Here is a 57,219-nt window from a genome sequence, read left to right as displayed (position 1 = left end):
AGCAACAGGCCCGTTTGATCAAGCCTTACGCCTTGCTGGACCTGCGCGAACAAGTCGTCTCCAGCGACCGTGCCGACTATTTTTCACCCAACCTCGACCAGCCTTTTCCGTCCCTCAGCGATTGTTTGCAACTGCTGGGGGATGAGTCCGCCGCGGTCCCCAAGGACGAGCGACTGGTGAGCTGGCAGGTCAGCCTTGGCCTGACAAACGTCGAGCAGATTTACCTCAACAGTGCGGGCGCCGAATTGCGCCAGGCACAGCGCTTTGTCTATCCCGGCCTGGACATCACTGCCTACGATGGCAACGACAGCCAGACCCGCAGCCTGGGTCGCGAAAATTTCGGCCAACAGGGCGGCGCCGATGTCATCAGCCGTTGTGGACTGATTGGCGCCGGCCCGCAAGTGGCTGATCAGGCGCTGCAATTACTGCTCGCGCCGAACACTCCGCAAGGCCCGCGCGACCTGTTGCTGACGCCGGATCAAATGATGCTGCAGATTCACGAATCCATCGGCCATCCGCTGGAACTGGATCGCATCCTCGGCGATGAGAGAAATTACGCCGGCACCAGTTTCGTCAAGGCACACGATTTTGGCAGCCTGCAATACGGCTCAAAACTGCTCAACGTGACGTTTGACCCGGACATCCCCGAACAACTCGCCAGCTACGGCCATGACGACGACGGCACCGCTGCCAGCAAACAGTTCCTGATCAAGCAAGGGTTGCTGCTGCGCCCGTTGGGCGGCGCGCTGTCACAGTTCCGGGCCGGCATGGACGGTGTCGCCAACAGCCGTGCGTGTGGCTGGAATCGTCCGCCAATCGATCGCATGGCCAACCTGAATATCGAGCCCGGCGATCAATCGCTGGAACAACTGATCGGCAACATCGAGCACGGAATCTTGATGAGCACTAACCGCTCATGGTCCATCGACGATGCGCGCAACAAATTCCAGTTTGGCTGCGAATGGGGCCAGTTGATTGAAAACGGCGAACTCAAAGGCGTGGTGAAAAACCCGAACTACCGGGCGATTTCTGCGCACTTCTGGAAAAGCCTCAGCGCCGTCGGCGACGCCAGTACCTTCCAGGTGTTGGGCACGCCAAACTGCGGCAAGGGCGAGCCTAACCAGGTGATTCGAGTTGGCCACGCCTCACCCGCGTGCGTATTCAGCAATGTCGATGTGTTTGGGGGAGACGCCTGATGAGTACTTTTGGCAAACAGGCCGAATCGTTCAAAGCGTTGGTCACCTGGCTGCGCGACGCCGTTCGCGAGCCGGAGCAATTCACCCTGAGCTACGCCGCCGAGTCTTCTGCCTTCGTGCGCTTCAATCACGCCAAGGTGCGTCAGGCCGGGCAGGTGCAACAAGCAAATATCGGCTTCAAACTGATCAACGATGGCCGCCACGCCGACCTCGACATCACCTTGGCCGGCGATACCGAAGTAGACCTCCAACGTTTGGCCGAAGGCCTGCAACAGTTGCGCGAAACCTTGCCGTTGTTGCCACGAGACCCGTACCTGCTGCTGAACCACAATGGCTGGCAGAGCAAGAATGTTCAGGAGCATCCGCTGCCGGACATTGCACACGTGGTCGCCGAAATCAGCCAGGCAGCCGAAGGGCTGGACCTGGTCGGTTTTTATGCCGCCGGGCCGATCTGCCGTGGCTTCGCCAGTTCTTCGGGAGCCTTTGGCTGGCATCAGGCCAACAGCTTCAATTTTGATTTCAGCCTGTTCCACGAAAATGGCCAGGCAGTAAAAGCCAGTTACGCCGGGCACGACTGGAGCAGCGAAGGCTTCGCCAAACGCTTTCAACAAGCACGTGAACAATTGGCATTTCTGGGTCGGCCATTGCGCACGTTGGCTCCGGGCCAGTACCGCGCTTATCTGGCGCCGGCAGCGCTGGAAGAGATCATGGGCATGTTGAGTTGGGGCGGTTTCTCGGCGCAGTCGATTGCCAGCAAAAGCAGCCCGCTGCAAAAACTCTACGGCGGCGACCAATCATTCAGCCCTCTGGTGTCGCTGGACGAGAAGGTCAGCGGCTCGCTGAGCCCGGCATTTTCCGGTGAAGGCTATCCGCGAAGCGACCTGGGGTTGATCGTCGATGGCAAGGCTGGCGCGCAACTGGTGAACTCGCGCAGCGCCGCCGAATATGGCCTGACTGCCAACGGTGCGGGCGGCGGCGAGTCGCCCGGGGCATTGAACATGGCCGCCGGGACGTTGCCTGAGGAAGAGATTCTCAAACAACTGGGCACTGGTTTGTACATCAGCAACCTCTGGTACCTGAACTTCTCGGACCAGCCGATGGCACGCATGACGGGCATGACGCGGTTTGCAACCTTCTGGGTCGAGAATGGCGAGATTCAGGCGCCAGTCAGCACCATGCGCTTTGATGACACGGCCTACAGCTTGCTGGGTTCGCAGCTGGAGGCGTTGACCGAACAGCGCGAGTTGCTGTTGTCGGCCAGCACCTACAGCCAGCGGGCCACGGATTCGGCACTGTTGCCGGGAGCGCTCATAAGCCGACTAACCTTGACCCTGTAAATACGAAACCCTGCACACGGGTAAACCTGTGACGAGGGTGAACCTGTACACGGGGAAACCTGTGGCGAGGGTAAAACCTGTGGCGAGGGGATTTATCCCCGTTCGGCTGCGAACCAGTCGTAAATCGGACAACACGGTCTGTCTGTCAAACCGCGGTTGCCAATTTGGGGCTGCTAAGCAGCCCAACGGGGATAAATCCCCTCGCCACACAGGTCGGTGCCAGCCACGACCTTGCATTAATTCCATACCGCAAGAGGTCCCATGCCGAATCGCCCGATGCTCGACGCCGTCACTGCCCGCTGGTTGCCGTGGGTCGTGGCCATTGCTTTCTTCATGCAGTCCCTCGACGGGACGATCCTCAACACTGCCCTGCCGGCGATGGCCAGGGATCTGGCGGAAAACCCGCTGCGCATGCAAGGCGTGATCATTGCCTACATGCTCACGGTTGCGTTGCTGATCCCCGCCTCAGGCTGGATCGCTGACCGCTTCGGCACCAAGAAAATCTTCTTCGGGGCGATCCTGTTATTCAGTATCGGCTCGTTGCTCTGCGCGTTGTCGAACACCCTGACGCTCCTGATCGGCGCACGAGTGATCCAGGGCCTCGGCGGCGCCTTGATGTTGCCGGTCGGCAGGCTAGTGGTGCTGCGCGCCTACCCGCGTTCGGAGCTGGTACGCATCATGGGTTTCATTACCATTCCAGGCTTGCTCGGCCCGCTGATCGGCCCGACCATGGGCGGCTGGATGGTTGAATACCTGACCTGGCACTGGATATTCCTGATCAACTTGCCGGTCGGTGCAATTGGTTGCTATGCGGTCTGGAAATTCATTCCCGACCTGCGCGGTACCGAACGCACACGCTTCGACGGTCTGGGCTTCTTGCTGTTCGGCGCCGCCATGGTGCTGATCACCATCGCCATGGAAGGCCTCGGCGAACTGCACTTGCCGCACTTGCGGGTGATGTTGCTGTTGTTCGGAGGCATGGCGTGCCTGGCAGCGTATTGGTTGCGCGCCGGGCACATCGACAATCCTTTGTTTGCGCCGTCGCTGTTCAAGACCCGCACGTTTGCCGTGGGCATCCTCGGCAACCTGTTCGCTCGTCTGGGCAGCGGCGCACTGCCGTTTCTGGTGCCGTTGCTGCTGCAGGTGGCGCTGGGCTACTCGCCGTCTCAGGCGGGGATGAGCATGCTGCCGCTGGCGGCTGCGGCGATGATCGCCAAGTCGGTGGCGCGACCGTTGATTGAACGCTTGGGCTATCGCATCGTCCTGACCGGTAACACCTTGGCATTGGGCGTGATGCTGGCCAGCATGGGCCTGGTCAGCGAACAGACGCCGTACTGGTTACTGCTGGGGATGCTGGCGATTCTCGGCGCGATCAACTCGTTGCAGTTCACTGCGATGAATACCGTGACCCTGATCGACCTGGATGACGCCAGCGCCAGCAGCGGTAACAGCTTGCTGTCGGTGGTGGCGCAGTTGTCCCTGAGCCTGGGTGTCGCCTGCGCGGGCGCGCTGCTGGGTGGGTTTACGGCAGAGGTCGGTAACGATGGCGTGGATACGGTTCTGGGGGCGTTCCAGCTGACCTTTGTGACGGTCGGAATCATGGCCATGCTGGCCGCGACGATTTTCTCGCAGCTCTCAAAGGAAGACGGACGGCGCGCCAAACGCCCGGAAGAACACATCGAACACTAATGACGATTTGCTGAAGAGAACCCTTGTGGCGAGGGAGCTTGCTCCCGTTGGACTGCGTAGCAGTCCCTTACATTTCGAGGTGAAGAGTAGGAGCCGCTTTGCGCCCCAGCGTGAGCAAGCTCCCTCGCCACAGGGTTCGTCTCTGGTCAGGGAAAAATTGGGGAGTCCTGGTTCAGTCGCTGTTCGTCCAGAACATTCGAGGTAAGTGATCGTAGACTGATACACTGCGCGACATTTTGTTTTGCAGGCCAGTCCCGTGACCACCATCGCCACCGCTTTTAATACTTTGCCGCTGTCCGCCGCCATGCTGGCTAACCTCGACTCCCTCGGTTATGCCCAGATGACGCCGATCCAGGCGCAAAGCTTGCCGGTGATCCTCAAGGGGATGGACTTGATCGCGCAGGCCAAGACCGGCAGCGGCAAGACTGCCGCCTTCGGTATCGGCCTGTTGAACCCGATCAATCCGCGCTTCTTCGGTTGCCAGGCGCTGGTCATTTGCCCAACGCGTGAGTTGGCCGACCAGGTCGCCAAGGAAATCCGCCGTCTGGCACGTGCCGAAGACAACATCAAGGTCCTGACCCTGTGCGGCGGTGTTTCTTTCGGGCCGCAAATCGGCTCGCTGGAGCACGGCGCACACATCATCGTCGGCACCCCGGGTCGTATCCAGCAGCACCTGCGCAAGGGTTCGTTGATTCTTCACGGCCTGAACACGCTGATTCTCGACGAAGCCGACCGCATGCTCGACATGGGTTTCTACGATTCCATCGAAGAAATCATCGCCCAGTGCCCGGAGCGTCGCCAGACCTTGCTGTTTTCTGCCACGTACCCGGTGGGCATCAAGCAACTGGCCTCCAAGTTCATGCGCAACCCGCAGATCGTGAAGGCCGAGGCGTTCCACGACGACACACAGATCGAACAGCGCTTCTACGAAATCTCCCCGGAAGAGCGGATGGACGCCGTGGTCAAAATCCTCGCGCACCACCGTCCGGCAACCTGCGTCGCGTTCTGCTTCACCAAGCAGCAAGTACAGGAAACGGTTGATCACCTGACCTCCAAAGGCATTTCTGCCGTCGGCCTGCATGGCGATCTGGAGCAGCGTGACCGCGACCAGGTATTGGCGATGTTCTCCAACCGCAGCACTTCGGTATTGGTTGCCACTGACGTCGCCGCTCGCGGTCTGGACATCGATGCGCTGGACATGGTGATCAACGTCGAACTGGCCCGTGACTCGGAAATCCACATTCACCGTGTTGGCCGTACAGGCCGCGCCGGTGAGAAAGGTATTGCGATCAGTCTGGTCGCCCCGTCCGAAGCGCATCGCGCCCAGGCCATCGAGCAACTGCAGAAGTCGCCGCTGAGCTGGGATCAGTTGGACAACCTCAAATCCCAGGGCGGCGCACCGCTGCTGCCGGTGATGAGCACGCTGGTGATTGGCGCAGGCCGTAAAGACAAGGTTCGTCCTGGCGATATCCTCGGTGCACTGACAGGCGATGCCGGTATCCCGGGCGCTCAGGTTGGCAAAATCGCGATTTTCGACTTCCAGGCGTATGTGGCGGTTGAGCGTGGCATCGCCAAGCAGGCTTTGCAGCGCCTGAACGACGGCAAGATCAAAGGCCGTTCGCTGCGCGTTCGTATCCTCTAAGAACGCCGCGCCCCCTGTGGGAGCTGGCCTGCCAGCGATGGCATCGAATCGGTCCGAGAGGTAAACCGAGTCGATACCATCGCCGGCAGGCCAGCTCCCACATTTGATTGCATTCCAGATCAGCCCCTGTGTGAGGACACCGTTTTGCGCTCTACCGAAGTCGTGATCATTGGCGCTGGCGCCGCAGGGTTGATGTGTGCGCTGACCGCCGCCGGACGCGGGCGCAAGGTGCTGTTGCTTGACCATGCAAACAAGGCCGGCAAGAAAATCCTGATGTCGGGTGGTGGACGCTGTAATTTCACCAACATGTACACCGAGCCCGGCAATTTTCTGTCGCAGAACGAACATTTCTGCAAATCCGCGCTAGCGCGTTACACGCAGTGGGATTTCATCGGCATGGTCGCCAAGCATGGCGTGCCTTATCACGAGAAAAAGCTCGGACAGCTGTTCTGCGATAACAAATCCAGCGACATTCTGGAGATGTTGCTCACCGAATGCGCTCAGGTCGGCGTCGGCCTGCACCTCGACACTTCGATCACACACATCGAAAAACTCGAAAGCGGCTACTTGTTGCAAACCACACTCGATCAAATCACCTGTGAATCGCTGGTCATCGCCACCGGCGGCTTGTCGATCCCGACACTGGGCGCTACCGGTTTCGGCTATCAGGTCGCCAAACAGTTCGGTCATGAACTGTTACCCACACGCGCCGGCCTGGTGCCTTTCACCATCACCGATCAACTCAAAGAGCTGTGCACCGAGTTGTCCGGAACGTCGGTGGATTGCCTGGTGAGCTGCAACGACCAGAGTTTTCGCGAGAACATCCTGTTTACTCACCGTGGTCTCAGCGGCCCGGCGATTCTGCAAATTTCTTCGTTCTGGGAATCCGGCGACACGGTCGAGATCAACCTGATGCCGGACCACGACGTGCCGGGTTGGCTGCAACAGCAGCAAGCCGAACGCCCGAACAGCGAGCTGAAAACCTTGCTGGGAGAAATCTTCACCAAGAAGATGGCCAATTTGCTGGCGGATAACTGGTTCGTCTCCAAGCCGATGAAGCAATACACCCACGCAGAAATTGCCGACATCGCTGAAAAACTCGCGAGTTGGAAAGTCGTGCCGGCGGGTACAGAAGGCTACCGCACCGCTGAAGTGACGCTGGGCGGCGTCGATACCAACGAGGTGTCGTCCAAAACCATGGAATCGCTGAAAAGCCCTGGCCTGTACTTCATCGGTGAAGTGCTCGACGTGACCGGGCACTTGGGCGGGTTCAACTTCCAATGGGCCTGGGCCTCGGGTTACGCAGCGGCTCAATTCGTCTGATACCACGCAGGCAGGCAGGCTTTTAGAGGAAAGAGGAGAAGGAAGGAGGTGCTGGTGGTGAGGGGATTTATCCCCGCTGGGCTGCGAAGCAGCCCCTGATCAGCGAATACGTTTCGCCAGACATGATGAATTGGATAAATTTACGACGGCTGCGCCGCCGAACGGGGTGGTGCGGCATTCCGATAAATCCCCTCCCCACAGGTTCGGTGCAGACCTGAGATAGTCGCCAGTACGGAACAGATTTTGCTGTCAGATGTGATCGGCGCCATTGCGTCGGCGTCATTACTGGCTCAATTTAGCGTCATTGCCTCGGAAGGCCTCCGCACTTCATGCCATCGACTCCATTTCATCACTCTTTGCGTCGCCTCTGGGCGCTGGATAAATTCAGCTACAGCGTGCGGGTGTTCATCGCCCTGACGGGTAGCATGGCCGTCTGTTGGTACCAAGATGAAATGGGGCTGCTGATCCCGCTGTTCCTGGGGATTATTGCCAGTGCCCTCGCCGAGACCGACGACAGTTGGCAAGGCCGACTCAACGCCTTGGCCGTGACGTTGGTGTGTTTCAGCGTGGCTGCATTTTCCGTCGAACTGCTCTTCCCCTACCCCATCGTTTTCGCCGTCGCCCTGGCCTTGGCCAGTTTTGGCCTGACCATGCTCGGCGCGTTGGGCGAACGCTATGGCGCGATTGCCTCGGCAACCTTGATTCTATCGGTCTACACCATGATCGGCGTGGACCAGCGCGGCGGCGCGGTCACCGACTTCTGGCACGAACCGGTGCTGCTGGTGGCCGGTGCGGCCTGGTATGGCTTGCTCTCGGTACTGTGGCAGGCGATGTTTTCCAATCAGCCGGTGCAACAAAGCCTGGCGCGATTATTCCGTGAGCTGGGTTTTTACCTGAAGTTGAAATCATCGCTGTTCGAGCCGATCCGGCAGATGGACGTCGAAGCACGCCGCCTGGAACTGGCCCAGCAAAATGGTCGAGTGGTGGCAGCGCTCAACGCCGCCAAGGAAATCATTCTGCACCGGGTAGGCAATGGGCGGCCCGGATCAAAAGTCAGCCGTTACTTGAAGCTCTACTTCCTCGCGCAGGACATCCACGAGCGCGCCAGTTCATCGCACTACCCTTACAACGCCTTGGCCGAAGCGTTCTTCCACAGTGACGTGCTGTTCCGCTGTCAGCGCTTGCTGCGCCAACAAGGCAAAGCCTGCCGAGCGCTGGCCGAATCGATCCAGATGCGGCAGCCGTTCATTTACGACGCAAGTTTTGCCGAAGCCCTGAGTGATCTGCATGCGTCCCTTGAGCACCTGCGCATCCAGAGCAACCCGGCCTGGCGCGGCCTGTTACGCTCGCTGCGCGCACTCGCCGCCAACCTCGGCACCCTGGACCGCTTGCTCAGCGACGCCAGCAACCCCGACGCGCTGGCCGATGCTACCGACAGCAGCCTGCTCGACCGCTCGCCGCGCAGCCTCAAGGACGTATGGATTCGCTTGCGGACGCAGCTGACACCGACCTCTTTGCTGTTTCGGCACGCGCTGCGGCTGCCCCTGGCCTTGAGCATTGGCTATGTAATGGTGCATTTGATTCACCCTTCGCAGGGCTACTGGATCATCCTTACCACGCTGTTTGTCTGCCAGCCTAACTACGGCGCCACTCGCCGCAAACTGGGGCAACGGATTATCGGCACCGCCATCGGCCTGACATTGGCTTGGGCGCTTTTCGATCTGTTCCCCAACCCGCTGATCCAGTCATGTTTCGCGATTGCCGCCGGGGTGGTGTTCTTTATCAACCGCACCACGCGCTACACGCTGGCAACCGCCGCGATCACGTTGATGGTGCTGTTCTGTTTCAATCAGGTCGGCGACGGCTATGGGCTGTTCTTGCCACGGCTGTTCGATACCTTGCTCGGCAGCCTGATTGCCGGGCTGGCGGTGTTCCTGTTCCTGCCGGATTGGCAGGGTCGACGCCTGAACAAAGTGCTGGCCAATACGCTGACCTGCAACAGCATTTACTTGCGTCAGATCATGCAGCAATACGCCGCTGGGAAAAGCGATGACCTGGCTTATCGATTGGCCCGACGCAACGCACACAATGCCGACGCAGCACTGTCGACGACGCTGGCCAACATGCTTATGGAGCCGGGGCATTTTCGCAAAGAGGCCGATGTCGGGTTCCGTTTCCTGGTGCTGTCGCACACGCTGCTGAGTTACCTGTCGGGGCTTGGCGCTCACCGTGAAACCCCGTTACCCGCAGACGTACGCGAACAGTTGATCGATGGCGCCGGCGTGAAGCTGGCAGCCAGCATCGATGAAATCGCCCAAGGGTTATCCAGCAAGCAGCCCATTGCGATTCAGAGCGATGAAGAAGAAGCGCTGGCCAACGAACTGGAACAGATGCCGGATGAAATCGATGAAGGCCAGCGGCTGGTGCAGACCCAATTGGCGCTGATCTGCCGTCAGTTGGGGCCGTTGCGCACGCTGGCGGCGCACCTGATCAAGGACACGAGCACGGATTAAAAGGTGTGGGCCCTATCGCGAGCAGGCTCGCTCCCACAGGGGTCAGGCGGTACCTGTTGGTGCGAGCACTTCTCGCCATGGCCTCGGCCAAAACTACATCCCGTGCTGCTTCATCAACCGCTCATAACTGCCATCTGCCTTCATCGCCGCGATCTCACGGTCGAAACTGGCGACAATCTTTTCGTGCTCGGGATTTTTCAGGCTGACCAGGATGTGCAGGCTATTTTCGCTTAACGGTTTGGGCAGGAATTCCACGGCGTTACGCACCTTGGCCGATTCACGAGCCAGGTAGTAACGAGCGACGTATTCATCTTCCAGCGTGAGCTTCACCCTGTCAGCCGCCACCATTCGTACGGCCATGGCAAAGCTGTGCACGGGTATTTTTTGCAACGAAGCGTCGCCATCGAACGCTGGCGAATAGGCATAACCGCGCACGACCGCTATCGGATAAGTGTGCAACTGCTGCAGGTTGTTGTACTCAATGGGCTGGTCTTTGCGCTTGATGAACCGCACGCGGTTCAGCAGGTACTCACCCGAAAACTGGCCCAGCCGGGTGCGATCTTCAGCGTACCAGGCGTTAACCAGCACGTCGTAACGGCCCTCACCCACGCCCATCAAGGCACGCGCCCAAGGCACCTGTTCAAAATCACTGGCGTAACCTGCGCGGGCCAGCGCAGTGCTGACGATATCGGTGGCCAACCCGCCGTTGATGAGCGTGGCATCGGTGAAGGGTGGCCAGGCGTCCGCCACCAAACGCAGTTTTTCTGCGACTGCGCTCTGAGTCAGCAACAGCAATCCAATCAGGGCAAAGGCTCGATGCACTCGTGGCATGCTGGAAAATCCTTAGCGGGCTGGCGGCCCGGCGTGTTTTCAGGCAAATCTCCAAGGCCCCCTGCACCGGCAAAACCCAGGCCCTAACCTTAGCTCATTGAAGCCATTGCAAACGCGTCATCGAAGATTACACAAAGACGACAACAACGCTCGAAATGAATGATGGCATTTTGGCCCTTTTCACAGATTACTTCGCCTATACAGACATCTTTGATCCGGACGATTAGTATCGGGCCACATTGTGCAAGGAAGTGAACATGACAATTGATTGGGTCTGCAAACACCACAGCGACTTGGGTATGCAGCAGCTGTACGCGATTTTACAGTTACGCGCAGAGGTGTTCGTCGTCGAACAGAAATGCATCTATCAAGACCTCGACGGGCAGGATCTGGACGGCGACACTCGCCACTTGATGGCGTGGGAAGAAGACCGCCTGGTAGCGTACCTGCGGTTACTCGACCCACAGCTGCAAGGTGGCGATGTGGTGATCGGGCGAGTTATCATTGCCGCACAGGTGCGAGGCACCGGGCTCGGGCATGAATTAATGGCCCAGGCGCTGAAGCAGGTCGAAAAGAATTGGCCGGACACTCCGGTTTACCTGTCAGCCCAAGCCCACCTGCAGGGGTATTACGGGCATTACGGGTTTACGGTGGCGGGTGAGGAATACCTGGAGGATGGCATTCCACACATCGGGATGCGCCGTTCTTGAAGGCTCCCTCGCGAGCAAGCCCGCTTGCACACTGGAATGCACATCCCTGTGGGAACGAGCCTGCTCGCGAAGGCTTCAGCTGCGGCCCTGCAGCCTTTACGGGTATTCAAGCACCGCTTTGATCTGGCGCAAATTACGCTCGATCCAGCCTCGATCAATCGCGCCCCACTCACGAATCCGGTAGCGCCCTGCGTGATTACGCGCGCCCTCTTCCTGTTCGAACTCGCAGACAATGTCCAAATCCGCCAATGCAGCAATGGTGTCCTGCGCTGTACGCCGCGGCATACCAGTGACTTCGGTCAGCGCCGGAACGCTGCAGGCCAATCCGCTATCGATCAAATACGCTACGTACAACCGGCGATAAAAGCTGCTTTTGGTCTTGCTCACGTCGGATCCTTTTCTTGTAATTTCTACAGCATCTCTCGCCAGGTCAGGTAAACCCGCAGATCGAATTCCACCTGGTGATACCCCGGCAACATGTGTTCGCACAGCTTGTAAAAGGCCTTGTTGTGATCCGATTCCTTGAAATGCGCCAGCTCATGCACCACGATCATTTTAAGAAATTGCGAGGGCGCCTCCTTGAACAGCGAAGCCACACGAATTTCTTTCTTGGCCTTGAGCTTGCCACCCTGCACCCTGGAAATCGTCGTATGCAGGCCTAGTGCGCGGTGGGTCAGGTCCAGCCGATTATCAAACAACACCTTGTCGATCGCTGGCGCATTGCGCAGGTATTCCTGCTTCAGATCCAGCGCATACGTGTACAGCGCCTTATCGCTCTGTATCACGTGTTTATCGGGATAACGTTCGCTCAGGTAATCGCCCAGCCGACCGTCGGTGATCAGTTTGCGCACCTGGTCCTGTAAGCCGGCGGGATAGGCCTGGAGGTATTTCAAAGCGGTCATGGGGGCGGGCAGCATCTGTACGGAAAGTGCGTCAGTGTAGCGAATTCAGCCGGTCAACGTGCTCCAGTCGAAAGGTTGGGCGAAGCTGTCGACGTCTTCGGGCATCATCGGACGCGACACCAGGAAGCCCTGCACATACTCGCAACCGTTGGCTTGCAGCCATTGGTATTGCTCGATGGTTTCGACACCTTCGGCAATCACCAGAATCGCGTATTGCTTACACAGATCAATCACATTGCGCACCAACGCCGCATCCCGCGTAGAGCCGGGCAAGCGACCAATCAAGTTTCGGTCAAGCTTGAGCGTATCCAGGTCCAGGTCACGCAGGTGCGACAGCGAGCAGGCACCGGAGCCGAAGTCATCCAACGCCACCCGCACCCCAAGATTACGCAACAAGCGCAACTGCTTACGCGTCTCCTCGGGGTGATGCATCAAGGCTTCTTCAGTAACTTCCACCTCCAGATGTCGCGGCTGCAAGCCGTGCCTTTCGAGCACCTGGCGCAACTCTGTGACCAGATTCGGCATGCCGAACTGAGTACTGCTCAGGCTGACCCCCAGCACAAGGTCTTCGGCAAACAACGCCTCCCAAGCCTTTCGCTGACCCGCACCGCGATGGTAGATCCAACTGCCCAGTCGACTGATTAACCGTGCCTCTTCCAACAATGGCAAAAACAGCCCCGGCGGCACATCACCGACACTGGGATGCTGCCAGCGCAGCAGCGCCTCGAAGCCGCGAATTTGCCCGCTGACAATGGCCACCTGCGGCTGATAAACCAGATTGAAGTCACGATTTTCGATGGCCGTGCGCACGCTTTCTTCGAGCATCAACCGTGAGCGCGCACGCCCGTTCATATCATGATCATAGAAACGATATTGCTGACGACCAGCACGCTTGGCCTCATACATGGCAATGTCGGAGGCGCGCAATAACCCATCGAGGTTGGACCCGCAATCAGGGAAGGTAGCGATGCCGATGCTGGCGCCAAGGGCAATATCCAGACCATCGATCTGCTGACAGATCGACACCCGCTCTATCAACTTTTCGGCGATCTTGGCCGCTTGTTCGGGGAACTCGAGATCCAGCAATGCGGTGAACTCGTCACCACCCATGCGCGCCAGAATGTCGAAAGGTCGCATGCACGCCTTCAACTGCTCGGACACCCAGCGCAGTACCCGGTCGCCGGCATCGTGACCGAGAGAGTCATTCACCCGTTTGAAGCCATCAAGGTCCAGGTACAGCAGCACCCAGACTCTTTCCGCGCGCTCGCCACGCACCAACAGATTTTCCACGGTTTGATAAAAACCACGGCGATTAAGCAAACCGGTCAACGGATCGGTGACCGCCTGAAACTCCAGTTGTTGATGCAGATGGCGCACCACCGACATGTCCAGAACGGTGACCACCATCGCCTGTTGTTCGGCCGGCAACGGGGCGCAGGACAAGGCAACCGGCACTTGCTGCCCGGGCGCCGTGCGCAGCAGCGCATCGTGCAAACGCAGGGTTTCACCGCGCTGATAACCTGCAAACAACTCCGAATCCGTCCAGACCGGGATGTGCGGCTTTTGCAGGAAATCCAGAAACTCTTTGCCTTGCAGCTCCTGCACGGTGGCGTTGAGCAGGCGCGACATCGCCGGGTTGGCAAAGCGGATCAGACCGTCCTCCCCCACCACCAGAATACCTTCGGCCGCATTCTCCAGCACCGACGCATTAAATGCGCGAGCGACCTCCAGATCGTGACTCAGACGCTGCAACGCACGGCGATTGCGCTGATGCTCCAGCAACGCCTGCACTTTAGGCTTGAGGATTTGCGGATCAAATGGTTTGAACAGGTAATCCACCGCCCCACTGGCATAGCCCTTGATCACGGCATCCTGAGATTGCTCGTTGGCGGTGAGGAAAATGATCGGCGTGAGCCGCGTACGCTGGCTTCCGCGCATCAGGCGAGCGACTTCAAAACCGTCCATGCCAGGCATTTGCACATCCAGCAAAACCAGGTCTACATCGTGTTGAAGTAACAGATTGAGTGCTTCGAAACCCGAGGCAGCGGTCATTACTTGCCAGTCCTGGCGCTGGAGCAATGCGCGCATGCTGATCAGATTTTCAGGGTAGTCATCAACAATTAACAGGACTGAGCTGCCTTCAACTGGCGTAGGGTGCGCGCATTCCATGCTGCTTCTCTATATTCGGGGTGTCAGGCCGGATCCTCGTGAAATCCGGACAAATACTAAGCCATCACTCTAGACCTGGATCCAAGAAAGCAGAAGGTGTCAGTGCGCCATCATTTAATCATTGGGTTCGTTTACCGACTAACGGTCGCTGCTGCAGGCCGCTAAATCCGCGAAGGATGGCCCTTTAACAGGATTTTGACGTCACCCATCTGTCAGACAGGCGTTAACAAAAAAGCCTCCTACGCTTATAAAGACCGCCCTCACAGGTGCGCGCTAGAGCTTCTGGTGCGCGCAAGCAGCAAAATTTGTGGAAGCTTTGTCTATGATCGATCTCGCAACATGGAACCTGAGTGTTCCTGTCGGCAGCCCGCCTTACACCGTTGAAACGGCAAAATTGGTAAAAGGCTTCAAGGATCAGTACTTCCACTCCGACACCGGAACCTTGTTTTTTTGGTCCCCGGTGACGGGCTCGCGCACCGAAAACGCAAAATATCCCCGCACCGAACTTCGCGAAACCTACAGCAACGGCACCTTGCGCAACTGGTTCTATCCGGACGCCGACAATTCCCTGCGCGCGACGCTGGCGGTGAACCAAGTACCCAGCTCAGGCAAACTCGTTATCGGCCAGATCCATGCCTATGAAAGCCAGAAGCCGATGGTGAAACTTGAGTATCAATACAAGACCAGTACGCAGACCGGCAATATCGTCGCTAAGGTTCGCATGCACCCCGATGATGGTGAAGGTCGGGTGATTACCATCGCCACCGGAGTGAAACTGGATCAGCAGTTTTCGTACCTTATCCACCTCAGCCCTGGCGGAGCGCTAGGCATCAGCGCGGCGGGTTATCAGTGGGACACCGACATCAGCAAGACCTGGCGCGATAAACCGCTGTACTTCAAGGCCGGGGTTTATGTGCAGGACAACACCGGCTATACAAGCGAAGGCGCGAAAGTGACGTTCAGCAAGTTGGACATTGATCACGATAAATAGCGACTTGATCCTGAAACCACAATACCCCTAACAGCAAAATTCAAACAATAAAAACCCGCTTCACGGCGGGTTTTTATCTACAACCAATCGCCTGCTCAATCTGTCTGCTCAGCATTTATTAAGAGTCTGATCGAGAAAATATATAATCCACCATCAGTTTTGGCTGGACCAGATATCCTCCCTCGAAATCAGGGGCCCAACTCCCCCCTGCTTGCCAAATAAAAACAGGGTAACAAACATTACCCCTAGGCCAAGGTAGGCCAGCAAAAAGCCTGAACCGTCTATCAAGTGAACAGGGGAGATTAAGAGTTCCGCTCCCCTTTTAGCGCTTAATCTACGGTATATATCATGCCATGAATCATTGTTTACCTAGGGAGACGGTAAACTTTACAGAAGCGTCTACATTGGCACGTAGCCGACCGACGCCGGATATATTTGAGTAATTCCTGTCAGCCGACTGCAATTTAAATATCGGAAGGATAAAGCAGGCAATCAATTGTTGCTGCTTGTCCTTTTTTCACTGCTGCGTAACGAAGGATATGGAAAACCGGACAAACATTAACCTGTCATAACTGACAGTCTTTTATAGTAAATCGAAATATAAAAGCCGAGAAAACCGTTAAATTGATCTACCTGTTAGTAGCCACCCAATTTGTTTTTCAGCAAACGGTGGCGAATTTTTTTCTTTAGTTAAGGATTGTCCATATTTAATCAGTTACCGCCACGCCGCTTCACCCCCATGTCCCAGTTTGCCACTGACTACCCCGTCCTGCTCATCGACAGCGACGCTTCGCTACGCGAACTCCACAACTGCGTCAGCGAAAGCCTGAGCGCGGTCCTCAAATACCTGAACCTCATGGCCTGCACCAACCTGCCGGACTATGCGGAAAACGACATCAACACTGTCACCAACATCGCCCGGGGCCCGATTCTGGACATTGCTGATGTATTTGGAGTAATCGGACCGCGTGGGTTTGACAAGACCGTAAATAATTGAGTATTTGGCTTTTAAGGAAAAGTGGACGATCAAATAAATCTGTCCCCTTTTGTCTGTTTCTTATTCCTGCATCTCCTCCGGACTCATGTAAACATTGCGATGAAAAAAAAACGACAAGCGGTAGCGTTTACGCTCAATTAAATCGACATACCTGTCAGGTTTGACAGTAGCGGTGCATTTGGGAAAGGAGTTTCATAACTTTGCATCACCCAACCTACCGACACTCAAATCAGGCAATGTAATAGTAAGGAGAAAAAAAATGGCAACGGAAATCGTGACAACAACATTCCACGGGGTCGTTAAGTCCAAGACTGATCCTTATCCCGAGCCTTACTCACACGGCTACGTCCCTCCCAAAGAATACACCTACATCGTTACCATTGAAGGCACGAGCAAAGACGCCAGTGTTAGATCCACAAATTATGCTGAAGTGGGGGACAAAGTTTCATTTACGGAAACCACCGGCGCTAAGGGGACACTGGTGGCCGGGTTTGTAAGATCTCGATGAAAAAACACCTATGCAAGCCAAGCAGCATCGCGATTCGCCCGATATCGGCAAATCACATTTTACGGACCAGAACTTGGCCGGAACATGATGTTGGAGCTTCCAGATCATCGATCTGGAGAATCGTCAGTTAACCGGACTGTGGATAATCTCAATCCATCGCGATAGCCATAAGTAACGTGACACCCGTCATTTCCTTTATAGGGATGGCGGGTTTTATCGATTCCACCCCCTCATCGTTATTAACTTCTTAGTACACAGAAAACAACTAGTAGGTTTTCAAACACCCACGGAATCAATAATTTTGACTCGACTTTAGCCACGAGCCAATGTATGAGCCTGGACTCCAATCTTGCCGACCATTACACCTGGAAGCGCTATGGTTTCCGGTGCACTTAGCAGGCCGCACGATCAAGTTTATGCATGTATAGCAGGTCATGGAGGTCTGCTTGGATCCGCCATGGCTGATGGCCAAGGGAGTTTTTTATTAATATTTCTGCCCCTGCCGGCACTTACCACGCACAGCGAACCGACACGCAGGGCGGGACAGCGCAATGGTCTACTCCGATCACGGTCAGCACTCAATAACGGCATTTTACTGAAACACTAGTTGTTCACTTAAGAATATATTTGTCTACAAAAAACCCGCCTCACGGCGGGTTCTTCATACAGCTAAAAACTTAGTTAACCTTTGCGTTCAATTCACCCTTCAGATAGCGCTGATACATCGCTTCCAATGAGATCGGCTTGATCTTCGAAGCGTTGCCGGCGGTGCCGAAGGCTTCGTAGCGAGCGATACACACGTCGCGCATGGCGGTTACGGTGGCACCGAAGAATTTACGCGGGTCGAATTCGCTCGGGTTGGTGGCCATCAGGCGACGCATCGCACCGGTGGACGCCAGGCGCAGGTCAGTGTCGATGTTGACCTTGCGCACGCCGTGCTTGATGCCTTCGACGATCTCTTCAACCGGCACGCCGTAGGTTTCTTTAATGTCGCCGCCGTACTGGTTGATGATCGCCAGCCACTCTTGCGGAACCGAAGAAGAACCGTGCATCACCAAGTGAGTGTTAGGAATGCGCTTGTGGATTTCTTTGATGCGATCGATGGCCAACACGTCGCCGGTGGGCGGCTTGGTGAACTTGTACGCGCCGTGGCTGGTGCCGATGGCGATGGCCAATGCATCGACCTGGGTGCGCTTGACGAAATCAGCAGCTTCTTCAGGATCGGTCAGCATTTGGCTGTGATCCAGCACGCCTTCAGCGCCGATGCCGTCTTCTTCACCGGCCATGCCGGTTTCCAACGAACCCAGGCAGCCCAGCTCGCCTTCTACCGAAACGCCGCAGGCGTGGGCCATGGCGACGGTTTGCTGCGTAACACGGACGTTGTAGTCGTAATCAGTCGGGGTTTTGCCGTCTTCGCCCAGGGAACCGTCCATCATCACCGAGCTGAAGCCCAGTTGAATCGAACGCTGGCAGACGTCAGGGCTGGTGCCGTGATCCTGGTGCATGCACACCGGGATGTGCGGGAATTCTTCGATTGCCGCCAAAATCAAGTGACGCAGGAACGGTGCGCCAGCGTATTTGCGAGCACCGGCCGAAGCCTGGACGATCACCGGGGAGTCAGTCTTGTCAGCAGCTTCCATGATGGCGCGCATCTGCTCAAGGTTGTTGACGTTGAAGGCTGGAACGCCGTAGCCGAATTCGGCTGCGTGGTCCAGCATCTGGCGCATGCTGATAAGTGCCATTGTGTGTGTCTCTCCCGGTTTAGGGTCGTTAATCGTGCCAGCCTGCCGTAGCGGCGGCGGCTATTCAAGTTATTGCAGATCGGGGGTAAGTCCGGCCTGCTAATTCGGTACAACATAAAACCTGTACGTGACGAAGAATCCTGTGGTGAGCGAGCTTGCTCGCGCTCGGCGGCGAAGCAGTCGTAAACCGTTGACGCGATAGTGTGAAATACCCTGTCAACTGGCTTTTGGACCGCTTCGCGCCCCAGCGGGAGCAAGCTCCCTCGCCACAAAAACCATGCGGCGATCCCCTACTGCGCTTTACAACCGCGGCCGATCAAATCGTTAGTGGCGACCCAGTAAATCAGGCCTTCCTCACCTTTTATGTGAAACGCCAGCATGTCGTTGCTATACAGCGAACCTTCAGCGCCCGGCTCGAGCGTCAAGCGATAGACCTGATCCGCTCCGCCGAGGCGTACATCAACTTCCTTACGGCTATCGTCTGCGTAGCGCCAGAGCACTTTGGCCTGGCTGTCGCAGGTCCAGGTGGTCCAGTTGCCTGTCGATTCGGCAGGCTTGAACAGGTTGAAATTCGAGCAACCTGCCAGCAGTGCCAGCGCCATAACGGCGATAAAACCTTTCATCCGTGTTCCTCGGCTGACGGCACGCGCCGTCAGCCCTGAGTAAAGAATCAGACACGTCAGGGGCAACCATGTTCCTTGGCCGGCGTCTGTGTCTCGTATTTCTCCAGGCCATCGGGTCCGGAACGCTTGTTGATCACCGGGTTGGTTTCAGCTTGCCAGTCAGCCTGGTAGCAGCCCTTTTCCGGCGCGGTGGGTGCAGGTTCTGGCGTTGCTTTCGGGTTACTACCGCAAGCGGCCAACGAACCCGCAAACATCAACAGCGCTAACTTTTTGACCATCTGAACACTCCTTTTCCTGGTCAACCGGCCGGCCTCAGCCCTTGGCCCGGCTTTCCAGGACTTCAACAGCAGGCAGCACTTTACCTTCAACGAATTCGAGGAACGCACCACCGCCGGTAGAAATGTAGGAAATCTGATCGCTAACACCATATTTATCGATAGCGGCAAGCGTGTCGCCGCCACCGGCAATCGAGAATGCCGAACTTTCAGCAATGGCGTGCGCCAGGACTTTGGTGCCGTTGCCGAACTGGTCGAACTCAAACACACCCACCGGGCCATTCCACAGAATGGTTTTGGACGATTTCAGCAGTTCGGCGAAATTCGCTGCCGTCTGCGGGCCGATGTCCAGGATCATGTCGTCGGCAGCCACGTCGGCAATCAACTTGACGGTTGCGGTAGCGCTTTCAGCAAATTCCTTGGCAACCACCACATCGACCGGCAGTGGCACGCTGACTTTCGCGGCGATTTCGCGCGCGGTATCCAGCAAATCAGGTTCGTACAGGGACTTGCCAACCGGGTGACCGGCCGCCGCCAGGAACGTGTTGGCAATACCACCACCGACGATCAACTGGTTGCAGATCTGGCTGAGGCTGTTCAATACGTCGAGTTTGGTCGACACCTTGGAGCCGGCAACAATGGCGGCCATCGGTTGTGCCGGAGCCCCCAGGGCTTTGCCCAATGCATCCAGCTCGGCAGCCAGCAACGGGCCCGCCGCTGCGACCTTGGCGAACTTGGCCACGCCGTGGGTCGAACCCTCGGCGCGGTGAGCGGTGCCAAAGGCATCCATCACGAATACATCGCACAGGGCGGCGTATTGTTTGGCCAGCTCATCGGCGTTCTTTTTCTCGCCCTTGTTAAAGCGCACGTTTTCGAACAGCACGATGTCGCCTGGCTTGACGTCAACGCCACCCAGGTAATCAGCCACCAGTGGCACTTCACGGCCCAGGGCTTTGCTCAAGTAGTCAGCGACAGGCTTCAGGCTGTTCTCGGCAGAGAATTCGCCTTCGGTCGGACGGCCAAGGTGCGAGCAAACCATCACGGCCGCGCCTTTTTCCAGGGCCAGCTTGATGGTCGGCAGCGAGGCCAGGATTCGCGCATCGCTGGTGACAACACCGTCCTTGACTGGGACGTTGAGGTCTTCGCGGATCAGTACGCGTTTACCTTGCAGATCGAGGTCGGTCATCTTCAACACGGTCATGGGTCGCAATTCCTGAATAGCTTGTTTAGAGAGCAGGATTTTTTGATGTCGCTGTTTGCAGATAGTGCTCTGCAACGTCCAGCATTCGGTTGGCAAAACCCCATTCGTTGTCGAACCAGGCCAGGATGTTCACCAGCCGCGGGCCGGAAACACGGGTCTGACTGGCATCGACAATGGCCGAATGTGGGTCATGGTTGAAATCACAACTGGCGTGAGGCAACTCGGTATAGGCCAGTAAGCCCTTGAGCGGGCCGCTGGTGGCAGCTTCGCGCAAAATCCGGTTGACCTCATTGGCATCAGTGTCGCTGACGGTTTGCATCGTAATATCGAGGCAAGACACGTTAACGGTTGGCACCCGTACGGCTTTGGCCTGAATTCGCCCGGCAAGTTCCGGCAGCAGTCGTTCGATGCCACGGGCAAGACCAGTGGACACCGGTATCACCGACTGAAACGCCGAGCGCGTGCGGCGCAAGTCTTCATGATGGTAAGCGTCGATCACCGGCTGATCGTTCATCGCCGAGTGAATGGTGGTAATCGACACGTACTCCAGGCCAATGGCCTGATCCAGCAACCGCAAGAGCGGAACGCCGCAGTTAGTGGTGCAGGATGCGTTGGACACCAGCAACTCATCGCCAGTCAGGCAATCCTGGTTGACCCCATAAACGATGGTGGCGTCGACATCCGCCTCACTGGCCATCGGTTGGGAAAACAGCACTCGCGGTGCGCCGGCGTCGAGAAAACGCTGGCCATCTTCACGCGTGTGGTAAGCGCCGGAGCACTCCAGCACCAGATCGACGCCCAGCGACGCCCAATCGATGCCTTCAGGGATAGCACTGCGCAGAACCTTCACGCAGTTGCCATTAATGTGCAGACAGTCACCGTCCACTTTCACTTCACCGGGAAAACGCCCGTGAGTGGAGTCGAAGCGTGTCAGGTATTCAATGCTGGCCATGTCTGCCAGATCATTGATGGCGACAATTTCAAACCCGGCTTTTTCGCCTCGCTCAAACAACGCACGCAAGACGCAACGACCAATCCGGCCGTAGCCGTTGAGTGCAACTTTGTAAGGACGCGGTTGAGGCATGGGGTTCTCGATGCAGCTTGGGAATGTAGTCGCCAGGTCTGCCGCCTTCGCGGGCAAGCCTCGCTCCTACAAAGGATCGCGTTGTTTTGGAGGATTGGGATTACCCCGATTCTCCAAACAACCGTAAACCTGTAGGAGCGAGGCTTGCCCGCGAAGACGTCAGCCCCGATAACGCCACTTTTGGATCAGTCTTCCAGCAGCTCTTCAGCCTGACCCAGGATGTTTTCCAGGGTGAAGCCGAATTCTTCGAACAAGGCTGGCGCAGGCGCCGACTCGCCGAAGGTGGTCATGCCGATCACGCGACCTTCAAGGCCGACGTATTTGTACCAGTAGTCGGCATGGGAGGCTTCGATCGCGATACGGGCGCCAACCTGCAACGGCAGAACCGCTTGCTTGTAGCCGGCATCCTGAGCATCGAACACGCTGGTGCAGGGCATCGAAACAACACGCACTTTGCGACCTTGCTCAGTCAGTTTGTCGTAAGCCTGAACCGCCAGGCCTACTTCCGAACCGGTTGCAATCAGGATCAGCTCAGGCTCGCCTGCACAGTCCTTCAATACATAGCCGCCACGGGCGATGTCGGCGATCTGGCCGGCATCACGCTCCTGATGCTGCAGGTTCTGACGCGAGAAGATCAGCGCCGAAGGGCCGTCCTTACGCTCCAGAGCTTCTTTCCAGCATACCGCCGATTCAACCGCATCGGCTGGGCGCCAGGTGTCGAGGTTCGGCGTGCTGCGCAGGCTGGTCAATTGCTCGACCGGCTGGTGCGTCGGGCCGTCTTCGCCCAGACCGATGGAGTCGTGGGTGTAGACGAAAACCACGCGTTTTTTCATCAGCGACGCCATGCGCACTGCGTTGCGGGCGTATTCCATGAACATCAGGAACGTCGCGCCGTAAGGCACCAGGCCGCCGTGCAGCGACACGCCGTTCATGATCGCGCTCATGCCGAACTCGCGAACGCCGTAGTACATGTAGTTACCGCTGGCGTCTTCAGCCGTTACACCTTTGCAACCTTTCCAGATGGTCAGGTTGGAGCCGGCCAAGTCAGCAGAGCCGCCCAGCAGTTCAGGCAATAGCGGGCCGAAAGCATTCAGGGTGTTCTGGCTGGCCTTGCGGCTGGCAATGGTTTCGCCCTTGGCCGCGACTTCAGCAATGTAAGCAGAGGCTTTTTCAGCGAAGTCGGCCGGCAATTCGCCACTCAGGCGACGCACCAGCTCGTTGGCCAGTTCCGGAAATGCAGCGGAGTAAGCAGCGAAACGCTGATCCCACTCGGCTTCAGCCGCGAGGCCTTTTTCTTTCGCATCCCATTCGGCGTAGATATCAGCCGGAATTTCGAACGGGCCGTAATTCCAGTTCAGCGCCTTGCGGGTCAAGGCGATTTCCGCGTCACCCAGTGGGGCGCCGTGGCAGTCTTCTTTACCCTGCTTGTTCGGCGAACCGAAACCGATGGTGGTCTTGCAGCAGATCAGCGTTGGCTGAGCGCTTTTACGCGCGGTTTCGATCGCGGTTTTGAGTTCTTCCGGGTCGTGACCGTCGACGTTGCGAATAACCTGCCAGTTGTAGGCTTCGAAACGCTTCGGCGTGTCATCGGTGAACCAGCCCTCGACTTCGCCGTCGATGGAGATACCGTTGTCATCGTAGAAAGCGATCAGCTTGCCCAGGCCCAACGTACCGGCCAAAGAGCCGACTTCGTGGGAAATGCCTTCCATCATGCAGCCATCACCCAAAAACACGTAGGTATGGTGGTCGACTACATTGTGGCCAGGACGGTTGAACTGCGCCGCCAGGACTTTTTCTGCCAGGGCAAAACCCACGGCATTCGCCAGGCCTTGGCCCAAAGGACCGGTGGTGGTTTCTACGCCAGGTGCATAACCGAATTCCGGGTGGCCCGGGGTACGACTGTGCAGTTGGCGGAAGTTTTTCAGGTCATCGATCGACAGGTCGTAACCGGTCAGGTGCAGCAGCGAGTAGAGCAGCATCGAGCCGTGACCGTTGGACAGCACGAAGCGGTCACGGTCGGCAAACGATGGATTGCTCGGGTTGTGCTTCAGGTAGTCACGCCAAAGTACTTCGGCGATATCCGCCATACCCATGGGGGCACCGGGATGGCCGCTGTTGGCTTTTTGCACGGCATCCATGCTGAGTGCACGAATGGCGTTGGCACGCTCACGACGGCTGGGCATCGCTGTTCTCCTGCGGGTACTGAATCGAGAGTGGATAAATCGAATCGGAAAAAAGGCGAGCATTTTCCCTCACCGGGCCGCCTCGGGGCAATGATAGATAATCATCTGGGGGCGTTTTTCCAATCGATAACGATGGTTTCTGCTGGTGAAACCTTTCCGCTGTCCGTTTGTAGAGTGAACCGAGCGTCTGAAGTGCCATCTATCGAGCAATATCAAAACTTTTTGATATTGCTCTTGCGGTGATTTCAGACCATCACTAGACTGCTGGCCTTATGAATTTACGTGTGCCTTCCATTCAACATGACGATTGCGATGAGCTGGCAGCCCTGTGCAAGGCTGGCGGCGACCCTCTGCGCCTGAATGTATTGCGCGCACTGGCCAACGATTCGTTTGGCGTACTGGAGCTGGCGCAAATCTTCGGTATTGGCCAGTCCGGCATGAGTCATCACCTGAAGGTACTGGCCCAGGCTGATCTGGTGGCGACTCGCCGTGAAGGCAACGCGATTTTCTACCGTCGCGCCCTGCCCCACACCGAGTTGCTGGGCGGCAAGCTGCACACTGCCCTGCTCGAAGAAGCCGACAACCTGACCCTGCCTGCCGATGTGCAGTCGCGGATCGGTCAGGTCCATGGCCAACGGGCGGCGGCCAGCCAAGACTTTTTCTCACGGGTTGCAGAGAAGTTTCGCGCCCAGCAGGACTTGATCGCCGGCCTGCCCCAATACCGCGAAAGCGTGCTGGCGTTGCTCGACAAATTAAGCTTCGAGCCTTGTGCCACGGTCATCGAAGTCGGCCCGGGTGACGGTGCTTTTCTGCCGGAACTGGCACGGCGCTTCAAACAGGTCACGGCACTGGACAACAGCCCGGCGATGCTTGAGCTGGCGCGCCAATTGTGTGAACGCGAAACGCTGACCAACGTCAGCCTGCAACTGGCCGATGCCTTGAACGGCGTCAGTCTTCAGGCCGATTGCGTGGTTCTGAACATGGTGCTGCACCATTTCGCCGCACCGGCCGAAGCACTCAAGCATATGGCCGATTTGCTGCAACCGGGCGGTAGCCTGTTAGTGACAGAGTTATGTAGCCACAACCAGAGTTGGGCCAGGGAGGCCTGCGGTGATCTCTGGTTGGGGTTTGAACAGGACGATTTGGCCCGTTGGGCCACCGCTGCGGGACTCGTTCCCGGGGAAAGCCTGTATGTAGGCTTACGTAATGGTTTCCAGATTCAGGTCCGCCATTTTCAGCGGCCGACTGGCGACACTCACCATCGGTAAATTCAGGAAAAAATCGAGATGAGCGAATACTCCCTCTTCACCTCCGAGTCCGTGTCCGAAGGACATCCGGACAAAATCGCCGACCAGATTTCCGATGCGGTGCTGGACGCCATCATTGCTGAAGACAAGTTCGCCCGTGTGGCGTGCGAGACCCTGGTTAAGACCGGCGTGGCAATCATCGCGGGTGAAGTCACCACGTCGGCCTGGGTCGACCTGGAAGAAATCGTCCGTAACGTGATTCTCGACATCGGCTATAACAGCTCCGACGTCGGCTTCGACGGCGCGACCTGCGGCGTGATGAACATCATCGGCAAGCAATCCCCTGACATCAATCAGGGTGTCGACCGTGCCAAGCCTGAAGATCAGGGCGCCGGCGACCAAGGCCTGATGTTCGGCTACGCCAGCAACGAAACCGAAGTGCTGATGCCAGCGCCGATCACCTTCTCGCACCAACTGGTTCAGCGCCAGGCTGAAGCACGTAAATCCGGCCTGCTGCCTTGGCTGCGCCCGGACGCCAAGTCGCAAGTGACTTGCCGTTACGAAGGCGGCAAGGTTGTCGGTATCGACGCCGTTGTATTGTCGACCCAGCACAACCCTGAAGTGTCGTACAACGACCTGCGCGAAGGCGTGATGGAGTTGATCGTCAAGCACGTGCTGCCTGCCGAACTGCTGACCAAAGACACTCAGTTCCACATCAACCCGACTGGCCAGTTCATCATTGGTGGCCCGGTTGGCGACTGCGGCTTGACCGGTCGCAAGATCATCGTCGACAGCTACGGTGGCATGGCCCGTCACGGCGGCGGCGCGTTCTCCGGTAAAGATCCATCGAAGGTTGACCGTTCGGCAGCGTACGCCGGTCGTTACGTGGCTAAAAACATCGTGGCTGCCGGCCTGGCAGAGCGTTGCGAGATCCAGGTTTCCTACGCCATCGGTGTTGCACAGCCAACGTCGATCTCGTTGAACACCTTCGGCACCGGCAAAATCAGCGACGACAAAATCGTCAAACTGGTTCGTGAAGTGTTCGACCTGCGTCCATACGCAATCACCACCATGCTTGACCTGCTGCACCCGATGTACCAGGAAACCGCTGCGTACGGCCACTTCGGTCGCACGCCAGCCACCAAGACTGTTGGCGAAGACACCTTCACCACGTTCACTTGGGAAAAAACCGACCGCGCCAACGATCTGCGTATCGCTGCCGGCCTGTAATTTCCAGGCGGTACCAAAAGCCCTGCACGGTTCGCCGTGCGGGGCTTTTTATTGCTTGATCTGCGGTTACCGAAACACCCTGAATAACCACTGCCCGCCCGGTTTCGTGATTACGTCCTAGCCTTCAAGCTCCTCTCTGAGCAAGGACGCTCACAATGCTCGCCGCCCTGCGCCTGGTCATCGCTATTTCCCTGACAGTGTGCTGCCTGACCGCCACGTCCGCCGAATGCCCGCAGTGGCCCGCCAAACGCGCACTCGACGAAATCAACGCACTGCAAAAAAAACTAGACCTCTGGGACGACAGTTACCACCGTGAAGGTCGCGCATTAATCGCCGACGAACTGTATGACCAGTCCCGCGCACGCCTTGGCGAATGGCGAACATGTTTCGGCAGGGACGTCTCCGCCAACCCGTTGCGCACCGCGAGCGGAACGCTGCCACACCCGATTCCTCACACCGGGCTCGACAAATTACCCGACGCTGCGGCCGTCCAGGCCTGGCTCGAGCGTCGTAGCGATGTATGGATTCAGCCAAAAATCGATGGCGTGGCCGTCACACTGATCTACCGCAAAGGCTTATTCATTCAAGCGATCAGCCGCGGCGATGGCGTGCACGGTCAAGACTGGACTGCCTCTGCGCGGAACATCAGCGCGATCCCCAAACAATTGCCACAGCCGCTGGACCTGTCGTTGCAGGGCGAGCTCTATTGGCGCCTGAGCAATCACATCCAATCCAAATCCGGCAGCCTCAATGCCCGCGGCACAGTGTCCGGTTTGATGGCCCGCAACGTATTGAACGCCGAGGATGCAGAGGCGATAGGCCTGTTCGTCTGGGACTGGCCCGAGGGTCCGCCAAGTCTGGCTGCGCGCACAACCGAGCTGGACGCACTGGGGTTTTCGAGCACGGCGCCCTACAACCACCCGATCCGTGAATTTGCCGACGTCGAACATTGGCGCAATCACTGGTACCGCTCAGCGCTGCCTTTCAGCACCGACGGTATCGTGCTGCGCCAAGGGCAGCGTCCGTCGGCCGATCGTTGGCAGGCCAAGCCGCCGTATTGGAGCGCCGCGTGGAAATACCCGTTCGCCCAAGCCTTGGCACAGGTACGCAGGGTCAACTTCAATATCGGGCGGACCGGGCGGATAACGCCGGTACTGGAACTGACGCCGGTGATGCTTGATGACCGCCAGATCAAACGTGTCAGCGTGAGTTCGTTGCAGCGCTGGCAGCAAATGGACATCCGCCCCGGTGATCAGGTGTCCATCAGCCTTGCGGGGTTAACCATTCCCAGGCTCGACGGCGTTGTGCTGCAAAGCACCGAACGTGCGCAATTGGTGGTGCCGCAGGCCCAGGACTTTCATCCGTTAAGTTGCTGGCAGCCGACACCAGGCTGCGAAACCCAGTTCCTCGCACGCCTGAGCTGGCTGAGCAGTAAAAAGGGCCTGGCCTTGGCGCATGTCGGCCCCGGCACATGGGAGAAACTTTTCGAAACAGGCCACCTTAATGGCCTGCTGGATTGGTTGACCCTCGACGCGCAAGAGCTTGCTAACATTGCCGGCTTAGGTGAACGCAGCAGCGCTAGACTGATGAACAGCTTCAACAGTGCCCGGCAACGTCCTTTTGCCCAGTGGCTTAAAGCACTGGGCTTACCACCCACCGGGCAGGCGCAACTGGCCGATTCATGGCAGGAACTGGCGCAACGCACGACCGAACAATGGAAGGCCGAGGCTGGCATCGGGCCGGGACGCGCAGCACAACTCAGCGCATTTTTTCGTGACCCGCAGGTGCTGGCCCTGAGTGAAACATTACGTATTGCCGGGATTGATGGTTTTTAATGGCCCAGGTTGCCGCAAGCCCTGGAACCCAATGGGGCCAATGCGCTCAAACAGCTCATTGCCACACCGACCGATTGTTTTTTGCACATGGAGCTTTTATGAAATTTCTTTCACCGCTCGTTTTGCTGACCCTTTGCAGCGTGATGACTACTCCATTGCTGGCTGGTGAAGAGGCACCCGGCCTGACCGGATGCGCAGCCAAGAAACAAGGCATCATCAATCAGATCGAATTGGCCAAATCCCACGGCAATGCCGATCAACAGGCAGGCCTGGAGAAAGCCCTGAGCGAAGTTGAAGCCCATTGCACCGACGCATCCTTGAAAAAAGAACGCGAGAACAAGGTGCTCGACGCCAAGCATGAAGTCAGCAAACGCCAGGCCGATCTCGATAAAGCCATGAAAAAAGGCGATGCCGACAAGATCAACAAACGCAAAGACAAACTCGCCGAGTCCCGCAAAGAACTGCAGGACGCACTCGACGAGCTGGACAAGTAAGGCTCAGCTCAGGACTCAATGATCCCGAAACTGTTTATGGCACGCACTGCAGGCGTCTTCGACTTTCTGCACTGCGGGCCCCAGGTTGCTGGCCTTGTAGGGCTGAACCTTGCTGGCGATCACCAACTCACCGGTGGCGGCCTCAAGGTTGCGGGCCAGTTCCTGAAAACGTGCCTGCTGTTGCCACACGGTGTCTTTGGCGCTGGTGTGATCTTCTTCGCGAACTTGCGGAAAATGCTTCCACGGCTCATGGGACAACGCGTCGAGCTTCACCGCGCCTTCCTCGAATTTTGGCCCGTCGAACGGGATCCGGCCACGCAACATACCGCCCAGGTCTTCGCCGGTCTTGAGCATTTGCTTGAAGATCGCCTTGCGCTGACCCAAAGGCGAGTTCGGGTCAACACCGCCGCAGGCAGACAAGGTCAGGCAGGCCAGCAATACAACAGAAAGTCTTTTAAGAGTCATGGTGGCTTCAAGTCACGGGAACGGCGGCCAGTATCCTCGCGTCATCGGCAAACACCAATAGCCCTATTATCAATAAGGGTTGTTTGAGCGCATGGAGCACTCAGGCAACCGGTAAAGGAATCACCCCATGAACAGCCGTTTCAAAGCCTGGCGCCATCACCTGGCCTGGACTCTTCCCATAGTGGCCGTGCTGGCTGGCTGCACCGGCGGCGAAAACAACACGCCAAAAACCCATGCGCTGGCCACCTATTCCAGCGCCACCTGGGAAGCGTTGCCGACCGTATCGGATAACGATCTGATCGCCGGTTTCGGTTCGTGGCGCAGCGCATGCACCCGACTCAAAGCAGATCCGGTTTGGGGTTCGACCTGCGCCGCTTCCGCCAATGTGCCGCTAACGGCCAGCGAGATTCGTGGTTTCCTCAAACAAAACCTCGATGTCTATGGCTTGCGTGCAGCCAACAACAATGCCAACGGATTGATTACCGGCTATTACGAACCGGTGTATCCCGGCAGCCTCACCCAGACAGGCGTGGCGAACGTTCCCGTGTACGGCGTGCCCGAGGACATGATCATCGTCTCGCTGGACAGCATTTACCCGGAACTGAAGGGCAAACGCCTGCGCGGACGACTGGAAGGTCGCGTGCTCAAGCCTTACGACGATGCCGCGACCATTGAAAGCAAAGGCGTCAAGGCCCCGATTGTGGCCTGGCTGACCGATCCGATGAACCTGCAGTTTCTACAAATCCAGGGTTCTGGGCGTATCCAGCTCGACGATGGTCGTCAATTGCGCATTGCCTATGCTGACCAGAATGGCCATCCGTACCGGCCGATCGGTCGCTGGCTGGTCGACCAGGGCGAGTTGAAAAAAGAAGACGTGACCATGGGCGCCATCAGCACGTGGGCGAAAGCCAATCCAACGCGCATTCCTGAGTTGCTCGGCAGCAACCCGAGCTACGTGTTCTTCACTCGCAATCCGGACAGCAACGAAGGGCCTCGCGGCTCGCTGAACGTACCGCTGACCGCAGGTTACAGCGCGGCGGTTGACCGCAAGGTCATTCCGCTGGGCAGCTTGCTGTGGTTATCGACCACGCGCCCGGACGGCACTGCACTGGTTCGCCCGGTTGCCGCGCAAGACACCGGCGGCGCGATTTCCGGCGAGGTCCGTGCAGATCTCTTCTGGGGAACTGGCGATGCTGCCGGGGAATTGGCCGGAGACATGAAACAGCAGGGGCAAATCTGGATGTTGTGGCCTAAAGGTGCGCCGCTACCGCAAGTACCTCAAGTTGCAGACAAGCAATAAGCAGTGAAGAGGTCGCAGCCTTTTTGGGCTGCGACCCTTCGCACTTACATCGAGACGAAAAAGAAGCTGGCGATCAACCCCATCCCCACAAACCAGACCAGCGAGCGCAAAACCGCCCAGTCCGCCAAATAACAAATGATGTACAGCAGGCGACTGGTGATAAACAGCACTGCCAGTACATTGACCGTCACCAACTGCGCCGTACCCACTAGATGCGCCACGAGCACCGCGATGGCGAACGCTGGTGTCACTTCAAAACTGTTCAGTTGCGCCGCGTGCGCGCGCCGCCCCAAACCATTCAGTGATTCCAGAAAATCCCTTGGGTCATGGTTGTCTTGCAGCCTGAATCCGCCAACTGCCTTCGCGACGCCCGTACAGACATAAGGCAGGAAGATTGCGATCAAAACGCACCACAGAGCAACCGTCATAAAGCAGTCCTTTCTTGAGTTATAAAAATTCGTGGGCCCCTCAGAACTTCATCACCAGCATGCCGATCAGCACCAGCCCACAGGCTAAGAGTCGTGGTCTGCCGAAAGGTTCTTTCAGATAGCGCATGCCAAACAGCACCACCAGAATCACACTGATCTCACGCAGCGCTGCCGCTTCTGCAATCGAGCCCAATTGCATCGCCCATAGCACCAGAGCGTAGCTGAACAACACGCAGAAACCGACCGTCAACCCGAGTCGCCATTGCTCTCGCCAGAACAGCATGAACGCCGGGCGCTTGCTCACCAGCGCCAGCAAGGGAAATGGCCAGGCACTGAGCAACGTGACCCACACCAGATAGTCCAGCGGATGCGACCAGCGCCGCAATGCCTGTCCATCAATGAACGTGTAGTAGCCGATGCACAAGCCGATCAGCGCAACCACTGGCAGCATCGACCACGGCAACCGCGCCCCGCCACCGCCCTGCCATAACAGGCACAACATGCCAAACGGGATCAGCAGAATTCCGAATATCTGTTGGTTAGTCAGCACCTCGCCGGCAAAGATCAACGTCAACGCCAACACCACCAGCGGCGATAACCCACGCATTAACGGGTAAACCAATCCGAGGTCGCCGACTCGATACGCTTGAATCAGCAAATAGCGGTAGAGCAACTCGAAAGCGGCAGACGCCAGTATCCATGGCCAGATGTCCATGGGCGGCAATGCCACGAACGGCAGCATCACGGCCACGAAAAGTAACGCCACGCTGTCCATGCAGGCCACGACCAACAGCCGCTCCGCACTGAATTTGATCAGGGTATTCCAGGCTGCGTGCAACAGCGCCGCCACCAATACCAAACCCGTCGCAAGCACTGCACACTCCTTATTCCTTCCGGATAATTGATTCGCGATATGTCCTCAGCTGTTTATACTGCAAGCGACCTCGCCGCACTCAGTTGCGCACAGCTAATTCCAATAATTGTGTCATCGCACAACTTTCCAGATCACGCATCCGCATGCTGATGTCGGTGGCCTGACTGTCTTCAATCTATTTTCTCCCCTTCATCCAGAGGACCCCGGATGCTTGAGCTTGTCGCCGCTTTTATATGCCTTACGTCACTTCTCACCTATGTCAATTTTCGCTTCATCGGCCTGCCTCCAACGATTGGCGTGATGGTCACCGCACTGTTGTTTTCCCTGCTGTTGCAAGGCCTGAGTGTTCTCGGCTACCCAGGCCTTGAAGTGCGCGTGCAGCAACTGATCAGCCAGATCGACTTTGGCGATCTGCTGATGAACTGGATGTTGTCGTTCCTGCTGTTTGCCGGCGCCTTGCACGTCAACCTGAATGATCTGCGCAGCTATCGCTGGCCGATCGGCCTACTGGCAACGTTCGGCGTACTGATTGCGACCGCCGTGATCGGCAGCCTCGCCTACTACATTTTTGCCTTGTTCGGCTGGCACGTCAGCTTCCTTTACTGCCTGCTGTTCGGTGCCCTGATATCCCCGACCGACCCAATCGCAGTGCTCGGCGTGCTGCGTACGGCCAATGCTTCCAAACCGTTGAAAACCACCATCGTCGGCGAGAGTCTTTTCAACGATGGCACCGCGGTCGTTGTGTTCACCGTGCTGCTGGGGATTGCGCAATTGGGTGACACCCCGACCGTCAGCGCGACCGCGATGCTGTTTGCCCACGAGGCGGTGGGTGGCGTGCTGTTCGGCGGGCTGATCGGCTACCTCGTGTACCTGATGATCAAAAGCATCGAACAGCATCAGATCGAGGTAATGCTGACGTTGGCACTGGTGATCGGCGGTTCAGCCATGGCGTCGGAGCTACACGTTTCGGCGCCGATCGCGATGGTGGTCGCCGGCCTGATCATCGGCAACCTGGGACGAAACCTGGCGATGAACGACATGACCCGCAAGTACCTGGACGGTTTTTGGGAACTGCTGGATGACATGCTCAACGCTTTGCTGTTCGCGCTGATCGGCATGGAGCTGCTGTTGCTACCCTTCAACTGGCTGCACGTACTCGCCGCGAGTTTGCTCGCCTTGGCGATTCTGCTGTCGCGGCTGTTGACCGTGGCGCCCGCCATTTTGCTACTGCGACGCTGGCGTACGGTGCCGCGCGGCACGATCCGGATTCTGACGTGGGGTGGTTTGCGCGGCGGTGTGTCGGTAGCGCTGGCACTTGCACTGCCATTGGGCCCCGAGCGTGACTTGCTGCTGAGCATCACCTACATCGTGGTGCTGTCGTCGATCCTGTTGCAGGGCTTGAGCATCGGCAAACTGGTCAAGCACGTGACCAAGGATGAACCTGCGCCCACGACGCAGGCAGAACATCACTGATCACTCTTCGACCTTGCGCGGATCAGCCTTCTGATCCGCGCTTTCTTTCGGCGGCCCGCTCTCACTGCGGATTTGCGCGTGGCTAATCAGCGCAAAAATGCAGCTGCCCCCGATGATGTTGCCGGCCAGCGTCGGACCGGCAAACACCAGCCAGAAATCCTTCCATGGCAACTCGCCGGCAAATACCAGATAAGACACCTCGGCCGAACCCACAACAATGTGGGTGAAATCGCCCAGTGCCATCAGGTACGTGATGAGGATGATGATCCAGATCTTGGCGCTCTCCATGGACGGGATCATCCAGACCATGGTCGCGATCATCCAGCCAGAGATGATGCCTTTGGCGAACATCTGGCTGGCGTGGTTCTCCATGACCTTGCGGCCGATGTCGAGAAAAGCCAAATCGGTTTTGCTGTCGAAAATCGGCAAGTGCAACATCACGTACGCCACCAGCAAGGTGCCGCACAGGTTCCCCACCAGCACCACTGACCACAAGCGAATCAGCCGGCCGAAGTTGTTCAATGTGGGCTTGGTCATTACCGGCAACACCGCTGTCAGCGTGTTCTCGGTAAACAGTTGCTGACGAGCGAGGATGACCGCGAGAAACCCCGCGCAGTAGCCGAAGCTGGCAATCACCTTGAAGTGTTCGCCATCGGGCAGGCGCGAGTTGAGCAATCCCATCGCCATCAGCGAAAGACCCATCGTCAGGCCGGCCGCCAGTGCCGACCACCACAACGCAGCCACACTGCGCTCCAGTTCCTGATCACCTTGGGTACGGATGATCTCGTGCAGCACTGCGGCGCGGGGCGGTTGGTTTTTGTCGACGTCCTGCTGCTCTTCCGCCGAGAGGTTCGGTGTCTTGCCGTCTTTTTGAGTGTCCATAGCGTTCCGCAACCGGTGGCGTGTCATTTACGTACGACACGCGCGGTTCGGAGCTGTTCACTGGTGAGTTAAATCACATTGCCGATGAGGCCGCTTTCGCAGGCCAGGCCGCACCGCGGACGTCACTCACTGGCCACATCATCCTGAAACTGGTCTTTGACGTACTTGATCTCGGTGCGGCCATGCGGCGCCGGCAGACCATCTTCACCCAGGTTCACGAAAACCATCTTCTCGACAGTAAGAATGCTTTTACGCGTGATCTTGTTGCGCACTTCACAGGTCAGCGTGATCGAGGTGCGGCCAAACTCGGTGGCGGTAATGCCCAGCTCGATGATGTCGCCCTGACGCGAAGCGCTGACGAAGTTGATTTCGGAAATGTACTTGGTGACGACTCGCTGATTGCCCAATTGAACGATGGCGTAGATCGCCGCTTCTTCGTCGATCCAGCGCAGAAGGCTTCCGCCGAACAGCGTGCCATTAGGGTTGAGGTCTTCGGGTTTCACCCATTTGCGAGTGTGGAAATTCATAGTCACTCCTGAACGTCTTGCCAAATGATGGTTACCATCATGTCAGAGCCCGCCCCAGAGCTCTATCAAGCATATTCTATGGTCTCGATTACCGTTCAGACATTGACCAACAGAAACACTTTGGAAGATCAGAATAGCCCGCTATAATCGCCCCCGTTCCAGAACGGTAACTTTCGCTTGGTACCGTTTTCCCGCCACCTGTCCGAGGGGCGCTGCAGCAGGCTCGACCTGTCAGGCTCGGATGGGGCGTTGCTTGACCGTCATCGGTCAGACACTAAACGCACAACGGCGCCCATTCGCATACATTACGAATGGAGGCTCTTCATGAGCGCTGTTATCACGCCTGCAGATTTTAACGATTACAAAGTCGCCGACATGTCCCTGGCTGCCTGGGGCCGTCGCGAAACCATCATCGCCGAATCCGAAATGCCTGCCCTGATGGGTCTGCGCAGCAAGTACGCCGGTGAGCAGCCGCTCAAGGGCGCGAAGATTCTTGGCTGCATCCACATGACCATCCAGACTGCCGTACTGATCGAAACCCTGGTTGCCCTGGGCGCTGAAGTACGTTGGTCGTCCTGCAACATTTTCTCGACTCAGGATCAGGCCGCTGCTGCTATCGCTGCTGCCGGTATCGCGGTTTATGCCTGGAAAGGCGAAACCGAAGAAGAGTACGAGTGGTGCCTGGAGCAAACCATCCTGAAAGATGGCGCCCCTTGGGATGCCAACATGATCCTCGACGACGGCGGCGACCTGACCGAGCTGCTGCACAAGAAGTACCCGGCGATTCTGGACCGCGTCCACGGCGTGACCGAAGAAACCACCACTGGCGTGCACCGCCTGCTGGACATGCTGGCCAAAGGCGAGCTGAAAATCCCGGCTATCAACGTCAACGACTCGGTTACCAAGAGCAAGAACGACAACAAGTACGGCTGCCGTCACAGCCTGAACGACGCGATCAAGCGCGGTACCGACCACCTGCTGTCCGGCAAGCAAGCGCTGGTCATCGGCTACGGCGACGTGGGCAAGGGCTCCGCTCAATCCCTGCGCCAGGAAGGCATGATCGTTAAGGTGTCCGAAGTCGACCCGATCTGCGCCATGCAAGCCTGCATGGACGGTTTCGAGCTGGTTTCCCCGTTCATCGACGGTATCAACGACGGCACCGAAGCCAGCATCGACAAAGCGCTGCTGGGCAAGATCGACCTGATCGTGACCACCACCGGCAACGTGAATGTTTGCGACGCAAACATGCTCAAAGCCCTGAAGAAGCGTGCAGTTGTCTGCAACATCGGCCACTTCGACAACGAAATCGACACCGCTTTCATGCGCAAGAACTGGGCATGGGAAGAAGTGAAGCCACAGGTTCACAAAATCCACCGCACCGGTGCAGGCAGCTTCGACGCGCAAAACGACGACTACCTGATCCTGCTGGCCGAAGGCCGTCTGGTTAACCTGGGCAACGCTACCGGTCACCCAAGCCGCATCATGGACGGTTCGTTCGCCAACCAGGTTCTGGCGCAGATCTTCCTGTTCGGCCAGAAATATGCCGACCTATCGCCAGCCCAAAAAGCCGAGCGCCTGACCGTTGAAGTACTGCCGAAAAAACTCGACGAAGAAGTGGCCCTGGAAATGGTCCGTGGCTTCGGCGGCGTTGTGACTCAACTGACCAAGACCCAGGCCGACTACATCGGCGTGGCAGTCGAAGGCCCGTTCAAGCCGCACGCTTACCGCTACTGATCGGCCCTGCAGCCTGCTCTCCCGGTGCGAGCGGGCTTTTGTGGTGAAGGGATAAATCCCCTCGCCACAAAGGCCCGCGCCCACATTGGGATATGCAAGTCTTTCAGGCTTACGTGTTTCCAAGGATATGACCATGTCCCAAGACCGTCGCTACAGTTTTGAGTTCTTCCCTACGAAGACTGAAGCTGGGCATGAAAAGCTGCTTGCCACTGCTCGTCAGTTGGCCACGTACAACCCCGATTTCTTTTCCTGCACCTATGGCGCTGGCGGTTCGACCCGTGATCGCACCATCAACACCGTGTTGCAGCTCGAAAGCGAAGTCAAAGTGCCTGCTGCTCCGCACTTGTCTTGCGTTGGCGACAGCAAGGACGACTTGCGCGGCCTGCTGAACCAATACAAAGAAGCCGGCATCAAGCGTATCGTTGCCCTGCGCGGCGACCTGCCTTCGGGTATGGGCATGGCCAGCGGCGAGATGCGTCACGCTAACGACCTGGTTGAATTCATTCGTGAAGAGACCGCCGACCACTTCCACATCGAAGTCGCCGCTTACCCGGAGATGCATCCGCAAGCGCGCAATTTCGAGGATGATCTGACCAACTTCGTGCGCAAGGCCAACGCTGGCGCCGACAGTGCAATCACCCAGTACTTCTTCAACGCCGACAGCTACTTCTACTTTGTCGAACGTGTACGGGCGATGGGCGTGAACATCCCGATCGTGCCTGGCATCATGCCGATCACCAACTACAGCAAGCTGGCCCGCTTCTCCGATGCCTGCGGTGCGGAAATCCCGCGCTGGATCCGCAAGCAGCTGGAAGCCTACGGCGATGACACCCAGAGCATTCAAGGCTTTGGTGAGCAAGTCATCACCGAGATGTGCGATCGCCTGTTGCAAGGTGGCGCGCCCGGCCTGCACTTTTACACATTGAACCAGGCTGAACCGAGCCTGGCTGTGTGGAACAACTTGAAACTGCCGCGCTAAAACGGTGCAGTATTCAATCAAGGCCCTGGCGAAATCCAGGGCCTTTTTTATGCTTTATGCCTTGTGCCAGAGCTTCTGGATCAGTTTCTGGCTCTTTATGGTTTCTCGTCGTAATCTCAAGGCATGCCATTGATCTCACAGTTAATCACCGGGATTGTTTTCACTTGCCTGAGCTTTGCTGCTTGGGGCGAGAAGCTGCGCATTGTCACCGAGCCCTGGGCACCTTATGTGTACGAAGAAAACGGCAAATCACTGGGCCTGGATTACGAAACCACCGCCATCGTTTTCAAGCGCCTGGGCATAGAAGTGGAATGGCAGTTCCTGCCCTGGAAGCGTTGTTTGTCGATGCTCGAACAAGGCCAGGCCGATGGCGTACTGGACATTTTCCACAGCGAAGAACGCGACGCGCTGCTGCTTTACCCCAGCGAACCGCTCTCGCAAGTGCAGTTCGTGATGTTCTATGCCAACGAACGCCCTCATCCTTTCAGCACCCTTGATGAACTGCGCGGCCTTACCGTCGGCACCTCGCCGGGTTATCTCTACAGCAAGGATTTCAGCGATTCGCAACTGTTTACCCGCGAACCGGCACCCAGCCATGAAGCCAACTTCGGCAAACTGGTGCGGGGACGAATCGACCTGCTGATCACCGACCGACGCGTCGGCCAGCATTTGCTCGACGAACTGAATATCCGCGATCAGATCACCGAAAACCCGACCATCATCAGCCAGCAGAACCAATATCTGGCGGTGCGTCGTAATGCCGGCATGGATTTATTGGTGCAACGCTTTGGCGCCGAGTTGAAGCGCTTCAAGCGCGAGCCCGCCTACGCTGAACTGAGCGCCCGCTATGGCGCCGAACCGATAAACGACGTGCAAGCTTCCAAAGTTACCGCAGAACGTAGTAAAACCGTTGAGCAGCAGGAAAGCGGCGCGCACTGATTGCTCTGTTATACTCCGGCCTTCCCGCCAGGCTCACGCCCGGACGCTCGGACTTGTTAAAGGCATCTCGAACCCGCTACTGCGCAGCTTTCAGCCAGCGCGAGCACTCCAGATGAGCCTTCGAGGCCCAGCAGGACCGGACGGGATTGCGTTCTTCATAAACGCCATTCGCGCCAGGCAAGACTCCCATTGGGCCAAGCCCTAACTAAAACAGGATTACTCATGTCCTTTGCTTCCCTCGGTCTCTCCGAGGCTTTAGTCCGTGCCATCGAGGCGGCGGGCTATACCGAGCCTACTCCGGTGCAACAGCGGGCTATTCCCGCCGTGTTGCAAGGTCGCGACCTGATGGTCGCGGCGCAGACAGGTACTGGTAAAACCGGCGGCTTCGCCCTTCCGATTCTGGAACGGTTGTTCCCCAACGGTCACCCGGACAAATCCCAGCGTCACGGCCCGCGCCAACCACGCGTACTGGTCCTGACCCCTACCCGCGAACTCGCGGCACAGGTGCATGAGAGCTTCAAGGTCTATGCCCGTGACCTGAAGTTCGTCAGTGCCTGCATCTTCGGCGGCGTCGGCATGAACCCACAGGTTCAGGCCATGTCCCGCGGTGTTGACGTGTTGGTCGCCTGCCCTGGCCGCCTGCTCGACCTCGCCGGCCAAGGCAGCGTCGATTTGTCCCACGTGGAAATCCTCGTGCTGGACGAAGCCGACCGCATGCTCGACATGGGCTTTGTCCATGACGTGAAGAAAGTTTTGGCTCGCCTGCCGAGCAAGCGTCAGAACCTGCTGTTCTCGGCAACGTTCTCCAAAGACATCACCGACCTTGCCGGCAAGTTGCTGCACAACCCGGAACGCATCGAAGTCACGCCGCCGAACACCACGGTCGAGCGTATCGAACAGCGTGTGTTCCGCCTGCCAGCCAGCCACAAGCGTTCGCTGCTTGCGCACCTGATCACCGCTGGCGCCTGGGAACAGGTCCTGGTGTTCACCCGCACCAAGCACGGCGCCAACCGCTTGGCCGAGTACCTGGACAAACACGGCCTGAGCGCCGTAGCTATCCACGGTAACAAGAGCCAGAACGCCCGCACCAAAGCGCTGGCCGACTTCAAGGCCGGTGAAGTGCGCATTCTGGTTGCCACCGACATCGCGGCCCGTGGCCTCGATATCGACCAGTTGCCACACGTGGTCAACTTCGAACTGCCAAACGTCGACGAAGACTACGTGCACCGTATCGGTCGTACCGGCCGCGCCGGTCGTTCGGGCGAGGCGATCTCGCTGGTTGCTCCAGACGAAGAAAAACTGCTGAAAAGCATCGAGCGCATGACCAAGCAGAAAATCGCCGACGGCGACCTGATGGGCTTCGATTCGAGCGCTGTAGAAGCCGAGAAGCCGGAAGTGCGCGAGCGTCCGGACGTGCGTAACCCGCGCAACCCACGTGGCCCGCGCGGCGATGGCCCGAACGGCACCGGTGGTGGCGGCGGTCGTAAAGACAAGGGCAAGGACAAGGGCGGCAAGGAAAAACCTGCGGCTACTGGCCGTGGCGATCGCCCGGCACGTGAACACAAGCCACGTGAAGGAACGCCTGCACGTGAGCAACAGCGTCCGGCGCCACGTGCTGCCGCTGATCGTGCTCCAGACGAGTTCCTGGACGACGATATCGATAACTTCGGTAACCGCGTCGACTACGTTCCTCAAGCCAAACCGGCGCAAGGCCGTGGTCGTCGTCCTGGTGCTCCGGCACAAGGCGCAGCAGCAGGCGCAGGCGCGGGTGCTCCGCGCAACGGCGGCAAACCTCAGGGTCGCCAAAGCGGTCCGCGCAGCAGCGATGGCGCAACCACCGGTACTCCACCTGCCAAGCGCAATGGCCCGCGCAACGGTGCTCCACGTGACGGCCAAGCCCGTCGGGAAGAAGGCCGTAGCCGTCGCCCAGCACGTGACGAGCAGCCGCGCTCCGAACCTGCCGTGCAAAACCCGCGCGGCCCGGCACCGAAGATCATTCACAAGGAGTCGAAAACAGATCGTTTCCCGACGCCAGAGCAACTTGATCAACTGCCAGGTCGCCCTCGTGGTGAAAAACCAGCACTGCTGACCCGCAACCGCTGATTTATCGCTGCAATAAAAAATGCCCCGGATCGCGAGATCCGGGGCATTTTTGTTTCAGCGGCGAACGTTACTTCGCTTTCACGCCTTCAAACGAGATGTACAGTTCGACCGCGTCGGACTGTGGACCCAGGTCCATCATCTTGCCGAAATCAGAACGCTTGATGCTGGTGGTGCCTTCGAAGCCGGCACGGTAGCCGCCCCATGGATCCTTGCCTTCACCCAGGAAAGTAGCCTTGACTACGATTGGCTTGGTGACGCCATGCAGGGTCAGGTCGCCGGTCACGTCTGCAGTTTCTTTGCCATCGGCGTTTTTGCCAGTGGATTTGACGCTGGTGGAGACGAACTTGGCATCGGCGTATTTGCCCACGTCCAGGAAGTCTTTGCTGGCGATGTGCTTGTCACGTTCTGCGTGGTTGGTAAACACGCTGGCGGTACGCACGTTGAACTCGATTTTGCTGTCTTCAGGCTTGGCAGCGTCGAAGCTGAACTTGCCGTCGATGTCCTTGAACGTACCGGTGATGTAGCTGTAACCCAAGTGGCTGATCTTGAAGTCAACGAAGGCGTGCTGGCCTTCTTTGTCGACGGTGTACTCAGCCGCCATCACGCTACCGGCAGACAACAGAGCAGAACCAATTGCCAGAGCGGCGAGAGTCTTTTTCAACATGCTTTCTATTCCTTTGGAGTCGAGGTTGAACTTCAAGCTTTGCGGCCCAGCATTCGAGTAAGGGTCACATCGCGATCGATAAAATGGTGCTTCAGTGCTGCCAACGCATGGAGGCCGGAAAAAATGACCACCGCCCATGCCAGGTACAGATGAATCACACCAGCGGTATCTGCCTGGTCCGGTAGCCCGGAAACCAGCGCAGGAACTTCGAACAGGCCAAACACCGGAATCCCGACACCGTCTGCGGTGGAAATCAGGTAACCGGCAATCATCACAGCGAACAAACCGAGGTAAAGCGAAAAATGGCCCACTTTGGCGCCAAGACGTGTCATGCGGCTGTAGCTTGCCAAGGTCGGCGGCGGCGGACTGATAAAACGCCACAACACCCGCAGCAACATCACAGCGAACAACACCAGGCCAATGCTCTTGTGCAGGTCAGGTGCGTCTTTGCGCCACGTGCTGTAGTAGTCGAGACCGACCATCCACAAACCCAGGGCAAACAAGCCGACGACCACCAGCGCCACGCCCCAGTGCATGAAAATGCTGACCCAACCGTAACGCGAAGAAGAATTACGTAGCTGCATGCCCAGATCCTGTAAGAACTGCGATCAAGATTATCGAGTTATCTATCGAATTAAAGCGGAAAATTTCGCTTTGAAATATCGAGAAATACGATCAAGAGTCTGAAAGAGTCTGGTTAAGGAAAGATTAAAGGCAAAGGAGGGGTGGGCGCACCTTTGGCGGCGGATCAGCGTCAGATCGAACCCTCAACACGCTGACGATTGATCACCTAAGGCCATTTAAAGCGCGGAGGCGGCTGCAGACAATCGGGACTGTACGGATTCATATCGCACTGATAAGCCAGCTCATGGCCATAACCACCAGGGAAAAAGCGGCCATTTGCGCAACCAGAAATCGCTACCAACACAATGATTACGACTAGCAATTTCATATGCGCTCCAGGTTTTTGAAGAGCATATATTTCAAGACCATGCGCTATCTATCAGCACGTTCTGAGTTTTTTGTGGGAAGCATCTGATATTTCGCCGAGGCGTGTAGGACCTGGTGGCCCAACCGGGACGCTTGATAAATGAGCAAAAAAAAGCGCGGCATCAGCCGCGCTTTTTTATTACCCAAAGGCTTACTGCGCTTTGGTATCCGTCGCTGCCGGAGCGGGTGCCGCCGGTTTGGCGACTGGTTTCTTAGCCGGTTCAACTTTCTTGACCGGCGCTTTTGCCGGCGCTTTTTTGGCTTCGGTTTTGGCCGCCGGCTTCTTGACCGGGGCCTTCGCCGGGGCTTTTTTGGCCGGCTCGGCTTTCACCGGAGCCGCAGGCTTCGGTGCTTCAACCGGCACTGGCGCAGGGGTTGGGACTGGCGCAGGAGCAGGTGCCGGAGCGACCGGTGCCACAGGTGCGGGTGCCTTGGCCGGTTCCGGTTTGTCGTCCGAACCGCCGAACAGATTGGTGAAGAAGTTACCTTTCTTCGCCGCTACCGCGCCAGCCGCCGCAGCCGTTGCTGCCGGAACCACTTTGGCCGGTTCAAACGACTTGCCCGCTGCCAGGTCTTCAACCTGGCTGGCTGCACGCTGACCGGTGCGCAGTGCACCTTCCAATGTGCCCGGGTACAAGGTGTCGGTGTGTTCGCCAGCGAACGCTACGCGCTGTAGCGGTCGTTCCCACAGACGCCAGTATTTGCTGATCTGGCCAGGACCGAAGGCCAGATAAGCGCCGCCCATGGAAGGGTCGGTGCTGTAGCGGCGAATTTCATAACCGGTGAACGAACCGCGTGCCTGTGGATAAAACGCATGCAGGCGAATCAGCACTTGATCGACCATCTGCTTGTCGCCGAACGCTTGCATCACACGTGCGTTGTCGCCAGACAGGTTGATCACAACGTTGGCGCCACCCTTCAGGGCTGGCTCGATCCACAACATGCCCAGGCCGGCGTTACTGTAGATTTCACCGGACATGCGCGCCTTGCTTTCCCAGACGGGCGTCTTGAACTTCAGCATGATCTGGTCGCGCCAACCGTAGTTGGTGCCCTTGATTGCACCCATGTGCTGGGCATCCAGCGCCGGGGTCATCTGGATTTTGCTCAGTGCGCGCAATGGCACGGCCAGCACCACGTAGTCAGCCGAATAGCCAACGCTGCCCACTTTGACGGTCACGCCGTCCTTATCCTGGGTAATCGCCGACACCGGTGAGCTGGTCTTGATGGTTTTCAGTTGCTTGACGAACGCTTGAGCCAATACAGCGCTGCCGCCGATCAGGCGGGACGCGCGCAAGTCGCGGTCGGAAACGCCACGGTAAACCCGGCTTTGCTGGGCGAAGTACAACAGCGACAGGCGCGAAGGCTCGTCATAGCGGCTACGGATCTGCTGGTTGACCAATTGGCGGGCGGTGGCCGGCAGGTTCAAACGGTCAAGCCAGTTGGCCACGTTGATCTGGTCCAGCGCGAACAGCGTGCTGTTGGCGGCCGGGTTCTGCGGGTCGTCAATCGAGCGCGCCAGATCGTCCAGGGTTTTTTCATAGCGTTTGAGCGCTTCGGCGGTCGCTGGCTGCTTGGTCGCAAGGTCGGCGGCACTGAAATACTCACCGTCGATCAGGTAGCCCGGCGTGCGCACAAATTCAGGGGCTGGCGTAGTGCCCAGTTTGAAGGTGGACACGTACTGGTTCAAAACCGGTTGGGTCTTGTCGTTGCCGATCCACTCACTGGTGGCCATGCCCGAGCGACCACCCAAGCTTGGTTTGGCTTCCAGCAGCGTGACTTGCCAACCTTTGTTTTGCAGCTCATAAGCAGCCGTCAGGCCCGCAAGCCCGCCGCCGATCACGATCGCGGTTTTATCCTTGGCCAGCGCAGACACGCTGAACAGCCCTAACATCACCAGCGCACAGGCGCGCAGCCAACCAGCAGACATTCAGCGAACTCCGGAAATACCCAAGGAAACAGCAGTTTTACGAGTCAAGCGACCCAAAGAACCGCGAAGAATACGTCAGCCATCAAAAGGCCGCCAGCGACGTCTATCGGCCTACACAAAGTAGCTCAATCGACACAATGGGTTGTCCCGGCGCGATGCATTGCATAGGCTTGCGCGATTGTATGTCCGTGCACGTCACGGACCGCCTCGAGGAGACTGAACATGGGCCTGAATAATCAGTGGATGCAACGCGATCTCGCGGTGTTGTGGCATCCCTGCACCCAGATGAAAGACCACGAACAACTGCCGCTGATTCCGATCAAGCGTGGCGAAGGCGTGTGGCTTGAAGACTTCGAGGGCAAACGCTATCTCGACGCGGTCAGTTCCTGGTGGGTCAACGTATTTGGCCACGCCAACCCGCGCATCAACCAACGCATCAAGGATCAGGTCGATCAACTGGAGCACGTTATTCTGGCCGGTTTCAGCCATCAACCCGTGATCGAGTTGTCCGAGCGACTGGTGAAGATGACGCCAGAAGGCCTGACACGATGCTTCTACGCCGATAACGGATCGTCCTGCATCGAAGTCGCGCTGAAAATGAGCTTTCATTATTGGCTCAATCGCGGCCAGCCGAACAAGAAACGCTTTGTCACCCTGACCAACAGCTACCACGGCGAAACCATGGCCGCGATGTCGGTGGGCGACGTGCCACTGTTCACCGAAACCTACAAGGCATTGCTGCTGGACACCATCAAGGTGCCGAGCCCCGATTGCTACCTGCGCCCGGAAGGCATGAGTTGGGAAGAACATTCGCGCAACATGTTCCTCGCCATGGAACAGACCTTGGCCGAGCACCATGACAGCGTGGCGGCGGTCATTGTCGAACCGCTGATCCAGGGCGCCGGCGGCATGCGCATGTATCACCCGGTGTATCTCAAACTGCTGCGCGAAGCCTGTGATCGCTATGGCGTGCACTTGATCCACGACGAAATCGCCGTCGGATTCGGCCGCACCGGCACCATGTTTGCCTGCGAACAGGCGGGTATCCGTCCAGACTTCCTGTGCCTGTCCAAGGCGCTGACCGGCGGCTACTTGCCGTTGGCGGCCTGCGTGACGACGGACGATGTGTATAACGCGTTCTACGACGACTACCCAACGCTGCGCGCCTTCTTGCACTCACACAGCTACACCGGCAATCCGCTGGCGTGCGCGGCGGCACTGGCGACACTGGACATCTTCGAAGAAGACAACGTTATCGAGAACAACAAGGCCTTGGCGCAACGCATGGCCTCGTCCACGGCACACCTGGTGGATCATCCGAACGTGTCCGAAGTGCGCCAGACCGGCATGGTATTGGCCATCGAGATGGTCAAGGACAAAGCCACCAAAGAGGCCTATCCGTGGCAGGAACGTCGTGGCTTGAAGGTATTCCAGCATGCGTTGGAGCGCGGTGCGTTGCTGCGACCGTTGGGCAGTGTGGTGTATTTCCTGCCGCCTTACGTGATCACGCCTGAGCAGATCGACTTTCTGGCCGAAGTGGCGAGCGAAGGCATCGACATCGCCACCCGCGACAGCGTCAGCGTGTCGGTACCGAAGGATTTCCATCCCGGCTTCCGCGATCCGGGCTAGAGCTGGACTCAGTTCCCTGTGGCGAGGGGATTTATCCCCGTTGGACTGCGCAGCACTCCCATTTTGAGGGCCGCTAAGCAGTCCAACAGGAATAAATCCCCTCGCCACAAAAGCTAACCACAAGCGCATTGTTCCAATTTACAGATTCAGTAGAGACCTCGCATGAGACTGTCCCGCTTCTTTATCGACGCTCCTTTAAGCACTGGCGAGCACGAGTTGCCCGAAGCCCAGGCCCATTACATCAGCCGCGTGCTGCGCATGGCCGAGGGCGACGCGTTGCAGTTGTTCGACGGCTCGGGCCATGAATTCCGCGCCACCCTGGTGGACGTCGGCAAGAAGCGCGTCGTGGTGCAGATCGATGAAAGCTTCGCCGGCCAGGTCGAGTCGTCGCTTGCGATCCATCTCGGCCAAGGCCTGTCCCGTGGCGAGCGGATGGATTGGGCGATTCAAAAAGCCACGGAACTGGGCGTCAGCGAAATCACCCCGATCTTCAGCGACCGCTGCGAAGTCCGGCTGAAAGACGAGCGCGCCGACAAACGCCTGCTGCACTGGCGCCAGGTTGCCATCAGCGCTTGCGAGCAATGCGGACGTTCACGGGTGCCGGTGATTCATCCACCGTTGTTGTTGGCCGATTGGCTGAAGCAGACAGAAGCCGAGTTGAAGTTGGTGCTGCACCCGGTGGCCGAACCGTTGGTCAGCCATTCGAAGCCTGCAACACTGGCGTTTTTGATCGGGCCGGAGGGCGGTTTGTCGGAGGCTGAGGTTGATCAGGCCAAGGGAGCAGGTTTCCATGCCGCTCGCCTCGGTCCTCGGGTGCTGCGCACAGAAACCGCGCCGGTGGTGGCATTGGCGGTGGCCCAACAGTTATGGGGCGACTTTTAGGGCGCTATCGCGAGCAGGCTCGCTCCCACATTTTGAATGCGTCCCCCTGTGGGAGCCAGCCTGCCAGCGATTGGCCGCGACTCGGTCTAAAGAACATAAAACATGATCGCCACAAAGTGCAGCAGACTCCCGGCGATCACGAACAAATGCCAGATCCCGTGTGCATGCCGCAAGCGATGATCCAGCGCAAAAAAGATAATCCCTACGGTGTACAAAACCCCGCCGGACGCCAGCCAGGCGAAACCGGTACTGCCCAGCGCGGCTAACAAGGGTTTGACCGCAACCAGCACGATCCAGCCCATCACCGCGTAAATCACGATCGATAGAATCCGCGCCTCCGAGCGCGGCTTGATCTCTTGCAGGATGCCGATCAGCGCCAGTCCCCAGACAATTCCAAACAACGTCCAGCCCCACGGCCCGCGCAGCGTGACCAGGCAAAACGGGGTGTAACTGCCGGCAATCAGCAGGTAGATCGAAAAGTGATCAACCTTCTGCATGATCTCTTTTTTGCGCCCGCGTACGCTGTGGTAAACGGTCGATGCGCTGTAGAGCACCAACAAGGTGAAACCGTAGATTGCTACGCTGACAATCTTCCAGGGGCTGCCGTCCATGCTGGCAATCACCAGCATCCACACCACCCCGACACACGCCGCAACCGCCCCGACCAAATGCGTCCAGGCGTTCAACTTTTCACCGTGATACATGCGTTACTCACCTCAAAATTCACTGCAACATCGCGCAAACTGTAGACGCTGTCGAGCGCAGAACGCCTACAAGGGCGCCAAGGCGTGCACAATCACGCCATTCCAATAAGAGTGCGGCCCATGCTGATCGACGAAGAGTTGACCCTGAAAAAACTCGAGGTGTTCCTGGCCTTCATGCGCACCGGCAATCTGGCCCGCGCCGCCGCCGAGCTACACACCAGTAACGTGAGCGTGCACCGCGCCATTCACTCGCTGGAAAACGCTCTGCGCTGCCCGTTGTTCAAACACGAAGGCCGCAACCTGACGCCGCTCGAAAGCGCCTATGTGCTGGAGGAACGCGCGCAGAAGCTGATTCAGGACGTGGTCGAAAGTGTGCGTCTTACGCGCGAAGCTGCCGGTTTTTCTGCCGAACGCTTCAAGCTTGGCTCGCTGTATTCATTGACCGTGAAAACGGTGCCGCAGTTGATCATGGGCCTGAAAATACGTCGCAGCGAACTCAACATCGACCTGATCCTGGGCTCCAATTTCGATCTGCTGTACAAGCTCAAGAACATGGAAGTCGACGCGATCCTGGTGTCGCTGGACGACAGCGTGAATGACCCGGATTGCGCACAAATCCCGCTTTTTTCCGATGACATGTTTTTGGCGACGCCGGCCGATTCGAAGTTCGCCCAGTGTGCTGAAGTCGACCTTTCGCAGGTGCGTGACGAAACGTTCATTACGCTCACCCATGGCTTCGCCACGCATCAGGACGGTAATCGAGTGTTCAAGCAGGCAGGGTTCGAGCCGAAAGTAGCGATGCAGGTCAACGACATCTTTACCCTGCTGAGCATGGTCAGTTCTGGCGTCGGTTATGCGTTGCTGCCGGGGCGGATTGCAGCGGTGTACGAGAACCGGGTGAAACTGATTCCCTTGCAGGAGCGTTACCGCTTGCAGCAACACATTGGTGTGGTGTTCTTGAAAGCCAAGGAGCGCGACCCGAACTTGCTGGCGCTGTTGGCGGAGTGCCGGATGTACGCCAATCGCCAGGCTTGAGACCGAGTCGCGCCCTTCGCGAGCAAGCCCGCTCCCACAGGAGAATACATTCCAATGTGGGAGCGGGCTTGCTCGCGAAGGCGTCAGAACATGCGGTGATAATCCAGCGGATTAGCCGACAATTGCGCGAACAATGAAGTACAGCAACGATGGCCCAAGCAAGCATCCAAGCCCCGTGTGAAAGGTCGCCGTCAACGCGCCATAAGGCACCAAACGACGATCGGTTGCCGCCAGACCCGCTGTTACACCACTCACGGTCCCAGCCAAACCGCCAAACACCATCGCTGAACGCGGGTTATCCAACCCCATCCACTTCGCCGCCATCGGCGTACCGACCATCACCAGAATCGCCTTGATCAACCCGGTCGCAATCGACAGCGCCATCACGTCCGAACTTGCACCAATGGCCGCGCCCGTCACCGGCCCGACGATATACGTCACAGCCCCCGCGCCAATGGTGGTCATGCTGACCGCATCTCGGTAGCCAAAAGCCCAAGCAATGCTCGCGCCGACAATGAACGGCAAAATGGTGCCCAGCAGCAATGCAATGACACCAATCAAACCAGCCTTTTTCGCTTCGGTGGCTTGCACTTCGAACGCTGTGGCAACGATGGCGAAATCACGCAACATGGCGCCGCCCATCAAACCAATACCGGAAAACAGCGTCAGGTCTGCCAGGCCTTTTTGGCCGCCTGTCATGGTGCCGCCGACCCAGGCCAGAACCAGCCCGATGACAATCGCAATCGCCGAACCGTGAATCCGGCCGAACGTCAGCCGCTTGGAGATGACTACCGACACCCACATGATCACGCCAACAAAGGCAAACGCTGTGACCAGTCCGTTATTGGTAAGCCCCTTATCAATGAGTTCCCACATATCAGCGGCCTCCTACAGGATTGCCGACCGGGGCGACTATCACCGGTTCGTCGGGCAGCGGCTCGCCTTTATGAGTGCGGCTGATCAGGGCAATAGTGCACCCGCAAAGCACCACCGAACCGATAGCTGCCAGCACAGCAACCGGGCCGCCATGCAATGCAGTGACGACGTTTTGCTGCGCAGCCATCGCAACCACCACTGGAATGTACATGGCGCCCCAGAAGCCGACACCCATTTCGCAGTCCTTGGTCATGCCGCCGCGTTTTTGCATCCACAATCGCGCGCAGATCAGCAGGATCATCGCGATCCCGACACCACCAACGTTGGATTTCACCCCCAGCAATACACCGAGTGCGTCACCCATGATCACCCCTGCCAGCGTACAAATCGCCAAGAGCGCCACACCGTAAATAATCATTGTTGTAGTCCTCAAAGTGCATCGTTGAATGTTGTTTTTGTTGTTCGAAGCCTGAGTCACTGGTCTAGAGTTGGCGGCTTCCCTCCTCACGCAACAGCGCTTGCAAGGTGTCGAGCCGAGCACCGTCGAACGCAATCACGGTGCCTTGCTCGAACACCCGGCGCGCCAGCCCGGTCAACACCGTACCGGGCGGCAGTTCGATCTGTAGCCGTACGCCTCGCTCGTAGGCGCTTTGCACGGTGCCGCGCCAATCCACCACGCGACACATGTTGAAGGCCAGGTCATCACGCAAGGCTTCAATGTCACTGATGGGCCGCGCTCGGCTGCCGCTCAAATAGCCAATGGCCGGGGTTTTCAGTGGCACGTTGGCGAAGGCTTCGGCCAAGGTTCTAGCGGGTTCCTCCAGCAACCGACAGTGTGACGGCACGCTGACAGCCAGACGCTTGGCCAGCCCGGCGCCACGGCTTTTTGCCAGTTCGGCAACGGCGTTCATCGCCGCATCGCTGCCGGCAATGACCACCTGGTTGTCGGCGTTGATATTGGCCAGGTAAACCGGCGTATCGCTGCTGTGCACCTGCGCCAGCAAATCGTCCACCGTGGCCAGTTCCAGCCCGATGATGGCCGTCATGCCGTAACCCTGCGGATACGCCCGCTGCATCAATTCACCCCGCAGGCTGACCAGATGCAGCGCATCCCCGAAGGTCAGCGCACCTGCAACCACGGCTGCCGGATAAGCGCCGATAGACAGTCCGGCGACGTAATCGGGCGCCATTGCCAACTGACGCGACGCGGCGACGCCGGCGATCAGCAGGCAAAGCTGAACCGCCCTTGTCGACTTCAGTGCTTCGGCGCTATCAAGCAACAGCACGTCTTCACCGAGCACGTCACTGGCTTCAACCACCGCCTCGCGCGGCAAGCGATGGAGCATGCCCGGCTGCTGCGCACCTTGGCCTGGAAACACCAGCAAACTGCTCACGCCGCGTGCTCGCGTGGGTTCCATGGATCAATGACCAGGCAGGCTTCACGGACGTTTTTCAGCATCACACGGTGTGAAGAACTGGCCCATTCGCGCAGGGCCACCGCGCCAAATGGTGTCTGCAATTGCATGTCCACCCGACACGCAGCGCAATCAAAAATCTCCAGCAGTTCGCGAGCCTCCTCACGCGCAAGCGGTTGCGGTGTGCGCAAGATCAAGTCCAGATCGCTGCCCTCGTGTAACGCCTGTACACCGCTGGCCAACTCAAACCCGGCACTGCCGCTGATGCCCCATACACGCCCGCTGCGATCAAGCATCGTCCGCAATTGATCCAGAGCACGCACAGCCGCCAAGTCGCGATCAATCACGGCATCACATAGATCTTCTGGCCGTACTCGGCGCGTGATCGCTGTCACGGCCATCGAGGCTGCCAAGCGCTGCTCGCGCAAACGCCCGCGAACGCCCACCGCGATTTGGCCTGGCGCACTTAAGGCTCGGCGCACCACCACTGGCTGTCCCGCGCTGATCGACTCGAACGCCCAGGCAGGTGCATCCACAGGCAACTGCTGCGGTGTCATCCCCCAGAGCAGGTCATGCGCGAGAAACGTGCTCACCACTGCTCTCTCAGCAGTTGCCGAACCTTGCTGGATGCCGCGCGATTGCTCGCGCCCAAACGGCTGCTCAGATCCCGCCCCGTCGCCGCCACATCGTCTATCGCAAGACTCAAGCATTCTGCGACGCGGGCCAGGTCCGACGCCGTCGGCTGTTCAATCTGCTGCACCGACAAGGTTTCCCAAAGCAAACCCAGACTCGCATAGCTGTCGATGTCATACGCCATCGGCGGCACACTCGCGGCCAGCGCTTCCAGTTCTTCGACGCTGCGCAACGTCACACGCGCCGCCGAAGCCTTGCCCATCGCATGCACCATCACACCCGGGTCGCGCAACGCGATCAGGCGATTGGCCTGGTAACCGTGGGCCAGGAACGCACCGGACATCGCCTTGCCCACCAGCAAACCGATGACCGCGTGGCCAGCCAACCGGGCGCGGGCATAACTGCTTGCCGCTGCGGCCAGTGCCTGATGAATGCCAAGTGCTTCTTCGCGTCGGCCATAGGCCTGGCTCGGCACGTCGACGATGGCGATCAAGGCGCGCTTGTACGGCTTATCCGCATCAGCGGTGATGACTTCATCCACAGCCTTGGCCAAGCCCCAGCCTTCGAGCAAACCCACCTCGCCGTTGCGCGCGCGCACGAAACGATTGTCCGCATCGGCCACCACGGCGATAAATCGTACGGGTTGATCACCCAGTACACCGTCGGCAACCTTTAGCGAGGCCGGCAACCCTGTCACTGCTTTCGCGTCCGCGCTCAGGGCGTTGAACCAGTTCAAACCTCTCAGGGAATACGAACTCATGAGCGCTCTCCTTGATACAGATCGCGAACCGTTGCCGGTTCGATTTGCGGCTCGGCGTCCAGGCTGGCCAACCGGGCAAGGAACAGTTCGGCCTGAGCGCTGCGTTGTTGTTTCGGCAACCCCTGCTGGAGTAATTCGCGCACCTGCTGCTGGATCTGCGCCACGTCATCGGCGACATAGCGGTCCGCCAGACCACTGGCGAAACGCTGCTCGCCGCCAGTCAGGCTCCAGATGAACGGCCGGTCGCGAGAGTCGTATTCTTCAATCCCCGCTTCCTGTTCGATAACCTGCGGACCGTTCAGCCCCAGCCGTGCTTCGCGGGTCACCAGCAAATAACTGCACAGCCCCGCCGCAATCGACATTCCACCAAAACAGCCAACGCTTCCCGCCACCACGCCAACCACTGGCTGGTACTGCTGCAAATCGATAATGGCGGCATGAATGTCGGCAATGGCGGCCAACCCGAGGTTGGCCTCCTGCAACCGCACACCACCGGTTTCCAGCAGCAACACAGCGCAGGTTGGAACGCCGTTGCGGTTGTCTTCGGCGGCGAGTTCCAGCGCACCGGCAATCTTCGCTCCGCCGACTTCGCCGAGGCTGCCACCCTGAAATGCACCTTCGATAGCGGCGATCACCACCGGCAAACCACCGACGCTGCCCTTGGCAATGATCACGCCATCGTCCGCTTGTGGCACCACGCCCTGGCGCGACAGCCATGGCGACATGACGCGTTGAAACGGGTCGAGCAGTTCGCGAAAAGTGCCCGGGTCGAGCAAGGCTTTTGCACGTTGCCTGGCGCCGAGTTCGACGAAGCTATGAGTGTTGAGGAGTTGCGCGGTGTTACTCATGGCCAATCTCCTCAAAGCCTTGTTCCAGACGCAAGCGAACCACGCCAGGTGTCGCGCCGAAATCGTGGATATCAATGATCAAGGCCGGCGGTGTCTGGCCGTCGAACATGCGCGCAAACAAATGCTGCCAACGCTGTTCGGCGCCATTCACCGAGGTCTGCACAGTGATGGTCAACTTGCCGGCCAGACCCGGTTCGATCAGCACTTCCAGATCGCCCGAGCCTACACATCCCACCAAGGTGCGACCGCGCGGCGGCTGCCCGGCGGGGAATTCAAAGGATAAGGTTTCCATCAAAAAGCTCCTTGGGAGACACCGTCGCCAGACTCGATCCGGTCAATGAACAGGCACGCTGCGAGCAAGTCGGCAGCGCCACCGGGCGAGGCATTCAACGCAATTAATTGTTGGTCCAGCTCATGCAAACGGCGACGTCCGGCCAGGCTGGCACTGCCACCCGCGTCCAGCACCGCTTGTGCGCCACGTTGCATGGTGTGCAGGCCGTTTTCGCCGGCGCGGTACAGCACGCAGGTGTCCGCCAGTCGGGTCATGATTGCCAGCAAGGCATCCAGCCGCGCGTTCTGTTCGCCATGACCGGCGGCGCGGCTGCGTTTGAGTTGCGGCAATGCACGCTGGATCACGGCCGGGAAACCCAGCTGCGCTTCTTCACGGGCACCGCGCGCGCCATAACGCTGAGCGACTTGCGCACCGTGGCTCAGAGGACGCGGCGCATGACGATCGTCGAGTAATGCCAGGCGCGCGGCCCGCAGTGTGACGGCGCTGGCGGCATTGGATTGAGGTTCGAGCGCCGCCGCAGCGACCAGCAAACCCAAGGCCCATATCGCCCCGCGATGGGTGTTCACGCCACTGGTGGTCACCAGCATCGCTTGCTCGCCCTCGCGCCCCACGCGCCCGATGGCTTCACGCAGCGGCACACCAACCTCGCCGAACTGGAGGGCGGCGTCCGCCATTTCCTTGAATGCCGGCCACAGCGACAGTGCCGAAGCATGCATCAGCCCCAGGTGCAGATCAGTGTGAGCACCGTTACCACGACGGTCGACCAGCGCCGGTTTCGGCGACAGGTCTGCCTCGTCGATCAGCGCGTCCACCGCCAGGTCTGCCAGCCGCTCGGCCAGCGACAGTGTTTTCGGTTGCAGGTTAAAGGCATGCATTACCAGCTCCTGAACTTGGCGGGCGGGTTGTAGAGGCCGCCGGACCACTCCACCAGGTCCGCCACACTTTTAGCCGCGAGCAATTCGCGCGTGGCGTCGGTGCGGCGAATGCCGAGGTCTTCGGGCAAGGCAATCAAGCCTTCGCGGCGCATACGCGCGGTGTCTTTGGGGTTGTGACGCAAGCCGATTGCGGTAACTCCGGCAACGGCAGCGATCATCGCCTGGCGCTCTTCCAGCGAACGCGCCTTGTACAAGTAGGCAATGCCTTCTTCGGTCAGCAAGTGGGTGACGTCGTCGCCGTAAATCATGATCGGTGCCAACGGCATGCCGCTTTTCCTGGCCACTTCGACCGCGTCGAGGGTTTCAACGAAGGTCGGTTTACCGCCCTCCTGAAAGGTCTCGACCATTTGCACCACCAGTTTTTTGCCGCGTTCGAGCAAAGCCTCCGGCGCATCGTCGTGGCGCATGTCGAGCCACGCTGGCGTGCCATGACGACGGCCGCGCGGGTCGTGCCCCATGTTCGGCGCGCCGCCAAAACCGGCAAGGCGTCCGCGTGTCACGGTCGAAGAATGGCCGTCGCCGTCGACCTGCAGCGTCGCGCCGATGAACAGGTCCACCGCGTATTGCCCGGCCAGTTGGCAGAACATCCGGTTGGAACGCAGCGAGCCGTCACGGCCGGTAAAAAACACATCCGGGCGCGCCGCGATGTAGTTTTCCATCCCCAGCTCGGTGCCGAAACAATGCACGCTCTCGACCCAACCGCTTTCGATGGCGGGAATCAATGTCGGGTGTGGGTTGAGCGTCCAGTTACGGCAAATCTTGCCTTTCAGGCCAAGGGATTCACCGTAGGTCGGCAGGATCAATTCGATGGCAGCGGTATTGAAACCGATGCCGTGGTTCAGGGACTGCACGTTATGTTTTTCGTAGATCCCTCGGATCGCCATCATCGCCATCAACACATGCACAGGCTTGATGTGCCGTGGGTCGCGGGTAAACAGCGGTTCGATGTAGAACGGCTTGTCGGCCACCACCACGAAGTCGACCCACGAGGCCGGGATATCGACGCGCGGCAGGTCGGTGACGTCGTCCACCAATTGATTGACCTGGACAATGACGATGCCGTCGCTAAAGGCCGCCGGTTCAATCAATGCGGGGGTGTCTTCGGTGCTGGGGCCGGTGTAGATGTTGCCCGCACGGTCGGCCATGAACCCGGCCGACAACACGACGTTGGGAATCAGGTCGACTACCAGCCGTGCATAGAGCTCGATGTAGGTATGAATGGCGCCGATTTCCAGCAGCCCGTCTTCCAGCAACTGACTGATGCGCAGGCTTTGGGTGCCGGCAAACGAGAAATCGAGCTTGCGTGCGATGCCCCGTTCAAACAGGTCCAAATGCTCGGAACGACCGACGCTGGGCATGATCATGTGCAGGTCATGCAACCTCGCGGGATCAGCCTTCGCCAGCGAGCGGGAAAGGAAATCCGCCTGTTTTTGGTTGTTGCCTTCCAGCACCACCCGGTCGCCCGGCAGGATCAACGCCTCAAGCGCAGCAACGATGTTATCGGTGGGCAACACCACACCGTCAGCCAGATGTTTGACCAACCCGAGACGCCGCTGCTTTTCGCTGCGCCGCCGCGTCCATCGCGAGTCGGGGGTTATTGTTGTTGTCATGACCACTCCACGGGTTCGCTTTCGTGAGGGTCACCTTAGGAGTGTTGGGAGGGAGCATCAATCAAGCAGCGCGATGGATTGTTACGGTTAGGGTAATGGTTGCCAGTGCCGACGTCTTCGCGAGCAGGCTCGCTCCCACATTGGAATACGTTGCCCCTGTGAGAGCGGCGGTGCGACTTGTTCACAAGGAGCCAGTGAAGTCACCGTAAAGTCAGGATCAGCCGACCAAACCGGCATTCACCAACAACTCCTCCAGCGCCAGCAAATCCGGGACTTTGGCCACTTGCTCGCCGACTTGCACGGCCGCCCGTTCCAGCGAACACAACGGCACATCGACGTAGCTCAACTGACTGTCGAGCTTGTAAGAGCGCGGGATGCCTTGGACCAGCAACGCAATGAACTTCAGTTCCGGCCGGCCTCCCAGCGCATTGAGAATCACAATTCGGGCCCGCTCGCCGATGACTGTTTTGTCGCCGCAGGCTGATTCAAAACTCAGCAATGGAATCTGCCGCTCGCGCCACTGCACCAGGCCGAGGTACCACGGCGGTGTATCCAGATCGAACGCTGCCGGCTGATAGGCAATCAGTTCGGCGACAGCAACGTTGGGCAAGATCAGGTTGCGGTCGGCCAAGGGCAACAGCAACCCGGTGAGGGTGTTGGTGCGCTGGAAAAAACGGTCATCAAGCATGGGTTTTGCTCCACAAGGCAATGCTCGCCAGCAACACCGACTCCTGGTAAGGCTTGCCAAGGTAGTCGTTGACGCCGATGGCCATCGCCCGGTCGCGGTGTTTCTGCCCGGTGCGCGAAGTAATCATGATGATCGGCAGATGCTGCAAGCGCTGATCGTTGCGCACTTGCGTCGCGACTTCAAAACCGTCCATGCGCGGCATTTCGATGTCCAGCAGCATCACGTCAGGCATGTGTTCTTCGAGCAACAACATGGCGTCGACGCCGTCCTTGGCGGTCAGCACACTCATACCGTGGCGTTCCAGCAGACGGCTGGTGACCTTGCGCACGGTGACCGAATCGTCGACCACCATCACCAGCAACGGCTTATGCGGCTCGACCTCAACATCCTGGGTCGAGCTGCATTGCGGCACATGCGCCTGCAGGGCGCGGATCGGCGCCAGCAAATCCAGAATCAGCACCACGCGCCCATCCCCAAGGATCGTTGCGCCGGACAAGCCCTGCACCGCCGCAAATTGCGGGCCGAGGCTTTTCACCACGATTTCGCGGGTACCAGCCGTGGCATCGACCTGCACCGCGATGTGGCGCTCGTTGCACTGCACCAGCAGCACGGGAAGCGGCAAGCTCTGGCCCAACAGTTTCGGGCGAGTCGTGGTTTTCAGCAGTTCGCCGAGGTAACACAGTTCGTAATGTTGCCCGGCGTATTTGTAAGTCGGCGGATCGAGCCGGTAATGCCCTTCGAGTTCGTTGGGCAAGACACGCACGATGCCGTCAATGGTGTTCAGCGGGATCGCGTATTGATCGTCAACGCATTGCACCATCAGCGCGCGGTTGACCGACACGGTAAACGGCAGGCGTATCCGGAAGTGCACGCCCTGCCCCGGTATCGAGTCGATGCTCATGCTG

Annotated in this window: 53 protein-coding genes and 1 riboswitch (2 of these 54 only partly in view); of the genes, 23 read left to right on the top strand and 30 right to left on the bottom strand. The window is 58.3% G+C overall.

Going from position 1 to position 57,219, the window contains the following annotated elements:
• The 6 genes from ACQR3R_RS19570 to yccS all read left to right on the top strand — a co-directional run.
• A protein-coding gene (locus ACQR3R_RS19570; protein ID WP_428274405.1) for a metallopeptidase TldD-related protein crosses the window boundary here: on the top strand, nt 1-1,196 show its 3' portion. The gene continues 247 nt to the left of window position 1, outside the view; the window shows 1,196 of its 1,443 coding nt (coding positions 248-1,443); the start codon falls outside the window, past its left edge; it ends in the stop codon at nt 1,194-1,196.
• Complete coding sequence (locus ACQR3R_RS19565) at nt 1,196-2,533, top strand: metallopeptidase TldD-related protein (RefSeq protein WP_428274403.1); 1,338 nt, start codon at nt 1,196-1,198, stop codon at nt 2,531-2,533. The genes ACQR3R_RS19570 and ACQR3R_RS19565 overlap by 1 nt, the downstream gene beginning before the upstream one ends.
• 261 nt (nt 2,534-2,794) lie before the next feature.
• The gene (gene mdtD, locus ACQR3R_RS19560) at nt 2,795-4,222 is read left to right on the top strand and encodes a multidrug transporter subunit MdtD (RefSeq protein ID WP_428274401.1); all 1,428 of its coding nucleotides are present in this window, start codon (nt 2,795-2,797) and stop codon (nt 4,220-4,222) included.
• Nucleotides 4,223-4,478: 256 nt separating this feature from the next.
• Entirely contained in the window at nt 4,479-5,864 is a 1,386-nt protein-coding gene (dbpA, locus tag ACQR3R_RS19555; protein ID WP_428274399.1) for an ATP-dependent RNA helicase DbpA, read from the top strand.
• 144 nt (nt 5,865-6,008) lie between these two features.
• Nucleotides 6,009-7,187, top strand: a complete 1,179-nt coding sequence (locus ACQR3R_RS19550) for an aminoacetone oxidase family FAD-binding enzyme (RefSeq protein WP_428274397.1) — start codon at nt 6,009-6,011, stop codon at nt 7,185-7,187.
• Between the two features lie 329 nt (nt 7,188-7,516).
• A complete protein-coding gene (gene yccS / locus ACQR3R_RS19545) occupies nt 7,517-9,700 on the top strand; it encodes a YccS family putative transporter (RefSeq protein ID WP_428274395.1) in 2,184 nt (727 codons plus the stop codon).
• A gap of 93 nt (nt 9,701-9,793) precedes the next feature.
• On the opposite strand, the gene ACQR3R_RS19540 is transcribed toward yccS, so the two are convergent.
• On the bottom strand, nt 9,794-10,531 hold the full coding sequence (locus ACQR3R_RS19540; RefSeq protein ID WP_428274393.1) for a transporter substrate-binding domain-containing protein: 738 nt from the start codon (nt 10,529-10,531) through the stop codon (nt 9,794-9,796).
• A gap of 257 nt (nt 10,532-10,788) precedes the next feature.
• Here ACQR3R_RS19540 and ACQR3R_RS19535 point away from each other — a divergent pair, with 257 nt between their 5' ends.
• Nucleotides 10,789-11,241 carry a GNAT family N-acetyltransferase gene (locus ACQR3R_RS19535; protein ID WP_428274391.1) on the top strand — a complete coding sequence of 151 codons (453 nt, stop codon included), beginning with the start codon at nt 10,789-10,791 and terminating at the stop codon, nt 11,239-11,241.
• 96 nt (nt 11,242-11,337) lie between these two features.
• Here the strand turns inward: ACQR3R_RS19535 and ACQR3R_RS19530 are convergent, their stop codons facing one another.
• Genes ACQR3R_RS19530 through ACQR3R_RS19520 form a run of 3 tightly spaced genes read right to left on the bottom strand, consistent with a single transcriptional unit; the run spans nt 11,338 to nt 14,312 of the window.
• Nucleotides 11,338-11,628, bottom strand: coding sequence for a helix-turn-helix domain-containing protein (locus ACQR3R_RS19530; RefSeq protein ID WP_428274389.1), 291 nt, complete (start codon nt 11,626-11,628; stop codon nt 11,338-11,340).
• A 23-nt stretch (nt 11,629-11,651) separates the two neighbouring features.
• The gene (locus ACQR3R_RS19525) at nt 11,652-12,143 is read right to left on the bottom strand and encodes a YgjP-like metallopeptidase domain-containing protein (protein WP_428274387.1); all 492 of its coding nucleotides are present in this window, start codon (nt 12,141-12,143) and stop codon (nt 11,652-11,654) included.
• Nucleotides 12,144-12,188: 45 nt separating this feature from the next.
• Entirely contained in the window at nt 12,189-14,312 is a 2,124-nt protein-coding gene (locus ACQR3R_RS19520; RefSeq protein WP_428274385.1) for an EAL domain-containing protein, read from the bottom strand.
• A gap of 322 nt (nt 14,313-14,634) precedes the next feature.
• Here ACQR3R_RS19520 and ACQR3R_RS19515 point away from each other — a divergent pair, with 322 nt between their 5' ends.
• From ACQR3R_RS19515 to ACQR3R_RS19505, 3 genes are all read left to right on the top strand, one after another.
• Entirely contained in the window at nt 14,635-15,303 is a 669-nt protein-coding gene (locus ACQR3R_RS19515) for a polysaccharide lyase family 7 protein (protein WP_428274383.1), read from the top strand.
• A 739-nt stretch (nt 15,304-16,042) separates the two neighbouring features.
• On the top strand, nt 16,043-16,300 hold the full coding sequence (locus ACQR3R_RS19510) for a hypothetical protein (RefSeq protein WP_428274381.1): 258 nt from the start codon (nt 16,043-16,045) through the stop codon (nt 16,298-16,300).
• Between the two features lie 259 nt (nt 16,301-16,559).
• Nucleotides 16,560-16,808, top strand: a complete 249-nt coding sequence (locus ACQR3R_RS19505) for a hypothetical protein (protein ID WP_428274379.1) — start codon at nt 16,560-16,562, stop codon at nt 16,806-16,808.
• Nucleotides 16,809-17,485: 677 nt separating this feature from the next.
• Here ACQR3R_RS19505 and fba read toward each other — a convergent pair.
• The 6 genes from fba to tkt form a co-directional block, all read right to left on the bottom strand.
• Complete coding sequence (gene fba, locus ACQR3R_RS19500; RefSeq protein WP_008081027.1) at nt 17,486-18,550, bottom strand: class II fructose-bisphosphate aldolase; 1,065 nt, start codon at nt 18,548-18,550, stop codon at nt 17,486-17,488.
• 290 nt (nt 18,551-18,840) lie between these two features.
• Nucleotides 18,841-19,173, bottom strand: a complete 333-nt coding sequence (locus tag ACQR3R_RS19495; RefSeq protein WP_428274377.1) for an MliC family protein — start codon at nt 19,171-19,173, stop codon at nt 18,841-18,843.
• Between the two features lie 56 nt (nt 19,174-19,229).
• On the bottom strand, nt 19,230-19,451 hold the full coding sequence (locus ACQR3R_RS19490; RefSeq protein WP_428274375.1) for a hypothetical protein: 222 nt from the start codon (nt 19,449-19,451) through the stop codon (nt 19,230-19,232).
• A 34-nt stretch (nt 19,452-19,485) separates the two neighbouring features.
• Nucleotides 19,486-20,649 (bottom strand): phosphoglycerate kinase, encoded by a 1,164-nt coding sequence (locus tag ACQR3R_RS19485; RefSeq protein ID WP_428274373.1) that lies wholly within the window; start codon nt 20,647-20,649, stop codon nt 19,486-19,488.
• Between the two features lie 25 nt (nt 20,650-20,674).
• Nucleotides 20,675-21,733: an erythrose-4-phosphate dehydrogenase gene (epd, locus tag ACQR3R_RS19480; RefSeq protein WP_428274371.1), complete on the bottom strand. Its 1,059-nt coding sequence runs from the start codon at nt 21,731-21,733 to the stop codon at nt 20,675-20,677.
• 185 nt (nt 21,734-21,918) lie between these two features.
• On the bottom strand, nt 21,919-23,916 hold the full coding sequence (tkt, locus tag ACQR3R_RS19475; RefSeq protein ID WP_428274369.1) for a transketolase: 1,998 nt from the start codon (nt 23,914-23,916) through the stop codon (nt 21,919-21,921).
• A gap of 284 nt (nt 23,917-24,200) precedes the next feature.
• Between tkt and ACQR3R_RS19470 the strand changes: the two genes are divergently transcribed.
• The 4 genes from ACQR3R_RS19470 to ACQR3R_RS19455 all read left to right on the top strand — a co-directional run bounded on the left by ACQR3R_RS19470 (nt 24,201) and on the right by ACQR3R_RS19455 (nt 28,722).
• Nucleotides 24,201-25,184, top strand: coding sequence for a metalloregulator ArsR/SmtB family transcription factor (locus ACQR3R_RS19470; RefSeq protein ID WP_428274367.1), 984 nt, complete (start codon nt 24,201-24,203; stop codon nt 25,182-25,184).
• An 18-nt stretch (nt 25,185-25,202) separates the two neighbouring features.
• On the top strand, nt 25,203-26,393 hold the full coding sequence (metK, locus tag ACQR3R_RS19465) for a methionine adenosyltransferase (RefSeq protein ID WP_428274365.1): 1,191 nt from the start codon (nt 25,203-25,205) through the stop codon (nt 26,391-26,393).
• A gap of 155 nt (nt 26,394-26,548) precedes the next feature.
• The gene (gene ligB, locus ACQR3R_RS19460) at nt 26,549-28,228 is read left to right on the top strand and encodes an NAD-dependent DNA ligase LigB (protein WP_428274363.1); all 1,680 of its coding nucleotides are present in this window, start codon (nt 26,549-26,551) and stop codon (nt 28,226-28,228) included.
• Nucleotides 28,229-28,326: 98 nt separating this feature from the next.
• The gene (locus ACQR3R_RS19455) at nt 28,327-28,722 is read left to right on the top strand and encodes a DUF1090 family protein (protein WP_428274361.1); all 396 of its coding nucleotides are present in this window, start codon (nt 28,327-28,329) and stop codon (nt 28,720-28,722) included.
• Between the two features lie 15 nt (nt 28,723-28,737).
• On the opposite strand, the gene ACQR3R_RS19450 is transcribed toward ACQR3R_RS19455, so the two are convergent.
• Nucleotides 28,738-29,187, bottom strand: coding sequence for a cytochrome c (locus tag ACQR3R_RS19450; protein WP_428274359.1), 450 nt, complete (start codon nt 29,185-29,187; stop codon nt 28,738-28,740).
• A 127-nt stretch (nt 29,188-29,314) separates the two neighbouring features.
• Here ACQR3R_RS19450 and mltA point away from each other — a divergent pair, with 127 nt between their 5' ends.
• Entirely contained in the window at nt 29,315-30,487 is a 1,173-nt protein-coding gene (gene mltA, locus ACQR3R_RS19445) for an MltA domain-containing protein (protein ID WP_428274357.1), read from the top strand.
• A 44-nt stretch (nt 30,488-30,531) separates the two neighbouring features.
• Here the strand turns inward: mltA and ACQR3R_RS19440 are convergent, their stop codons facing one another.
• Together ACQR3R_RS19440 and ACQR3R_RS19435 are read right to left on the bottom strand one after the other, a co-directional pair.
• Entirely contained in the window at nt 30,532-30,915 is a 384-nt protein-coding gene (locus ACQR3R_RS19440; RefSeq protein WP_428274355.1) for an MAPEG family protein, read from the bottom strand.
• Nucleotides 30,916-30,955: 40 nt separating this feature from the next.
• Nucleotides 30,956-31,789, bottom strand: a complete 834-nt coding sequence (locus ACQR3R_RS19435; protein ID WP_428274353.1) for an EamA family transporter — start codon at nt 31,787-31,789, stop codon at nt 30,956-30,958.
• Nucleotides 31,790-31,996: 207 nt separating this feature from the next.
• Here ACQR3R_RS19435 and ACQR3R_RS19430 point away from each other — a divergent pair, with 207 nt between their 5' ends.
• Nucleotides 31,997-33,262: a cation:proton antiporter domain-containing protein gene (locus ACQR3R_RS19430; protein WP_428274351.1), complete on the top strand. Its 1,266-nt coding sequence runs from the start codon at nt 31,997-31,999 to the stop codon at nt 33,260-33,262.
• On the opposite strand, the gene ACQR3R_RS19425 is transcribed toward ACQR3R_RS19430, so the two are convergent.
• Nucleotides 33,263-34,144: a formate/nitrite transporter family protein gene (locus ACQR3R_RS19425; RefSeq protein ID WP_428274349.1), complete on the bottom strand. Its 882-nt coding sequence runs from the start codon at nt 34,142-34,144 to the stop codon at nt 33,263-33,265.
• A 122-nt stretch (nt 34,145-34,266) separates the two neighbouring features.
• Nucleotides 34,267-34,671 carry an acyl-CoA thioesterase gene (locus tag ACQR3R_RS19420; RefSeq protein ID WP_347902490.1) on the bottom strand — a complete coding sequence of 135 codons (405 nt, stop codon included), beginning with the start codon at nt 34,669-34,671 and terminating at the stop codon, nt 34,267-34,269.
• A gap of 198 nt (nt 34,672-34,869) precedes the next feature.
• Nucleotides 34,870-34,972, top strand: a riboswitch (S-adenosyl-L-homocysteine riboswitch).
• 23 nt (nt 34,973-34,995) lie between these two features.
• Between ACQR3R_RS19420 and ahcY the strand changes: the two genes are divergently transcribed.
• The 4 genes from ahcY (at nt 34,996) to ACQR3R_RS19400 (ending at nt 40,426) form a co-directional block, all read left to right on the top strand.
• Nucleotides 34,996-36,405 (top strand): adenosylhomocysteinase, encoded by a 1,410-nt coding sequence (gene ahcY / locus ACQR3R_RS19415; RefSeq protein WP_428274347.1) that lies wholly within the window; start codon nt 34,996-34,998, stop codon nt 36,403-36,405.
• A gap of 133 nt (nt 36,406-36,538) precedes the next feature.
• Nucleotides 36,539-37,384, top strand: coding sequence for a methylenetetrahydrofolate reductase [NAD(P)H] (gene metF / locus ACQR3R_RS19410; protein WP_428274345.1), 846 nt, complete (start codon nt 36,539-36,541; stop codon nt 37,382-37,384).
• Nucleotides 37,385-37,513: 129 nt separating this feature from the next.
• Nucleotides 37,514-38,323: a transporter substrate-binding domain-containing protein gene (locus ACQR3R_RS19405; RefSeq protein WP_428274343.1), complete on the top strand. Its 810-nt coding sequence runs from the start codon at nt 37,514-37,516 to the stop codon at nt 38,321-38,323.
• A 222-nt stretch (nt 38,324-38,545) separates the two neighbouring features.
• Nucleotides 38,546-40,426: an RNA helicase RhlE2 gene (locus tag ACQR3R_RS19400; RefSeq protein WP_428274341.1), complete on the top strand. Its 1,881-nt coding sequence runs from the start codon at nt 38,546-38,548 to the stop codon at nt 40,424-40,426.
• Nucleotides 40,427-40,493: 67 nt separating this feature from the next.
• On the opposite strand, the gene ACQR3R_RS19395 is transcribed toward ACQR3R_RS19400, so the two are convergent.
• The 3 genes from ACQR3R_RS19395 to ACQR3R_RS19385 form a co-directional block, all read right to left on the bottom strand.
• Complete coding sequence (locus ACQR3R_RS19395; protein ID WP_428274339.1) at nt 40,494-41,090, bottom strand: YceI family protein; 597 nt, start codon at nt 41,088-41,090, stop codon at nt 40,494-40,496.
• A gap of 32 nt (nt 41,091-41,122) precedes the next feature.
• On the bottom strand, nt 41,123-41,674 hold the full coding sequence (locus tag ACQR3R_RS19390) for a cytochrome b/b6 domain-containing protein (protein ID WP_428274337.1): 552 nt from the start codon (nt 41,672-41,674) through the stop codon (nt 41,123-41,125).
• A gap of 557 nt (nt 41,675-42,231) precedes the next feature.
• Complete coding sequence (locus tag ACQR3R_RS19385; protein ID WP_428274335.1) at nt 42,232-44,007, bottom strand: FAD-dependent oxidoreductase; 1,776 nt, start codon at nt 44,005-44,007, stop codon at nt 42,232-42,234.
• A 222-nt stretch (nt 44,008-44,229) separates the two neighbouring features.
• Between ACQR3R_RS19385 and ACQR3R_RS19380 the strand changes: the two genes are divergently transcribed.
• Entirely contained in the window at nt 44,230-45,636 is a 1,407-nt protein-coding gene (locus ACQR3R_RS19380; protein ID WP_428274333.1) for an adenosylmethionine--8-amino-7-oxononanoate transaminase, read from the top strand.
• 162 nt (nt 45,637-45,798) lie between these two features.
• Complete coding sequence (locus ACQR3R_RS19375) at nt 45,799-46,518, top strand: 16S rRNA (uracil(1498)-N(3))-methyltransferase (RefSeq protein ID WP_428274331.1); 720 nt, start codon at nt 45,799-45,801, stop codon at nt 46,516-46,518.
• Nucleotides 46,519-46,604: 86 nt separating this feature from the next.
• Here the strand turns inward: ACQR3R_RS19375 and trhA are convergent, their stop codons facing one another.
• Entirely contained in the window at nt 46,605-47,222 is a 618-nt protein-coding gene (gene trhA, locus ACQR3R_RS19370; protein WP_428274329.1) for a PAQR family membrane homeostasis protein TrhA, read from the bottom strand.
• Nucleotides 47,223-47,342: 120 nt separating this feature from the next.
• Here trhA and ACQR3R_RS19365 point away from each other — a divergent pair, with 120 nt between their 5' ends.
• The gene (locus tag ACQR3R_RS19365) at nt 47,343-48,257 is read left to right on the top strand and encodes a LysR substrate-binding domain-containing protein (RefSeq protein WP_428274327.1); all 915 of its coding nucleotides are present in this window, start codon (nt 47,343-47,345) and stop codon (nt 48,255-48,257) included.
• Nucleotides 48,258-48,368: 111 nt separating this feature from the next.
• On the opposite strand, the gene madM is transcribed toward ACQR3R_RS19365, so the two are convergent.
• From madM to ACQR3R_RS19310, 11 genes are all read right to left on the bottom strand, one after another.
• On the bottom strand, nt 48,369-49,133 hold the full coding sequence (gene madM / locus ACQR3R_RS19360) for a malonate transporter subunit MadM (protein WP_428274325.1): 765 nt from the start codon (nt 49,131-49,133) through the stop codon (nt 48,369-48,371).
• A 1-nt stretch (nt 49,134) separates the two neighbouring features.
• Nucleotides 49,135-49,551 carry a malonate transporter subunit MadL gene (madL, locus tag ACQR3R_RS19355; RefSeq protein ID WP_428274323.1) on the bottom strand — a complete coding sequence of 139 codons (417 nt, stop codon included), beginning with the start codon at nt 49,549-49,551 and terminating at the stop codon, nt 49,135-49,137.
• A 64-nt stretch (nt 49,552-49,615) separates the two neighbouring features.
• On the bottom strand, nt 49,616-50,551 hold the full coding sequence (gene mdcH, locus ACQR3R_RS19350) for a malonate decarboxylase subunit epsilon (RefSeq protein ID WP_428274321.1): 936 nt from the start codon (nt 50,549-50,551) through the stop codon (nt 49,616-49,618).
• Entirely contained in the window at nt 50,524-51,141 is a 618-nt protein-coding gene (locus ACQR3R_RS19345; RefSeq protein WP_428274319.1) for a malonate decarboxylase holo-ACP synthase, read from the bottom strand. Before ACQR3R_RS19345 ends, mdcH begins: the two co-directional genes overlap by 28 nt.
• Nucleotides 51,138-51,941, bottom strand: coding sequence for a biotin-independent malonate decarboxylase subunit gamma (gene mdcE / locus ACQR3R_RS19340; RefSeq protein WP_428274317.1), 804 nt, complete (start codon nt 51,939-51,941; stop codon nt 51,138-51,140). Before mdcE ends, ACQR3R_RS19345 begins: the two co-directional genes overlap by 4 nt.
• Complete coding sequence (locus ACQR3R_RS19335; protein WP_428274315.1) at nt 51,938-52,789, bottom strand: biotin-independent malonate decarboxylase subunit beta; 852 nt, start codon at nt 52,787-52,789, stop codon at nt 51,938-51,940. The genes mdcE and ACQR3R_RS19335 overlap by 4 nt, the downstream gene beginning before the upstream one ends.
• Nucleotides 52,782-53,081: a malonate decarboxylase subunit delta gene (locus ACQR3R_RS19330; protein WP_428274313.1), complete on the bottom strand. Its 300-nt coding sequence runs from the start codon at nt 53,079-53,081 to the stop codon at nt 52,782-52,784. Before ACQR3R_RS19330 ends, ACQR3R_RS19335 begins: the two co-directional genes overlap by 8 nt.
• Nucleotides 53,081-53,956, bottom strand: coding sequence for a triphosphoribosyl-dephospho-CoA synthase (locus ACQR3R_RS19325; RefSeq protein ID WP_428274311.1), 876 nt, complete (start codon nt 53,954-53,956; stop codon nt 53,081-53,083). The genes ACQR3R_RS19330 and ACQR3R_RS19325 overlap by 1 nt, the downstream gene beginning before the upstream one ends.
• Complete coding sequence (gene mdcA, locus ACQR3R_RS19320) at nt 53,956-55,626, bottom strand: malonate decarboxylase subunit alpha (RefSeq protein ID WP_428274309.1); 1,671 nt, start codon at nt 55,624-55,626, stop codon at nt 53,956-53,958. Before mdcA ends, ACQR3R_RS19325 begins: the two co-directional genes overlap by 1 nt.
• Nucleotides 55,627-55,843: 217 nt before the next feature.
• The gene (locus ACQR3R_RS19315; protein WP_428274307.1) at nt 55,844-56,314 is read right to left on the bottom strand and encodes a chemotaxis protein CheW; all 471 of its coding nucleotides are present in this window, start codon (nt 56,312-56,314) and stop codon (nt 55,844-55,846) included.
• Nucleotides 56,307-57,219, bottom strand: partial view of an Hpt domain-containing protein gene (locus ACQR3R_RS19310; RefSeq protein ID WP_428274306.1) — the final stretch only. It continues 4,976 nt past the right edge of the window; only the last 913 of its 5,889 coding nucleotides appear in the window; the start codon falls outside the window, past its right edge — the gene reads right to left on this strand; it ends in the stop codon at nt 56,307-56,309. The genes ACQR3R_RS19315 and ACQR3R_RS19310 overlap by 8 nt, the downstream gene beginning before the upstream one ends.

This window comes from Gordonia sp. IEGM753, from assembly GCF_050321825.1.
In the GTDB taxonomy this organism is placed as follows: domain Bacteria; phylum Pseudomonadota; class Gammaproteobacteria; order Pseudomonadales; family Pseudomonadaceae; genus Aquipseudomonas.
This window is presented reverse-complemented; position numbering and strand designations above follow the sequence as displayed.

What these genes read in the sequence shown, in the direction of transcription:
- trhA (WP_428274329.1), bottom strand. Translation starts at nt 47,222, where the DNA reads ATGTATCACGGTGAAAAGTTGAACGCCTGGACGCATTTGGTCGGGGCG.
- mdcA (WP_428274309.1), bottom strand. Translation starts at nt 55,626, where the DNA reads ATGACAACAACAATAACCCCCGACTCGCGATGGACGCGGCGGCGCAGC.
- ACQR3R_RS19485 (WP_428274373.1), bottom strand. Translation starts at nt 20,649, where the DNA reads ATGACCGTGTTGAAGATGACCGACCTCGATCTGCAAGGTAAACGCGTA.
- ACQR3R_RS19525 (WP_428274387.1), bottom strand. Translation starts at nt 12,143, where the DNA reads ATGACCGCTTTGAAATACCTCCAGGCCTATCCCGCCGGCTTACAGGAC.
- ACQR3R_RS19375 (WP_428274331.1), top strand. Translation starts at nt 45,799, where the DNA reads ATGAGACTGTCCCGCTTCTTTATCGACGCTCCTTTAAGCACTGGCGAG.
- ACQR3R_RS19335 (WP_428274315.1), bottom strand. Translation starts at nt 52,789, where the DNA reads ATGAGTAACACCGCGCAACTCCTCAACACTCATAGCTTCGTCGAACTC.
- ACQR3R_RS19395 (WP_428274339.1), bottom strand. Translation starts at nt 41,090, where the DNA reads ATGTTGAAAAAGACTCTCGCCGCTCTGGCAATTGGTTCTGCTCTGTTG.
- ACQR3R_RS19400 (WP_428274341.1), top strand. Translation starts at nt 38,546, where the DNA reads ATGTCCTTTGCTTCCCTCGGTCTCTCCGAGGCTTTAGTCCGTGCCATC.
- ACQR3R_RS19540 (WP_428274393.1), bottom strand. Translation starts at nt 10,531, where the DNA reads ATGCCACGAGTGCATCGAGCCTTTGCCCTGATTGGATTGCTGTTGCTG.
- ACQR3R_RS19535 (WP_428274391.1), top strand. Translation starts at nt 10,789, where the DNA reads ATGACAATTGATTGGGTCTGCAAACACCACAGCGACTTGGGTATGCAG.
- ACQR3R_RS19390 (WP_428274337.1), bottom strand. Translation starts at nt 41,674, where the DNA reads ATGCAGCTACGTAATTCTTCTTCGCGTTACGGTTGGGTCAGCATTTTC.
- ACQR3R_RS19315 (WP_428274307.1), bottom strand. Translation starts at nt 56,314, where the DNA reads ATGCTTGATGACCGTTTTTTCCAGCGCACCAACACCCTCACCGGGTTG.
- ACQR3R_RS19380 (WP_428274333.1), top strand. Translation starts at nt 44,230, where the DNA reads ATGGGCCTGAATAATCAGTGGATGCAACGCGATCTCGCGGTGTTGTGG.
- ACQR3R_RS19495 (WP_428274377.1), bottom strand. Translation starts at nt 19,173, where the DNA reads ATGAAAGGTTTTATCGCCGTTATGGCGCTGGCACTGCTGGCAGGTTGC.
- mdtD (WP_428274401.1), top strand. Translation starts at nt 2,795, where the DNA reads ATGCCGAATCGCCCGATGCTCGACGCCGTCACTGCCCGCTGGTTGCCG.
- madL (WP_428274323.1), bottom strand. Translation starts at nt 49,551, where the DNA reads ATGATTATTTACGGTGTGGCGCTCTTGGCGATTTGTACGCTGGCAGGG.
- ACQR3R_RS19385 (WP_428274335.1), bottom strand. Translation starts at nt 44,007, where the DNA reads ATGTCTGCTGGTTGGCTGCGCGCCTGTGCGCTGGTGATGTTAGGGCTG.
- madM (WP_428274325.1), bottom strand. Translation starts at nt 49,133, where the DNA reads ATGTGGGAACTCATTGATAAGGGGCTTACCAATAACGGACTGGTCACA.
- ACQR3R_RS19430 (WP_428274351.1), top strand. Translation starts at nt 31,997, where the DNA reads ATGCTTGAGCTTGTCGCCGCTTTTATATGCCTTACGTCACTTCTCACC.
- ACQR3R_RS19515 (WP_428274383.1), top strand. Translation starts at nt 14,635, where the DNA reads ATGATCGATCTCGCAACATGGAACCTGAGTGTTCCTGTCGGCAGCCCG.
- ACQR3R_RS19505 (WP_428274379.1), top strand. Translation starts at nt 16,560, where the DNA reads ATGGCAACGGAAATCGTGACAACAACATTCCACGGGGTCGTTAAGTCC.
- ACQR3R_RS19490 (WP_428274375.1), bottom strand. Translation starts at nt 19,451, where the DNA reads ATGGTCAAAAAGTTAGCGCTGTTGATGTTTGCGGGTTCGTTGGCCGCT.
- ACQR3R_RS19450 (WP_428274359.1), bottom strand. Translation starts at nt 29,187, where the DNA reads ATGACTCTTAAAAGACTTTCTGTTGTATTGCTGGCCTGCCTGACCTTG.
- fba (WP_008081027.1), bottom strand. Translation starts at nt 18,550, where the DNA reads ATGGCACTTATCAGCATGCGCCAGATGCTGGACCACGCAGCCGAATTC.
- ACQR3R_RS19425 (WP_428274349.1), bottom strand. Translation starts at nt 34,144, where the DNA reads ATGGACACTCAAAAAGACGGCAAGACACCGAACCTCTCGGCGGAAGAG.
- ACQR3R_RS19365 (WP_428274327.1), top strand. Translation starts at nt 47,343, where the DNA reads ATGCTGATCGACGAAGAGTTGACCCTGAAAAAACTCGAGGTGTTCCTG.
- ACQR3R_RS19330 (WP_428274313.1), bottom strand. Translation starts at nt 53,081, where the DNA reads ATGGAAACCTTATCCTTTGAATTCCCCGCCGGGCAGCCGCCGCGCGGT.
- ACQR3R_RS19455 (WP_428274361.1), top strand. Translation starts at nt 28,327, where the DNA reads ATGAAATTTCTTTCACCGCTCGTTTTGCTGACCCTTTGCAGCGTGATG.
- ACQR3R_RS19565 (WP_428274403.1), top strand. Translation starts at nt 1,196, where the DNA reads ATGAGTACTTTTGGCAAACAGGCCGAATCGTTCAAAGCGTTGGTCACC.
- yccS (WP_428274395.1), top strand. Translation starts at nt 7,517, where the DNA reads ATGCCATCGACTCCATTTCATCACTCTTTGCGTCGCCTCTGGGCGCTG.
- ligB (WP_428274363.1), top strand. Translation starts at nt 26,549, where the DNA reads ATGCTCGCCGCCCTGCGCCTGGTCATCGCTATTTCCCTGACAGTGTGC.
- ACQR3R_RS19440 (WP_428274355.1), bottom strand. Translation starts at nt 30,915, where the DNA reads ATGACGGTTGCTCTGTGGTGCGTTTTGATCGCAATCTTCCTGCCTTAT.
- ACQR3R_RS19325 (WP_428274311.1), bottom strand. Translation starts at nt 53,956, where the DNA reads ATGCATGCCTTTAACCTGCAACCGAAAACACTGTCGCTGGCCGAGCGG.
- mdcH (WP_428274321.1), bottom strand. Translation starts at nt 50,551, where the DNA reads ATGGAACCCACGCGAGCACGCGGCGTGAGCAGTTTGCTGGTGTTTCCA.
- ACQR3R_RS19520 (WP_428274385.1), bottom strand. Translation starts at nt 14,312, where the DNA reads ATGGAATGCGCGCACCCTACGCCAGTTGAAGGCAGCTCAGTCCTGTTA.
- metF (WP_428274345.1), top strand. Translation starts at nt 36,539, where the DNA reads ATGTCCCAAGACCGTCGCTACAGTTTTGAGTTCTTCCCTACGAAGACT.
- mltA (WP_428274357.1), top strand. Translation starts at nt 29,315, where the DNA reads ATGAACAGCCGTTTCAAAGCCTGGCGCCATCACCTGGCCTGGACTCTT.
- ACQR3R_RS19420 (WP_347902490.1), bottom strand. Translation starts at nt 34,671, where the DNA reads ATGAATTTCCACACTCGCAAATGGGTGAAACCCGAAGACCTCAACCCT.
- mdcE (WP_428274317.1), bottom strand. Translation starts at nt 51,941, where the DNA reads ATGAGTTCGTATTCCCTGAGAGGTTTGAACTGGTTCAACGCCCTGAGC.
- ACQR3R_RS19510 (WP_428274381.1), top strand. Translation starts at nt 16,043, where the DNA reads ATGTCCCAGTTTGCCACTGACTACCCCGTCCTGCTCATCGACAGCGAC.
- epd (WP_428274371.1), bottom strand. Translation starts at nt 21,733, where the DNA reads ATGCCTCAACCGCGTCCTTACAAAGTTGCACTCAACGGCTACGGCCGG.
- ahcY (WP_428274347.1), top strand. Translation starts at nt 34,996, where the DNA reads ATGAGCGCTGTTATCACGCCTGCAGATTTTAACGATTACAAAGTCGCC.
- metK (WP_428274365.1), top strand. Translation starts at nt 25,203, where the DNA reads ATGAGCGAATACTCCCTCTTCACCTCCGAGTCCGTGTCCGAAGGACAT.
- tkt (WP_428274369.1), bottom strand. Translation starts at nt 23,916, where the DNA reads ATGCCCAGCCGTCGTGAGCGTGCCAACGCCATTCGTGCACTCAGCATG.